The organism is Streptomyces sp. NPDC027672 (assembly GCF_055566335.1).
Map to the genome: position 1 here is coordinate 286,154 of NZ_JBVHSO010000004.1, position 57,671 is coordinate 343,824.

Below are 57,671 nucleotides of genomic sequence, written 5' to 3' on the forward strand. Positions count from 1 at the left end.
TCGTCCAGGCCCGAGTAGCGGTGCAGCAGGGTGAAGAAGGCGGCGGCGAGGACGTCGTAGAGGCTCGCGTCCTCCTCGCGGGCCAGTTCCCGCGCCCTTGCCAGGCCCTCGTGCCCGACCGGGAAGCCGGCGCCGGCGCCCGCGAAGGTCTGTGTGTCGCCGCGCGGCCGGTCGGCCGGGAACTCCAGCACCTCGGCGCCCGCCAGCGTGTCCCGCCAGTACGCGGCCAGTTTGTCCGGTTCGCCGCCGTCCAGTCCGTCGCGCTGCCACACCGCGTAGTCCGGGTACTGCACGGGCAGTGCGGGCAGCCGGGGGGCGTCGCCGGCGCGCAGCGACCGGTAGGCGTCGGCGAGTTCGGCGGTCAGCACGCCCAGCGAGGTCTCGTCGGCCACCAGGGCGTGCGCGTCGAAGAGGAACAGGTGGTCGTCCGGCGCCACCCTGATCAGCTCCGCGCGCCACAGCGGCGCCCGGCTCACGTCGTACGGTGTGCCGAGCCGCTCGGCGACCAGGGCGCGCGCGGCGGCGAGCCGCTGTCCGGGGCCGTCGCCCGCCGCCTCGGTCAGCGGCAGTCCGACCGGGACCTCGGGCGCGACCACCTGGGCCGGGGCGCCCTCGCGCGGCACGATCGCGGTGCGCAGCGCCTCGTGCCGGGCGACGACCGCGGCCAGCGCCGCACGCAGCGCGCCCACGTCCAGGGCGCCCCGCAGCCGCAGGCACCGCGACACGCGCGGGGCCGGGCTGTCCGGTGCCGTCCGGCCGAGGAACCAGACGGTCTCCTGCGCGTGCGACAGCGGTGCCGGGCCGGTGTCCCCGCGGGGCGCCGGGCCCTGCCGGCCCGCGCCGTCGGTCTGCTCCTTGAGCCGGGCGAGGAACTGCGCGCGGCGCTCCGCCGGCAGTGCGGCGAGACGCTGGGTCATGTCGGTCATCGCAGGCTCCTTGCGGGCAGCGGCGCGTCGGTGACCTGGTCGGCGCGGCGGGCGGGCAGGTGCGCCAGCTCCGTGAGGGCGATGGACAGCACGTCGATGCCGCGCAGGTAGTCCGAGAGCACGATGTGCTCGGTGTCGGCGTGGTCGAGCCGGCTGTCGCCGGGGCCGTAGGTCGCCATCGGGATGTCCCAGACCTCGGCGAGGGTGTTCATGTCCGAGGTGGCCGTCTTCACCACCATCCGGGGCTGGGCGTGCAGCCGCCGGATGCCGGTCACCAGCGCGCGGACGGCCGGGTTGGACCGGTCCGCCCGGCAGGCCGCGACCGCGTTCAGCACTTCGAGGTGGCCGACGGGCAGGCGCTCGCGCAGGTCGCGCACCAGGCCGTCGATGTCGAAGCCCGGCGGGGTGCGGACGCTGAGGTCCGCCGTCGCCGAGGTCAGGTCGGCGTTGAGCTGGCAGAGCGTCGCGCCCGGCCGGGCGAAGGCGTCGTGGCCCGCGTCCGGGCCGAGCAGGTCGACCAGCGCGGCCCAGCAGGCGACGGCCAGTTCGGACGCCTTCGGCGCCGGGTTGCTCGGGTGGGTGGCGGGACACTTGACGGTGTAACGCAGGTCCAGCTTGCCCTTGTAGCCGAGGACCACGCTCGACCAGCCGCTCGGTTCGCCGATGAGCAGCGCGTCCGGCCGGTCGTGGGTGGCCCGGATCGCCATCGCCCCGCGGGAGCCCGGCGTCTCCTCCTCCACGACGCCGATCACCACGATCCGGCCGGGGAAGTCCACGGCGCTGGCCGCGGCGCAGATCATCGCCGCGAGCGGCCCCTTGGCGTCCACCGCGCCCCGGCCGTACAGCTTGCCGTCCTCGGAGCGGACCGGGAGCTGGCCGGGGACGGTGTCCAGGTGTCCGAGCAGCATCAGGGTGGGGCCGTCGCCGCGTTCGATCACGCCGATGACGTTGCCCACCCCGTCGATGTGCGCCTGGAAGCCCAGGTCCGTCATCGCCTCGGCCAGGAAGTCGGCCAGCGCGCGTTCCTGGTAGGAGGAGGACGGGATCTCCAGCATGCCGCGCAGCAGCCCGACGGCGTAGGTCTCGGTGACGTCACCGGACGAGGTGAAGGCCCAGTTCATCGTTGTGCTCGTTCCAGTAGGTGTCCGACGATGCGGTCCGCCACGTCGACCCGGTCGCCGAGGGCGGCCTGGAAGCCGGTGAACTCGACCCGGTGGTTGACCTCCAGCACCAGCAGCCGGCCGTCCCGGTCCTCGATCAGGTCGACCCCGGCGATGTCGGCGCCGACCGCGTCGGCGGCGGCGACCGCCAGCTTGGTGATCTCCGGTGTCGCCTCGCACGGCAGGGTCGCGGCGCCGAGCGCCACGTTGGTGCGCAGCGACTCACCGGTCCGGTAGACGGCGCCCAGCAGGTCGCCGCCGACCACGATCGCCCGGATGTCCCGGCCGGGTTTGTCGATCAGTTCCTGTACGTAGCCGAGGTGCGACTGCGGGCCGGACAGCGCGGCGACGTACTCGAACACGCCTTCCGCGGCGGCCCGGTCGCGCAGCGGCACCACCAGCCGGCCCCACGAGCCGGTCAGCGGTTTGACCAGCGCCGGATAGCCGATGGTCTCCAGCGCGTCCAGCGCGGCCTGCGGAGTGAGGCCGAGCGCGGTGCGCGGGACCGGCAGTCCGGCCGCCCGCAGGGCCAGCGTGGTGCGCCACTTGTCGCCGCACACCTCGGTCGCGTCCGCGCTGTTGACCACCTCGACGCCCGCCGCGGCGAGACTGCGGGCCGCGTACGCGGCGCGGACCTGGCCGATCTCCCGGTTGAGCACGAGGCGCCAGGGCAGGTCGCGCCGCCCGTCCAGGAACCACTGTCCGCGCGTGTCCACCTGGTCGAAGGCGACACCACGCCGGTCGAGCGCGTCGAACAGCCGTTTCTCGTCCGCGCCGACCCTGCTGGCGAGTACGGCGATCCCGCCGTCGCCCGGATGCTCTGGTGTCACTGACACGTGACCTCCGTAGTAGGACCAGTGGTTGGCCGGACGGCGCAACCGGTCTGCCGCGTCACAGTGGACGGTACGGGCGGGAGGTGCGGTGCGCGTCCGCGACAAGTGCAGCCGCGGGGACGCTTTGTGTTTACTCCGCCCGTCCGCGGCTGCGTGTTTCGCTTACCCGGGCCGGGCGCCGCCCGTGCCACTCTTGACTGGATTCCGGCCACCCGCCGCACCGGCGCCGCGCGTTTTCCGTCCGGCCGCCCAGGAGCCCACGCAGAGGGAAGGGGAAACCGTGGACCACGAAGCAGAACGGATACCGGTGCTCGCATTGTGGAGCGCACCGCGCAGCCGTTCCACCGCGTTCGCGCGGATGATGGCGGAACGGGGCGACCGCGTCGTCGTGCACGAGCCGTTCTCCCAAGTGGTCGACTTCGGCGAGGTGAAAGTCGGCGAGCGGGTCGCGCACACGGAACAGGACGTGCTCGCCGAACTGCGTGCCCTCGCCGCGCGGAAGCCGGTGTTCTTCAAGGACACCACGGACTTCGCCTATCCGGCGCTGCTCGCCGACCGGGAGTTCCTGGCGTCCGCGACGCACACCTTCATCATCCGCCACCCGGCCGAGGCCATCGCCTCGCACCACGCGCTCAACCCGCAACTGGGCCGCGACGAGATCGGCTTCGCCCGGCTGTACGAGATCTTCGCGGCCGTGCGGGACGCCACGGGCGCCACGCCGGTGGTGATCGACTCCGACGACCTGCTGGACCGGCCGGCCGAGACCGTGCGGGCCTACTGCGCGGCGGTGGGCATCCCCTTCCTGCCCGAGGCGCTGAGCTGGCAGCCGGGCATGCGGTCGGAGTGGCAGGCGACCAGCCGGTGGCACGAGTCGACCAGCCGGACCGCCGGCTTCACCCGGGGCCCGGACCGCGGCGCCGACGCGGTGGCGGCCGACCCGGTGCTCGCCGCCTACCGCGACTACCACCTGCCGTACTACGAGCGGCTGCGCGCCGCCGCGCTGCGGCCGTGACCGCCCGGCCGCCACGGCCGGCCCGACGGCCCGGCACGGTACGGCGGCATGGCGTCACGGCAATTCGAGGTAATCACCGTGTGGACGAACCGCGCGCATCAGCGGCTTAGTCTGCGCCCACCGGACGGCATTCCAGTGAGGGGGATCACGTGACGGACATGCCGGTGGCCTCCGCTATGACCCGGCTGTGCGATCCGCTCGATATTTCCGGGCATCGCAACAACACGGCCATCTCCGCGGCAACGGAGACAAAAGCGGGGGCATTCAATGTATGGGGAAACTCGTTTGCCGCCGAGTACCTGCCCGCGGGCGGAAGTCTCGTCCACGTGGCCGGTATTCCTTTCCGGTTTCCTCCGGTCTGCGACGGGCCGGACAACATCCGCTGCGCCGGGCAGTTCCTCGGCGTGCCGGAGGGCCGCTACGACTGGATCCATGTGCTGGCGGCCGCCGAACGGCGCTGCGAGGACACCGTCGAGCTGCACTACGCCGACGGCTCGGTCGACGCGGAACCGCTGCGGGTCTCCGACTTCTGGGCGGCGCCCGCCTGGTTCGGCGAGGTGAAGGCGTTCGAGAGCCTCGTCATGCACTATCCGCACCATGTGCAGCGGGACGTCTGCGCGGTCATGTGGGCGCAGCGCGTACCGGTCACCCGGCGTGCCGCCCTGGCCGGCGTCCGCCTGCCGCGCAACGTCGCGGTGCACCTCTTCGCGGTCACCCTCCAGCGAGCGGAGGCCGGCGCATGAGCGAGGAGGTGACGGCACGCACGTCCATGATCACCGGCCCGGCGCCCGAGCTGTGGTACCGCGACCTGATCAGCTGTCTGCAGGCCACCTTCGGGACGGTGCTGGCCCGGGCGGGCGCCGATCCGCTGGCCGTGCTCGGCGCGGGCTGGCGGTTCCTGCACCTGCCGGGCGACGTGCGCTCCGAGGAGTTCTACTACCCGTGCCCGCCCGACGCGTCCGGCGGCACCGACCTCGGGGCCGCGCTGGCCCCGCACCACGCGCTGCGCGCCCGCTGGTGGCAGCCCGCCGACGAGGACGACGTGTGGGCGGAGATGCGCGCGGCGCTGGCCGGCGACCGGCTGGTCATCGCGGCGGTGGACAACTTCCACCTGCCGTTCCGGCCCGCGTACGGCGATGTGCACGCCGCGCACCTGGTGGTGGTCTACGGCCTGGACGAGGTGCGCGGGGTGGTGTACGTCTCGGACGCGATGCCGCCCGCCTTCCGCGGTGCCGTCCCGGTCGAGGCGTTCCTGCGTAGCTGGGGCTCGGCCAACCCGACCGACGTCCAGGACGCGTTCTTCAGCGACTCCCGGATCGCCCGGCGCTGTCTCGACGTACGGCTCGACGCCCCGGCGCCGCCGCTGACCCCCGAGCTGCTCGGCGGTTTCCTGCGCACGGACGTCGAGGACTTCACCACGGCCGCGTCGGCCCGTACCGGTCTCGCCGGTTACGACGCGTTCGCCGCCGAACTGCTCGACCGGTGCCGGGCCGGGGACGCCGGCGCGCTGCGCGAGCTGTACCCGTTCGGCTGGGGCATGCAGGCGCAGGCGTCGCTCCACGGTGAGCTGCTGCGCCGCTGCGGCCACGCGTGGGGCGATCCGGCGCTGGCCGGGGCCGGGCGGGCGGTCGAGTCCGTCGCGCACGCGTGGACCGGGCTGCGGATCACCGGCGCGCACGGGCTGGGCGACGCGCGCGCGGCCGCGGCCGACATCGCGCACCACGCCACCGCGCTGCGCGGTGCGTACGCGCGCGCGGTCGACGCCGTCGGCGCGGCGGCGGCGCGGCTGTGACCGCGCCCGGTCAGAGGCACCGTGACCATGTCGAGAGGACAGTGATGAGCAAGCTGGCAGCGTTCGGCGGTGCCGCGGTGGTGCCGAGGGACCGGCGCCACGTGGACTGGCCGCTGGTCGAGGACGAGGACCGCAAGGCCGTCCTCGACGCGCTCGACGGCGCCAGACTGGTGTCGAACACGGACGGCGCGAACCCGGTGTCCACCCTGGAGGAGCGCTGGGCGCGGCGGTTCGGCTACGGCCACTGCGTCGCGGTGTCCACCGGCACCGCCGCGCTGTCCCTGGCGCTGGCCGGGCTCGGGGTCGGGCCGGGCGACGAGGTGATCGTGCCCGCGCTCAGCTTCATCGCCACCGGGCTCGCGCCGGTGCACCAGATGGCCGTGCCGGTGTTCGCCGACGTCGACCCGGTCACCTTCAACCTCGACCCGGACGACGTGGAGCACCGGATCACCGGCCGGACCAAGGCGATCATCCCGGTCCATCTGCACGGCGCTCCCGCCGACATGGACCGGATCACGGACATCGCGCGCCGGCACGGTCTCGCCGTGATCGAGGACGCGGCGCAGGCGCCCGGCGCGACCCACCGCGGGCGGCCGGTCGGCGGGATCGGCGACGCGGGCGCGTTCAGCCTCCAGGCCACCAAGAACATTCCCACCTGCGGCGAGGGCGGTCTGCTGGTGACCGGCAGCGCCGAGCTGGCCGAGTCGGTGCGCCGGGGCCGGCAGTTCGGCGAGGTCATCGAGAGCGGCCGCGAACGCGACTACGTCTCTTACGGCCTGGGCTGGAACCACAAGATGAACGCGCTCCAGGCCGCGTTCACCGACGCCCAGCTCGCCCGGTTCGACGAGTACGAGCGGGCGCGGCAGCGCAACGTCACCGCGTTCCTCCGGCGGCTCGCGCGGCTGCCCGGGCTGCGTGTGCCGACCGCGCTGCCGGGCACCACGCACGCCTGGCACATCCTGCGGTTCCGGTTCGACCCGGCCGCGTTCGGGCTGGACGGGGTGCGGCCCGAGGCGCTGCGCTCGGCGCTGCGGCGGCTGCTGCGCGCCGAGGGCGTGCCGATGTCGCAGTACCAGCTCATGCCGCTGCCCGACCAGAAGGTCTTCGTCGACCGGGTCGGCTTCGGCGGCGGCTATCCCTGGGCGGTGACCGGCGCGTCCGCCCCGGTGGCCAGTGCGGGCTACCCGGTGGCCCGCGCGGTCATCGCCGACTCGCTGACCTTGCAGAAGCGTCATCTGCACCCGGGTTCGGGGCAGTTGCTGGAGCTGTACGCGGAGGCGTTCGAGAAGGTGTGGGCCAACGCCGGCGCGGTGGCGACGCTCGCGGCGGCCGCGTCATGACGGCCACCCGGGCTCCGGCGCGCGAGGCGCTGGAAGCGGTCGCCGCCCGTATCCGCTCGCACGTGGTCGACATGTGCGCGGGTCCGGAGGGCGGTCACCTCGGCGGCGCGTTCTCCTCGGTGGAGGTGCTCACCGCGCTGTACTTCTCGGTGCTGAACGTGGACCCGCTGCGGCCGGAGGACCCGGAACGCGACCGGTTCCTGCTCAGCAAGGGCCACGCCGCCGTCGGCCTGTACGCGACGCTGGCCGAGCGGGGCTTCCTGCCGGTCGGGGAACTCGCCGGTTACGCGCGGCCCGGCAGCAGGCTGATGGGCCATCCGGTCCGCGCGGTGCCCGGGGTGGAGCTGCCCACCGGGTCGCTCGGCCACGGACTGGCGCTGGCCTGCGGGTTCGCGCTGGCCGGCCGGTACGCGGGCCGGGACGCGCGCAGCTTCGTCCTGCTCGGCGACGGCGAACTCCAGGAGGGTTCGGTCTGGGAGGCGGCGATCGCGGCCGCGTCGCTGCGGCTGGACCGGCTGGTCGCCGTGGTGGACCGCAACGGGCTGCAGCTAACCGGGTCCACCGAGCGGATCGCGCCGATGGAGCCGCTGGCCGAACGCTGGCGCAGTTTCGGCTGGGCGGTGCGCGAGGCGGACGGCCATGACGCGGCCGGGCTGGCGGAGCACCTGGCCGCCGCCCCGTGGGAGCCGGGCAAGCCGAGCGTGCTGATCGCCCGCACGGTCAAGGGCCACGGGCTGCCGTTCCTCGCGGGCCGGGCGGCCGGCCACTACGTGACGCTGTCGGAGCGCAACCACGCCAGGGCCAAGGCCGCCCTACGGACGAGGGGCACGACCGGATGAGCCGCGCGACCCGAGAAGCGTACCGGGACCGTCTGCTGGCCCTGCTGGGCCGGCACCCCGAGCTGATCTGCCTGGACAGCGACACCGGCCTGTTCAGCGCGGACCACGCCACGGCGGCCGGCGAGCAGTACCTCAACCTGGGCATCGCCGAGCACAACCTGATGGGCATGGCCGCCGGACTGGCCGCGTGCGGGCGGATGCCGTTCGTCAACACGATGGCCGCCTTCGCCGCGTCCCGCGCACTGGAGGCGATCAAGATCGACATCGCCTACAACCGGCTGCCGGTCCGCATCATGGCCACCCACGGCGGGCTCGCCGCGGGCCACCTCGGTCCGACGCACCAGGCGCTGGAGGACCTCGCCGTGCTCCGGGTGCTGCCGGGCATGACCGTGGTGGTGCCGGCCGACGCCGCCGCCACGGAGGCGTTCGTCGAGCAGAGCGTGCACCTGCCCGGACCGCTCTACGTCCGGCTCGGCCGCAAGGCGACACCGCCGCTGCCCGCCGCCCCGCCCCCGGTCATCGGGAAGGCGCAGACGCTGCGGCAGGGCGACGACGTGGTGCTGGCGTGCTGCGGTCCCTACCCGGTGCTCGCCTGTCTCGCCGCGGCGGACGCCCTGGCCGGACACGGCGTCGAGGCCACCGTGCTGAACCTGCACACGCTGCGGCCGCTGGACACCGAGGCCCTGGTGGCCGCGGCCCGGCCGGCCCGGCTCGTGGTGACGCTCGAAGAGCACTGGCGCGCCGGCGGCCTCGGCGGCGCGGTGGCCGAGACGCTCGCGGAGGCCGCGCCCACCAGGGTGCTGCGGCTGGGCGTGCCGGACCGGTTCGTCGACACGGTCGGCAACCAGGAACACCTCGTCGAACACTACGACCTCACCGCGGAGCGGGTGGTGAGGACGGTCCGTACCGCCCTCGGCACAGCCGCCCCCTCCCACCCGACCGATCGAAAGGACATCACCGTATGACCACCCCGCAGACCTGCCCGAAGTGTGAGGACGACGTGCGGCTCGGAGAGTCGGTGCGGCTCAACGAGATCGTGGAGTGCCCCGGCTGCCGCAGCGAGCTGGAGGTCGTGGCGCTGGACCCGCCGGTGCTCGCCCTGGCGCCCGAGGTCGAAGAGGACTGGGGAGAGTAGGCGTGCGCGGACACACGACGTGTACCGGGGCCGGGCCGTGATCCGCGTCGCGGTGGTCGGCGCGGCCGGCTACATCGGCGGGGAGCTGCTGCGGCTGCTGATCGGCCATCCCGAGGTCGAGGTGGTCGGCGCGGTGTCGTCCCGGTTCCCGGGCAAGCGGGTCGACGGGGTGCACCCGAACCTGCGGTCCGCCACCGACCTGGTGTTCTGCTCGGCCGAGGACGTGGACGAGTGCGACACCGTGTTCCTCGCCACGGCCCACCGGGCGGCCATGGGCCAGATCGGCCACTGGACGAAACGCGCCCGGCAGGTCATCGACCTGACCGGGGACTTCCGGCTGGACGACCCCGAGGTCTACCGGCGCTACTACGCCACCGAGCACGAGGCGCCGGAGCTGCTCGGCGAGTTCGTGCCCGGCATCCCCGAGCTGCACCGCGAGCGCCTGCGCACCGCCGACCTGGTCAGCGTGCCCGGCTGCATGGCGGTGGCGGGGGTGCTCGCGCTGTACCCGTTGACGGTCCGTGACCTGGTGGAACCAGTCGCGCAGTTCGACGCGCGCACCGGCTCCAGCGGGTCCGGCGCCACCGCGGGCCCGGCCAACCTGCACGCCGAACGCAGCGGCGCCATGCGGGTGTTCGCGCCGACCGGGCACCGGCACGAGGCGGAGATCTCCCGGCACCTGGGCATCACGGCCGCGATGACGGCGACCGGGGTGGAGGCGGTGCGCGGGGTGCAGACCCTCTGCCACGCCACGCTGCGCCCCGGCGTCGACAAGCCGGCGGTGCGCCGGGCGTTCCGCGAGCAGTACCGGGACGAGCCGTTCGTGCGGCTGGTCGCCTACGAGCGCGGCACGTTCCGCTACCCGGAGCCGAAGATCCTGCTGGGCTCGAACTTCTGCGACGTCGGGTACGCCGTGGACGAGGGGACCGGACGGCTGGTGACCATGGCCGCGCTGGACAACCTCGTGAAGGGCGGCGCGGGCAACGCGGTCCAGTGCCTGAACATCCGCAGGGGGTGGCCGGAGAACCTGGGCCTGTCCTTCCCCGGCCTGCATCCCGTCTGAGCCCCGGTGACTGGAGACACTGTGACCACCAGACCGCTGACCGTCGTCAAGTGCGGCGGCAACCCCGCCGTCGACGCGGCGGGCATCTGCGCCGACATCGCCGGGCTCGTCCAGGACGGCCAGCGCGTCCTGCTGGTGCACGGAGGGTCGGGCGAGATCGCCCGGCTGTCCGGCAGGCTCGGCGTACCGCAGCGCACTCTGGTCTCCCCGGACAAGGTGACCACCAGGTACACCGACCCGGCGACGCTGGAGGTGGTCGTCCTCGCGCTGGCCGGCGGGGTCAAACCGAAGCTGGTCGCGGAGCTGTCCCGGCTCGGGGTGCCCGCGGTCGGCCTCACCGGCCTGGACGGCGGCATGCTGCGCGCCCGCCGCAAGTCCGCCGTCCGGGCCGTGGTGGACGGCCGTACGACCCTGGTCCGGGACAACCACAGCGGCCGGCTCGGCGAGGTGCGCACCGAACTGCCCGACACCCTGCTGCGTTCCGGTTTCGTGCCGGTGGTCTCGCCGCCCGCGGCCGACGAGCACGGCCTCCCGGTGAACGTCGACGCCGACCGGGTCGCGGCGGCGCTCGCTGCGGCCCTCGGCGCCGACCGGCTGGTGCTGCTGACCGGTGCGCCGGGCGTGCTCGCCGACCCCGGCGACGACACCAGCGTGCTCGACGCCTACGAGGTGCCGGCGACCGGCGCGCCCGGCCGGTTCGCCGGCGGCGGCATGGCGCTGAAACTCGTCGCGGCGCGCGAGGCGCTGGCCGGCCGGGTGGCGTCGGTCCGCGTCGCGGACGGGCGGGTGCCCGACCCGGTGAGCCGGGCGCTGGCCGGCGCCGGCACCACGGTGACCATGGCGCCCGCGGAACCGGACACCACCCGCATGGACGAAAGGGGGCACCGAACATGACCGGACCCCACGGCACACCCGCCGTGTGGCAGGGCGGCACGGTCTGGCTGACCGGACTGCCGAGCGCGGGCAAGACCACCCTCGCGCGGGGCCTCGCCGAGCGGCTGCGGGCCGACGGGCACCGCGTCCAGGTGCTCGACGGCGACGAGGTCCGCGCGGCGCTGTCCGCGGAACTGGGTTTCTCGAAGGAGGACAGGGACACCAACGTGCGGCGGATCGGCTACGTGGCCGCGCTGCTCGCCGGTCACGGCGTCACCGTGCTGGTGCCGGTCATCGCGCCGTACGCCGGCTCGCGCGCGGCGGTGCGCGAGCGGCACGCGGCACAGGGTGTCCCCTATCTGGAGGTGCATGTGGCGACCCCGGTGGAACTCTGCGCCGAACGGGACGTGAAGGGCCTGTACGCCAGGCAGGCGGCGGGCGGACTGAAGGGCCTCACCGGGGTGGACGACCCCTACGAGGCGCCGGTCGACCCGGACCTGCGGATCGACACCGGGGGCCGGACGGTCCAGGAGTCGGTCGGCCGGCTGCGTGCCCTGCTCACGGCACGCGGGCTGTCGTGAGCGCCGCCGCCCGGGCGGTGGTCGGCGACCCGCCCGCACGCGCCGGCCGGGAGCCCGCTGCCCGGACCGCGCCGCTGACCCACCTGGAGATGCTGGAGAGCGAGGCGGCGCACATCTTCCGCGAGGTGGCCGGCGAGTTCGACCGGGCGACGCTGCTGTTCTCCGGCGGCAAGGACTCCATCGTCATGCTGCACGTGGCGCTGAAGGCGTTCGCGCCGGCGCCGCTGCCGTTCTCGCTGCTGCACGTGGACACCGGCCACAACTTCCCCGAGGTGCTCGCCTACCGGGACCGGATCGTCGCCCGGCACGGCCTGCGGCTCGACGTGGCGTCCGTGCAGGCGTACATCGACGACGGGCTGCTGCACGAACGGCCGGACGGCACCCGCAATCCGCTCCAGACCGTGCCGCTGCTGGACGCGATCCGCGACGGCCGGTTCGGCGCGGTGTTCGGCGGCGGCCGGCGCGACGAGGAGAAGGCCCGCGCCAAGGAGCGCGTGTTCAGTCTGCGCGACGAGTTCGGCGCCTGGGACCCGCGCAGGCAGCGGCCCGAGCTGTGGCAGCTCTACAACGGCCGCCACAAGCCGGGCGAGCACGTCCGTGTGTTCCCGCTGTCCAACTGGACCGAGCTGGACGTCTGGCAGTACATCGAGCAGGAGGGCATCGAGCTGCCCGCGATCTACTTCGCGCACCGGCGGTCGGTGTTCCGGCGCGACGGGATGTGGCTGGCGCCCGGCGACTGGGGCGGCCCCCGCGCCGGCGAGCCCGTGGCCGAGCGGCGGGTGCGGTACCGCACGGTCGGCGACATGTCCTGCACCGGCGCGGTCGACTCCTCGGCTTCGACGGTGGCGGAGGTGATCGCCGAGATCACGGCGAGCCGGGTGACCGAGCGCGGCGCGAGCAGGGCCGACGACCGGCTGTCCGAGGCCGCCATGGAGGACCGCAAGCGAGAAGGGTACTTCTAGACGTGTCAACGGACGTTGCGGAAGCGGAGGGCCGGACCGGCCCGTCGCCCCGGCCGTCGGGCGGCCTGCTGCGGCTGGCCACCTGCGGTTCGGTCGACGACGGCAAGTCCACCCTGGTCGGACGGCTGCTGTACGACACCAAGTCCGTGCTCGCCGACCAACTGGCGGCCGTCGAGGAGGCGTCCCGCCGCCGCGGCCAGGACGGACCCGACCTGGCCCTGCTCACCGACGGCCTGCGCTCCGAGCGGGAGCAGGGCATCACCATCGACGTGGCGTACCGCTACTTCGCGACGCCCCGGCGGCGGTTCATCCTCGCGGACACGCCGGGCCATGTGCAGTACACGCGGAACATGGTGACCGGCGCCTCCACCGCGGACCTGGCGGTGATCCTTGTCGACGCGCGCAAGGGCGTGGTGGCGCAGACCCTGCGGCACTGCGCGATCACGGCGCTGCTGCGGGTCCCGCAGGTCGTGCTGGCGGTCAACAAGATGGACGCCGTCGGCTACCGGGAGTCCGTCTTCACCGATATCGCGGCCGAGTTCACCGAGCGGGCCCGCGAACTGGGCCTCGCCGGGGTCACCGCCATCCCGATGTCGGCGCTGGCCGGCGACAACGTGGTCGCGCCGTCGGCGGCGATGGACTGGTACGACGGCGAGACGTTCCTGTCCCACCTGGAGAGCGCGCCGCTCGGCGCGGACCCGACCGGCAAGCCGCTGCGGCTGCCGGTGCAGTACGTGATCCGCGCGCCCTCCGAGGACCGGCGGACGGTGGAACGCTGGCTGGCCGGACAGCTCGCCTCCGGGGTGCTGGAGGTCGGCGACCGGATCGTCGTCCAGCCGGCCGGGAGGGCCAGTACGGTCGTCGGTCTCACCGTGCTCGGCCGGCCGGCCCGCCTCGCCTGGGCCCCGCAGTCGGTCGCGGTCCGCGTCGCCGACGACCTCGACATCGCCCGGGGCGACGTCCTCGCCGCCCAGCCCGCCGCCGCCCCGCTGCGGCAGCTCGACGCCACCGTGTGCCACCTCGACGAGCGTCCGCTGCGGCCGCGTCAGCGGGTGCTGCTGCGGCACACCACGCGGACGGTGCCGGCGGTCGTGGAGCACATCGACTACCGCATGGACGTCACCGTCGCCCGCCGGCTGCCGTGCGCGGACGGGCTGTCCGCCAACGACATCGGCGGCGTGCGCCTGCGCACCGCCGAGCCGCTCGCCGTGGACGACTACGCCGACAACAGACGCACCGGTTCGTTCCTGCTGATCGATCCGCAGGACGGGGCTACGCTCAGTGCCGGAATGATCGACGCGAGGGCGGACCACCAGCCAGCCAGTCAGTGATCCACTGCCGAGAGGGTGTTACGACGCGATGACCACCACTGTGAGCGGCACCGCCAGTTCCCCGTCCGACCACGCGGCCGCCGCCGAGCGCTGGGCCGCGCCCAACTACCACCCGCTGCCCGTGGTGCTCACCGAGGGCGAGGGCGCCTGGGTGACCGACGCGCACGGCCGGCGCTACCTCGACTTCGTCGCCGGGTACTCCGCGCTGAACTTCGGCCACCGCCACCCGGACCTCGTCGCCGCCGCCAAGGCGCAGCTCGACCGGCTGACGCTGACCGGCCGGTCGTTCCACAACGACCAGTTCGGGCTGTTCTGCCAAGAACTGGCCGAGCTGACGGGCACCGAGATGGTGCTGCCCGCCAACACCGGCGCCGAGGCGGTCGAGTCGGCCGTGAAGGTGGCCAGGAAGTGGGCCTACCAGGTCAAGGGCGTGCCGGACGGCGCCGCCGAGATCGTGGTCGCGGGCGCCAACTTCCACGGCCGCACCACGACCATGGTGTCGGTCTCCACCGACCCGACCGCCCGCCACGAGTTCGGCCCCTTCACCCCGGGCTTCCGGGTGGTGCCGTTCGGCGACGCCGAGGCGCTGCGCTCGGCGATCACCGACCACACGGCGGCGGTCCTGCTGGAGCCGATCCAGGGCGAGGCGGGTGTGGTCGTCCCGCCGAAGGGCTACCTCGCCGAGGTCCGCCGGCTGTGCGACGAGACCCGCACGCTGTTCGTCGCCGACGAGGTGCAGTGCGGGCTGGCCCGCGCCGGCGCGACGCTGGCGCTGGACCACGAGGGGGTCCGCGCGGATCTGTACGCCCTGGGCAAGTCGCTGGGCGGCGGACTGTTCCCGGTGTCCGCGGTGATCGGCCGGGCCGACGTCCTCGGGGTGCTCAGGCCCGGCGAGCACGGCTCGACCTTCGGCGGCAGCCCGCTGGCGAGCGCCGTCGGCCGCGCGGTGGTACGGCTGCTGGCCACCGGGGAGTTCCAGGAGCGGTCCCGGGAACTGGGCGCGTACCTGCACTCCCGGCTCGGGGAGCTGGACGGTGTCGCCGAGGTCCGGGGCCGCGGTCTGTGGGCCGGGGTGCAGATCGCCGAGGGCCGCGCGGCCGGGCACGGGGTCTCCGAGGCGCTGGCCGAACGGGGGCTGCTGTGCAAGGAGAACCAGGGCCATCTCCGGGTGGCGCCGCCGCTGGTGATCACCCGCGAGGAGATCGACCGCGGGGTCGACGCCATCGCCGGCGTGCTGGGCTGACGGGTCCGCCCGCCGGGTGCGAGTCCTCGCGCGGACGGCCTCCGGAACGCTCAAAACTCCAGCGTTCAGGGGGAGTTGACCGTGATACTGTTTCGGCCGGTGATCCCGTACCACGAGGACCAGCACTCCGTCTGGCCCAGCCGACAGGGGACGAGCCGTCCGGCTGGGCCATCGTCGGGGATCCCGCGCCGAAGTCCGACTGCCCCGATCGCACGCGGGCGGCCATGAGGCCACCGAGCCCGCGCCCGGCGCACCGCATGGAGGTGCCGGACTGATCCTCTCCCCCAGCCGTGCCGCCGTCCCCGGCGCCCGGCCGGATCGCCGGTCTGAACATGACAGGAGGAGCCACCTTGTCGAACGATGTCGCGCCCAACGGCGAACGGTCCCCGGCGGATGCCGCCGAACGGCCGCGCGTGCTGGTCATCGGCGGCAAGCTGAAGCTGGTGCGCAAGGCCCGCGAACTGGGTCTGGACGTGGTGCACGCCCAGTACCCGAACGCCTACGACAGCGGTCACTGGCCCTATGTCGACCAGGCGCTGCTGGTCGACTACGGCGACATCGACCGGCTGCTGCCGCTGGCCGCTTCGCTGCACGAGGCGTACCCGTTCCAGGCGGCCGTGTCGCTGTTCGAGCTGGGGCTGCTGCCGGCGGCGCGGATCAACGAGGCGCTCGGCCTGAGCGGCGAGTCCGTCGACACCGTGGAACTGCTGCTGGACAAGTGGCGGATGCGCCGGCACCTGGCCGCCAAGGGCATCAGCCCGGTGGCCTCCGCGATCGGCCGTTCCCCGCAGGACCTGCGGGAGTTCGCCGCGGCGCACGGCTTCCCGGTCATCGTCAAGCCGGTCCGCGAGTCGGGCAGCGTGGGCGTGTTCTGCGTCCGCGAACCGGCCGACGTGGACGCCGTGGCCGAGCGGTACCGCTCCCTGGACGACGCCGACTGGGCCACCGGGGACCTGTTCAGCGACGACTCCTTCGAGGAGTTCCTCATGGAGGAGTACCTGGACGGCCCGGAGGTCAGCGTGGAGACGCTGAGCTTCGACGGCCGGCACGTGGTCGTCGCGGTGACCGACAAGGAGGCCTTCGGCGGCGGCTCCGGTTTCGTGGAGCTGGGCCTCACCCAGCCCAGCCGCGCCCCGCAGGAGACGCTGCGCGAGGTCACCCGGCTGGTGACGGACTTCCTGGACGCGGTGGGGCTGCGCAACGGACCGGGGCACACCGAGATCCGGCTGACCTCGCGCGGCCCGCGGATCATCGAGTCGCACAACCGCATCGGCGGTTACGCGCTCAACGAGATGGTGGAGTCCGCCTACGGCGTCGACATGGAGCGGTACGCGCTGGGCATCAGGTTCGGCCTGGTGGAGCCGCTGGCCGAGTCGCCGACGCCGCGCGGCGGGGCGGCCCTGCGGGCGCTCACCCCGGAGCCCGGCCGGGTCGTGGAGATCACCGGCGTCGAGGCCGTACGCGCGGACCCGGCCTTCGTCGACCTGCATCTGAAGGTCCGGCCCGGCGACGAGGTGCGGCCGCTGACCTGGAACGAGGACATCGGCGGGTACGTCGTCGCCCGGGGCGCCGACGCCGCCGAGGCGATCGCCCACAGCAAGCGGCTGGCCGAGGCCATCCACGTGCGCACCGAGCCCATCACGTGAACACCGCGCCGGACCGGTCGAGCGTCGCCGAGCCGCGATTCCGCGACGCGCTGCGCGGCCTGCCCGGCCGGGTGTGGATCATCAGTCTCGGCATCCTGGTCAACCAGGTCGGCAACTTCCTGCCCGTCTTCATCGTGCTGTACCTGACCGAGCGGGGCTATTCCGCCGGTGCCGCCGGGCTGGTGCTGGGCGCCTCCGGGGTGGGCAAGGTGCTCGGCAACGCGGTCGGCGGCTCGCTCGCCGACCGCATCGGCCGGCGGTGGACGATCGTGCTGTCCGCGGTGACCACCACCGCCCTGACCGCGGTCGTGCCGTCCCTCGGCCCGCTGCCGCTCATCGTCGTGGTGGTCGGTCTGATCGGCGTGACCTCGCAGATCTACCGGCCGGCCGCGTCCGCCGTGCTGGTCGACTCGGTCTCGACCAACCAGCAACGCCTCGCCGCCTTCGGGGTGTTCCGGTTCGCGATGAACCTCGGCTCCGCCCTCGGCGGGGTCATCGGCGGCGTGCTGGCCAGCACCTCGTACACGGAGCTGTTCCTCGGCAACGCCGCCGCGTGCCTGCTGTTCGGCGTGGTCGTGGGGCTGCTGCTGCGGGACGCTCCCGGGCCGCGGGCCGGGCAGGACGACGCGGACGCCCGGGCCGACAAGGCGGTGGGGTACCGGCGGGCGCTCGCCGACCGCGCCCTGGTGCGCTTCCTGCTGATGACCGTGTTCGCCGAGTTCGTCTACGTCCAGTCCACCGTCGCCCTGCCGCTGCACGTCGACGCCGTGGGCCTGGGCGAACGCGACTTCGGCCTGCTCATCGGGCTCAACGGCCTGCTGGTGCTGATCCTCGAACTGCCGCTGACCGGCCTGGTCGCCCGGTTCCGGCCGGAGTACGTGCTGGCCGTCGGCAACCTGCTCATCGGCGCCGGTCTCGCGCTGACCGGGCTCATGACCACCATGGGGCTGCTCGCGGCGACGGTGCTGCTGTGGACGTTCGGCGAGATGATCTCCACCTCCGTCGCCCAGGCGTACCTGGGCAGCCTGGCCCCGCCGCGGCTGGTCGGGCGCTACCAGGGCCTGTACGGCGTCGCGTACACGACCGGTACGGGCGCAGGACCGCTCGTCGGCGGCGCCGTGTACGCGATCGGGCCGTGGGCGCTGTGGACCCTGGTCGGTGCGGCCGGGCTGGTGGCCGCCCAGCTCTGCCTGCCGCGCCGCCGTCCGGCGGCCGCGGTGGCCGAACCGGAATCCTGACCTGGGGGTCGTATCCCTGATGGTCCTGAACGGACAGGAGTGAACTCGTGAGTGACTTCGAAGGACTGGTCGCGCTCGTCACCGGCGGTGCCTCGGGCATCGGGCTGGCCACGGCGGAACTGCTGCGCAGCAGGGGTGCCCGGGTCGCCGCGCTGGACCTGAAGCCGGACGGGCTGCCGGACGGCATCCTGGGCGTGCAGGCCGACGTCACCGACGACGCCCAGGTCAAGTCCGCGGTGGACTCGGTGGCCGAGCGGTTCGGCCGACTGGACGTGGTGGTGAACAACGCCGGGATCGGCGCGGTCGGGGACGTCGCCGCGAACAGCGACGAGGAGTGGCTGCGCGTCCTGGACGTCAACGTGGTCGGGATGGTCCGGGTCGCCCGGCACGCGCTGCCGCACCTGCGGCGCTCGCCGGCCGCGGCGATCGTGAACACCTGCTCGATCGTCGCCTGGGCCGGGATGCAGCAGCGGACGCTGTACTCGGCCAGCAAGGGCGCGGTGTACGCGCTGACGCTGGCCATGGCGGCGGACCACGTCCGCGAGGGCATCCGGGTCAACTGCGTCGCCCCGGGCTCGGCGGACACCCCGTGGATCGACAGGTCGCTCCGCCAGGCACCGGACCTCCAGGCCGCGCGGGACGCGCTGAACGCGTTCCAGCCGATGGGCCGTCTGGTCACGGCCGAGGAGGTGGCGGGCGCGATCGCCTATCTGGCGAGCCCGCTGTCGGGCGCCTCGGTGGGCACCGTCCTGGCCGTGGACGGCGGCATGCACGGCATCCGGCTGCGCCCGCCCGCCGGACAGTAGACCCGCGGGAACCTCGCGGCGGACCGCCGCCGACGACCTCGTACGACCCGGAGCAGCATGATGAGCCAGCAGTCCGCCGAACAGACCGGCCCCGAGGCCGCCGCCCGGCCGCCGCGGAGCAGTCTGTGGCGGCACCGCTCCTTCCTGCTGCTCTGGTCCGGGGAGACGGTCTCCCAGACCGGGGCGCAAATCTCGCTGGTGGCGGTGCCGCTGACCGCGATCAGCGCCCTGCACGCCGGACCGACCGAGGTCTCCTTCCTGACCGCGTTGCAGTACGCGCCGGTGCTGCTGATCACGCTGTTCGCCGGGGCGTGGCTGGACCGGCACCGGCGCAGGCCCGTGCTCGTCGCGACCAACCTGGTGCGTTTCCTGCTGATCGCGCTGATCCCGGTCAGCTATCTGACCGATTCCCTCTCGCTCGGCCTGCTGTACCTGGTGACGTTCGTGATCGGGCTGCTGACCGCGGTCTCGGACGTGGCGTACCTGGTCTATCTGAACTCCCTGGTCTCGCGGGAGCAGTTGATCGAGGCGAACGCGAAACTGGAGGGCGCCTACTCGATCGCGCAGATCGGCGGGCCCGGCCTCGGCGGTGTGCTGGTGCAGTGGGTGACCGCGCCGGTGGCGCTCCTCGCCAACGCCGGGACCTATCTGCTCGCCGCCCTGACGTTCCTCGGCATCCGCGCCCCGGAGACGGTGGCGGAGGCGGAGCGCGAACGGCCGCGGCTGCGCACCGAGATCGCGGACGGGCTGCGGGCGATCTTCGGCCACCGGGTGCTGCGGCTGCTGGCCGTCCAGTCGGCGGCCTACAACCTGTTCGAGCAGATCGTGCTCACGCTGTACCTGCTGTTCGGTGTCCGCGAACTGCGGCTCTCGGCGGGCGAGCTGGGGGTCATCCTCACCACGGCCAGCGTCGGCGGTCTGGGCGGCGCGCTGCTCGCCGGGCGGGCGGCGAAGGCCCTCGGCATCGGCCGGTGCATCGTCGGCTCGATGGTGGTCGCCGCGGCCGGTCTGGTGGTGGTCCCGTTCGCCCCGGCCCGGCCCGCGGTCGCGATCCCCCTGCTGATCGGCGGCTTCGTGGTGTACGGGTTCGGCCTGGGCATCTTCAACGTGCACTCGCTGACCGTGCGCATCGCGCTGGCCCCGGCCGGCCTGCTGGGCCGGATCACCGCGACCTTCCGCCTGATGATCTACGCCACGATCCCGGTCGGCGCGCTGCTGGCCGGCGCGCTCGGCAACCTGGCCGGCATCCGCACGGCGATCACGCTGGGCGCGGTACCGCTGCTGGGGCTGTCGGTGCTGTTCTGGTTCAGCGCGGTACGCCACGCCGAGATCCCGGCGGACGGGTCGGACGGCGAGAGCGGTGGCGAGAGCGGCTGAGCGGGGTGCCGCCGGTCAGGGCCGGGCCGGCAGACGCCACTGCGTGAGGTCGGCGACGCCGCCGGCGAGCGTGCTGTCCGCGAGCAGGGCGGCGAGGTACTCCTCGTTGCGGGCGTGGACGTCCTCCCGCGCGGCGGTGAGCGGGCTGTCCGCGGCGAGGTCGAGCAGCCACAGCGGCCGCAGGACGGCGCCGCGCCACACCTTGGCCTTGGTCGCCTTGAGCCCGGCGTGTATCCACCGCACGCCCCGCCCGGCCGCCCACCGCAACTGCTCGTAGTACAGCACGTTGAAGTACTCGTAGGCGCCGCGCAGCCGCGTGTAGTCGAAGCCGGCCCAGCGCAGGAAGACGGTGTCCCCCCACACGTAGTACAGGCAGAAGCCGACGGGGGTGTCGTCCAGGGTGCACAGGGCGACCATGGCGGCGTCGCCGAGGGACCGCTCGTGGTTGCGGAACGAGGTGAGGTCCTCGTCCGGCGTGGCCTGGAAGCCGTACTTGGCCTCCGTGCGCACCGCGAGCGGCGCGATGTCCGTGCTGCACTCCCGCAGCGGCAGGTGCCGGATCCGGTAGCCCGCCGCGCCGAACGCGGCGATCTCCTTGCGGACGGCGGTGCGCCGCTTCGCGGTCAGGGTGGCGATCCAGGCGTCGAACCCGCCCTCGGGGACCGGCAGCCAAGCGTCGGCCTCCAGCAGCACGGCGGGCGCCGGCACGCCCGCCGCCCGGAGCAGCCGGACGTCCTCGGTGCTCAGGTACATCGCCACGCAGCCCCGCTCCCCGGCCCGCGCGCGGACGCCGGCGAGCAGGCGGGCGACCGCGCCGGGGTCCGGCTCGGGCGTGGCCCGCAGCAGGTGCGTCTGGTAGCCCTCGCGCGGGCCGGCCAGCAGTCCGTCGGCGGCGAGCAGCGGCAGGGAGCGGTCGGCGAGCTGGGCGTTCCAGTCGTACGGCGAGCCCTTCAGGTCCGTCCCGTGGAACAGCGGGAGCGCGAGCGCGTCCGGGCCGTCGCCGGCGACCACCGCTTCGACCTCTCCGGCGTGTTCGGTGGCGCAGAAGTCGAGCCAGTCGGCGCTGGAGTAGAAGTTGCGTCCCGTCAGTTGGTCCCAGCCGGCCCGCGAGATGGTGTCGGGACTCCATCGGTCAGACATGCTCCGCCTCCCCCGTCAGCGCCACATCACGGCGTGGACCTTATCGGCCAACTGGGGGGAACGCCACAGGCGCAGGTGACGGCTCGGTCAGCCGACGCAGAACTCGTTGCCCTCGGGGTCGCGCATCAGCACCCAGAAGCCGATGGGCTCGTCCACCTCGCGGACGACCTTGGCGCCGGCGTCGACCAGCCGGGCGACGTGCCGGGCGATCCGCTCCTGGCCGGCCGGTGAGCGGTGGCCGTCGGGGTGGCTGATCTGGACGTCGAGGTGGACGCGGTTCTTGACCTCCTTGTCCTCGGGCACCTTCTGGAAGAGCACCCGGGGGCCGTCGCCGTCCGGGTCGACCACGGCGGCGAGCGTGTCCCAGCGGTCCTCGGGCAGGTCGATGGAGCGCGCGAACTCCTCCCAGGACGCGTGCGGCGGCGGTGGCGGCTGCACCACGTAGTCCAGTGCGACGGCCCAGAACTCCGCCTGTTCGCGGGGGTTGCGGGCGTCGAAGGTGACCTGTGCGCGGATCGCCATGACGATGTCCAGGGTGTGGTGGGGAACGGCCCGGCCCCGGCGGGGCCGGGCCGGCCTGACCCGTTCATCGTGCACCGCCGGGCGGCACCGCCCAAACGCCGCTACTCCTTTCGGGCGATGACGGCGCCATTCGCCCCGGGTCCGTCGAACGGCACGGTCCGCACCGCGCGGAAGCCCGCGTCGCGCAGCCAGCCGCCGTACTCGGCGGCCGTGTAGTTGCGCCCCCAGGTCCCGGCCAGCATGTTCATGCTCATCAGGGCGGCGTCCAGCGGGCCGGTCCGGTCGTCGTCGACCAGCAGTTCGCTGATCACGATCAGTCCGCCCGGCGGCAGCGCCCGGTGGCAGGCGGCGAGCAGCCGCCGGTTCCGCGGCTCGTCCCAGTCGTGCAGGATCATGGAGAGCAGCACCGTGTCGTGTCCGGCGGGCAGTCCGGGGTCGGCGAAGAAGTCCCCGGGGTGCGTGGAGATCCGTTCGGACAGGCCCGCCGCCGCCACCCGTTTCCCGGTGTACGCGCACACGTGCGGCAGGTCGTAGACGGTGGTGCGCAGGTCCGGGAAGCGGCGGCACAGCTCGATGGCGAAGGCGCCGCCGCCCCCGCCGACGTCGAGCAGCCGGCGGCTCCCGGTCAGGTCGACGGCCGCGCCCAGGGCGCGCGCGGTGAGGCTGGACAGCGGGAACAGGCCGTCCCAGAAGGCGGTGGACCGGTTCTCCTCGTCGAAGATGCGGTCCTGCTGCTCGGGCGCCCAACGGCTGGGGGTGTCGGAGCGCAGGGCCTCGGTGATCCGCAGCCAGCCGGGAGTGGTGTGGTCGCGGACCATGAGGATGTAGTCGCCCAGGTAGTGCGGGCGGGCGCGGACCAGGTAGGTGTCGGCGTCCGGGCCATTGCGGTAGCGGGGGCCCGCGGCGGGGCCGTCCGGGGGCGCTGTGCCGTCGGTCCGCAGCAGGCCGAGTGCGGCGCAGGCGGTCAGCAGCACCTCGGCCGGGCGCGCGCCCAGGCCGAGCCCGGCGGCCACTTCCGGGGCGGTCGCGCCGTCGGTGGCGGCGAGCCGGGTGAACAGGCCGATCTCCACCGCGGCGGCCAGGGTCTGCGCCGCCCACATGCCGCTGGTGATCCGCAGCAGCCCGGCCGGGCCGGGTGGCGCGGCGTCCGGGGACCTCGTCGGCTCAGTCATCGTTCTCCTCTTCCGCGGCCGGGCCGCCGAACCGCACCCGCACCTGGTCGAAGACCACGTGCCGGCCGTTCTCGAAGTGCCGTTCGGACTCGCCGGCCAGGTGGTAGACGGGGTGCCGGGCGAGTTCGGCCAGGACGGCCCGGAACTCCAGCCGGGCCAGGCCGGCGCCCAGACAGTGGTGGATGCCGTGACCGAAGCTCAGGTGCTGGTGGGAGGTGCCCCGGTCGAGGGAGAAGCGGTCGGGGTCGGGGAACTTGGCGGGGTCCCGGTTGGCCGCGTCCAGCAGCAGCACGACCCGGGAGCCGCGCGGGATCGTCGTACCCGCGATCTCCACGTCACGGGTGGTGACCCGGGTGAACCGGTCGGTCGGGCACCAGCGGCGCATCGTCTCGTCGCCGACCACGGGGATCAGTTCGGGTTCGGCGCGCAGCCGGCGCTGGACGTGCGGGTTGCGGGCCAGGTTCCACAGCATCCGGCTGATCGTGTTGAGGGTGGTCTGGTGGCCGGCGATGCACAGCGACACGATGATCGAGTGCAGCCGCTCCTCCTCCAGCGGCTCGCCGTCGACGGTGGTGCGGGCGAGCCGGGCCAGGTAGTGGTCGCCGGGGTCGGCGCGGGCCGCGCGGACCTCCTCGGCCAGCAGGTCGCGGAACTGCGGCCAGAAGCCGTCCGCGTCGCCGTCCCGGGACAGGCGCTGCCACAGGTTGCTGGTCAGATCGCGGACCTTGTCCCGGGCGTTGCCGGACAGCCCGATGGCCAGGGCGAGGACCCCGATGGCCAGCGGGTGGGCCAGTTCGGAGACGAAGTCGCCGTGGCCGCGGGCGGCCATCGGGCCGATCAGTTCGGCCGCCAGGGCGGTGACGGCGTCCTCCAGCCGGCGCACCTCCTCGTTGTGCAGCGGCGGCGCCATCAGCCGGCGCAGCTCGCCGTGTTCGGGCGGGTCGAACTCGATCGGTGAGAACAGGGGCATCCCGGCGGCCCTCGGGTGGAACACACCCGAGCCGGAGCTGAAGACGGTGTGGTCCTTCAGGGCCGCCCGGACGTCGTCGTGGCGCGACAGGATCCACAGCCCGCCGTGCGCCGGGGTCCAGCCGACGGCTGAGCGCTCCCGGATCAGGCGGTTGACGTCCTCGGCCAGGTCGGGGGTGTACTCGGGGTCGTGCCAGTCGAACTCCCGCACCAGGCGGTCGACGGCGTCCTGTCGTGCCGTGGTCATCGGTGGCTACTCCTCCTCGTCGGCCCGGGTCACGGTGGCCGCCTCGGCCGTCTCGGTCGTTTCGGCCGTCTCGGCGGACTGGGCCGTCTCGGCCGCCTGCCGGGCCAGTTCCTGGGCCAGGAAGCCGGCGAGCGAGGCGACCGTCGGGTTGCTCCACAGGATCGTCGGCGGCAGGTCGATGCCGAACCGGCGGTTGAGCCGGACCCGCAGGCCGACGGTGAGGACGGAGTCGACGCCGAGGTCCACGAGCGGGCGGTTGGCGTCGATGTCCGCGGCGGGCAGGTTGAGTTCGGCGGCGACCTGCTCGTTCACCTCCGCGAGGGCCTGCTCGGCGAGTTCGTCGCCGGTCAGCGAGAACCAGTCGACGGCGCCGCCCGGGACCGCCGCGTCGTCCTCGGCGGCACTGGTCAGTTCGCTGAAGACCGGCAGCCGCCGCTCGGGCAGCACGCGCAGGACGGCGTAGTACGGGCTGTCGAAGCGGTCCGCGAACGACCAGGCGCGGAAGGCCTCGGCGATCGAGATGCTGCCCAGGCCCCGGGACTCCGCCTCGATGGTGGTGGTGCCGGCGGTGGTCTCGGCCATGCCGGCGCCCCGCCAGGAGGTCCAGGCCAGGCTCACGGTCTCGGTGGCTCCCTGCGCCCCGCGATAGGCGGCCAGTCCGTCCAGGAAGGAGTTGGCCGCCGCGTAGCTGGCCTGGCCGGTGAGCCGGGCGAGCTGGCCGCAGGAGGAGAAGAACACCATGAAGTCGAGCGTGCCGGGCGGGAACATCCGGTGCAGGTTCATCGCGCCGAGCATCTTCGGGGCCATGGCCTGGTGCAGTCCGGCCCGGTCCACGTGGTCGACCAGAGCGTCGGCGACCACGCCGGCGGCGTGCACGACACCGCGGATCGGCGGCAGGTCCAGGGCGGAGGGGTCCAGGGCGGCGGCGACCCGGTCCGCGTCGGCGATGTCCAGGGCGAGCACCCGGACGGTGGCCCCGAGCGCCTCCAGGGCGAGGACGGCGTCGATCCGGCGGCGCACCGCCGGGTCCTCGACCCGGTCCCAGCCGGAGCGCGGCGGCAGACCGCCGCGGCCGGCCAGGACCAGCCGGCGGGCGCCCCGTTCGACCAGGGAGCGGGCGACCTCCAGGCCGAGCGCGCCGACACCGCCGGTGATCAGGTAGGTGCCGTCGGGCCGGCACCGCACCCCGCCGGACCCGGCGGGCCGGTCGATCCGGGTGAGCCGGGCCACGAAGACGCCGTCCTTGGTGAGCGAGACGACGTCCTCCGCGCCGGGCAGCGCGGACAGCACCCGCAGGACGCGGGCGGGGGTGTCGCCGTCGAAGTCCGACAGTTCGGCGTCGACGTCGAGCACGCCGCCCCACAGGTCGGTGCGTTCGCCCGCGGTGATCCGGGAGATGCCCCACAGCGGGGCGTGGGCGAGCGAGCTCTGCCGGCCGGGGTGGCGGACGCCCTGGGTGAGGCACCACAGCCGCAGCGGCGACTCGGTATCGGGGTCGGGCCGTTCGGCGAGCCGGCGGCCGAGTGCCTGGACCGCCTCGATCAGGCTCCAGGAGCAGCGCTCGGCGGCCTCCTCCGGTGTCTCGTCGGGCAGTTGGCGGGGCGGGGCGACGAGCAGCACGCCGGGCTCGTCGAGGGAGAGTTCGGCGATCTCGGTGGCCGAGGCGAGGCGGCGGCAGCGGACCCCGGAGTCGCCCAGGTCGCGGGCGAGGGCCTCGGTGACGGCCGGGTCGCCGAGCAGCAGCAGCCGGGCGGGCCGGACGCCCTCCTTGGCCTCCACGGGCCGCCAGGCGATCTCGTGCACCAGCTCGCGGGGCGCCATGATGCCGCCGGGGCGGTCCTGGACCACGGTGTAGCGCAGTCCGGTCACCTCGCAGACGACCTGGCCGCTGTCGTCCGCGATCCGTACGTCGATGGTGGTGTCGGGGTCGGTGGCCGAGCGGACGGTGTGCACGGTGATGCGCGGCGGCGGGTCGCCCCGGTAGGCGATCGCCTCGATGTGCGAGGAGGTGCGCAGCGAGGTGGCGTCCTCCTTGGTGACCAGTACGCCGCTGACGGTGAGGGCGCCGTCGATGACGGCGGTCCAGCTACTGGGGTGCAGCTTGGGCTCGTGGTCGATGACGACGGTGGCGAGCTGTTCGCGGTCGTTGCGCCGCAGTTCGGTGACCACCCACGGGAAGGTGTAGCCGTCGACGCCCATGTTGCGGAACATGGTGTCGACCCGGGTCCACGTCCACTCCTCGGGGCAGCGGTCCCTGATGGCCTGGACGTCCTCCAGCGGGCGGGCGCCGACGACGGCGCCCCGGTCGACGGTGGCGGTGGTGTGGGTCAGCCACTCCAGTTCCTGGTGGGCGTCGTCGCCCGCGTCGCGCCGCAGGCAACTGGCGAGCCGGGCCTGGTTCTGGTCCAGCACGATCTGGACGACGCGGGGCGGCTGGGCGGCGAGCGGGGTGCGGAAGACGATGTCCCTGAGGCCCGGGCGCCGGTCGCCGTCGGTGGCGGCGGTGACGAAGGTGTGCAGCACCACGGAGGCGGGCACGGTCTCGACGCCGACGACCTTGTGACTCTGCGCGTAGGGGCGGCAGTCCATGTCGAGGTGGGTCTGCCAGACCTGCTGGGCGGGCGAGCCGGCGACGGTCATCCGGCCGCCGAGCAGGGTGTGGGTGTCCGGGTCGTGGCCGCGGCCGTGGCTCTCGGCGGGGCTCTCCGGGAAGATCCAGTACGGCCGGTGCTGCCAGCGGGTGGTGGGCAGCGGGAGCAGTTCGCCGTGCCGGCCGGGCCAGCGGACGGCGACGCCGTGGCAGTGCAGTTCGGCCAGGGCCCGCAGCAGGGTCGGCACGCCCGGGGTGTCCCGCCGCATGGACACGGCGACGTGCAGGTCGTCGACGCCCAGGTGTTCGGCGGTCTCCCGGACGGACTGCGCGACCACGGGGTGCGAGGAGACCTCCAGGAAGACCCGGTGGCCGTCCTCGACGGCGGCGGTCACGGCCTGCGCGAAGCGGACGGGCGCGCGCAGGTTGGTGCGCCAGTAGTCGCCCGCGCGCGGTGCGGTGCCGCGCGGGTCGGTGAGGGCGCTGCTGTAGAGGGTGGTGTGCGGGGTGCGGGCGGTGAGCTGCCGGGCCGCCTCGGTGACCTCGTCCAGGACCTCGTCCACGTGCGGGCTGTGGAAGGCCACGTCGGTGTCGACGCGGCGGACCTCGATGCCGACCGAGGTCCACTCGGTGACGAGGTCCCCGATGGCGTCGGCGTCCCCGGAGACCACGGTGGAGCGGGGGCTGGCGCAGATGGCGGCGACGAGGCCGTCCCAGCCCTCCAGGTGCTGTTCGACGTCGTCCAGCGCCTCGCCCACCAGCGCCATGCCGCCGCGGCCGGCGATCCGTCCCAGCGCACGGGCGCGCCGGCAGGCGAAGCGGGCGGCGTCGGCCGGATCGAGGGCGCCGGCGGCGACGCAGGCGGCGATCTCGCCGACCGAGTGGCCGATCACGGCCTTCGGGACGAGGCCGCGCGCGGTCCAGGTCTCGGCGAGGGCGACCTGGACGGCGAAGGTCATGGCCTGGACGACGGTGACGGTCCAGGGGCCGCCGTCCTCGATCACCTGGCGCGGGGTCCAGCCCAGTTCCTCCTGGAAGACCCCGGCGAGGGCGTCGACGGCGCGGGCGAAGACGGGTTCGTCGCGCAGCAGGTCGCGGCCCATGCCGGTCCACTGGGCGCCGTGGCCCGAGAACACCCAGACGGGGCCCTCGGCGGTGGGCAGGGCGCGTCCGGTGACCACCTCGGGGGCGCGGCCGCCGGCGGCCAGGACGTCCAGTCGGGCGGCGAGTTCGGCGCCCGTCCCGGCCACGACGGCGGCCCGCACGTCGAGGTGGGAGCGGCGGTGGGCGAGGGTGTGGGCGACCGCGTCCGGGGCGGCCCCGGGATGGGCGCGCAGCCAGCCGGCGACGGCCCCGGCGAGATCCCGCACCCCCGCGTCGGACATCGCGGACAACGGGAACACCCGCGGCCCGGCCCCACCGTCCGCCTCCGGCCCGGCCTCACCGGCGACCGGCTCCGGGACGGCGGCGATGGCTGCCGGCTCTTCGACGGTGACGGTGGCTGCCGGCTCCGGGACGGCCCCGGCGGTGGCTGCCGGCCGCGCGGTCGTGCCGACGGATGACGGCTCCGCGGCCGTGCCGGCGGGCGACGGCTGCGCGGCGGTCCCCGTGCTCGGTGGTTCCTGGAGGATGACGTGGCTGATGGTGCCGCCGACGCCGTAGCTGGAGACACCGGCGCGCCGCGGGCCGTCGTGGGCGGGCCACTGCGTGGTCTCGGCGAGCAGGCGCAGTCCGTTGTCGCCGAAGCCCAGCTCCGGGTCGGGCTCCCGGTGCACGCTGGGCGGCAGCGCGCGGTGTTCCATGGCCAGCACGGTCTTGATCACTCCGGCGATCCCGGACGCGGCCTCGACGTGACCGATGTTGGGCTTGAGGGTGCCCACCAGGCAGGGGTCGCCGGCGGTGCGTTCGGCGCCGAAGACGGCGGCCAGCGCGTGGATCTCGGCGCGGTCGCCGGCCTGGGTGCCGGTGCCGTGCGCCTCGACGTAGTCGACGGAGCGCGGGGAGATCCGGGCGCGGGCGTAGATCTCGCGGAGCATGTGCTCCTGGGCCGCGCCGCTGGGCGCCATCATGCCGTCGGACCGGCCGTCCTGGTAGACGCCGCTGCCGATGACGAGACCGCGCACGGGGTCGCCGTCGCGGCGGGCGTCGGACAGCCGCTTGAGGACGACGACGCCGGCGCCCTCGCCGCGTCCGTAGCCGTCGGCGGCGCGGTCGAACGCCTTGCTGCGGCCGTCCGGGGAGGTCGCGCCCGCCGCGTCCAGGGCGACGTTCAGCGCGGGGCTGGCGATGATGTTGACGCCGCCGACGAGCGCGACCGGCGCCTCACCGAGGCGCAGGCCCTGGCAGGCGACGTGCAGGGCGGTCAGCGACCCGGCGCAGGCGGTGTCGACCGCCATGCTCGGTCCCTTGACGTCGAGGAAGTAGGAGATCCGGTTGGCCATGCCGTAGAACGTCGTGCCGTTGACGGCCCAGGCGCCGGTGCGCGACAGGTCCTCCAGCAGCCGTCTGCCGTAGTCGTTGGAGTTGGCGGACATGTACACCCCGGCGCCGGTGCCGCTCAGCGAGAGCGGCGGCACCCCGGCGTCCTCCAGGGCCTCCCAGGCCAGCTCCAGCAGGATACGCTGCTGGGGGTCGAGGTACTCCGCCTCGCGGGGCGTGATCCGGAAGAACTCCGCGTCGAAGCCCTCGATGTCGTCGAGGTACATGCCCTTGCGGGTGGTCCGGCGCAGGACGGCGGTGGCGTCCGGGCTCTGCGCCGCGTACGGGTCCCAGCGCTTGGCGGGCATCTCCCCGACGGAGCCGCGCCCGGCGAGCAGCGACTCCCACAGGAGCGCCGGGCCGGTCAGATCGGGGGCGAACCGGCAGCTCATCCCGATGATCGCGATGGGCTCCTCCGGCTGCCGAGCCTCGTACTCGTTCACGTGCCCTCCGCTCCGGTTGGTGTTCTCGTCCGTTCCGTTCACGCCGAGACGCCGTTCGCGTCCAGCCGCCGGCGCAGGCTGAGCGGACGCATGTCCGTCCAGACCTCGGCGATGTGGTCGAGGCAGAGCTGCCGGGGGCCGTCGAAGCCGGTCCGGGTCCACCCCGCCGGGACCTCGCGGTCCGTGGGCCAGATCGAGTACTGCTCCTCGGCGTTGACCACGACGTGGTACTGCTGTTCGTCGGTCATGTGCGCACCTTCCGGTGTGTGGGGCGGTCGGGGGGCTGGCGGGCGTCAGGAACGGGCGCGCGGCACGATCGGCGGCAGCCGGTCGGTCCGGCCGCCCCGCTCGCCGGCGCGGGCGACGCGCTCGGCGAGGTCGGCGAGGGTGTCGGCCGCCATCAGTTCGTCCAGGGGCAGGCGGACCGCGAAACGTTCCTCTATCCGGGTCTGGAGCCGGGCGGCGAGCAGCGAGTCGCCGCCCAGCTCGAAGAAGTTGTCGTCGGCGCCGACCCGTTCGACGCCGAGCAGGCCGGCGATAAGCACCGCCAGCCCGAGGGCGGGTTCGCCGTGCGGTGCCCGGTAGGGGCGGGAGGGGCGCCAGGTGCGCCAGTCGGCGGGCGGCAGGGCCCGGCGGTCGATCTTGTCGGAGGTGTTGACCGGCAGTGCGTCCATCAGGACGTACGCCACCGGGACCATGAAGTCCGGCAGGTGCCGGGCGGCGTGCGCGCGCAGGTCGCGCAGCCCCACCGGTCCGTCGGTGACGAGGCAGGCGACGAGCTGGTGCTGGCCGTCCTCCGGCACGCCCACCACGCACACCCGGGTGACGCGGGGATGGCGGGCGAGCGCCCATTCGACCTCGCCGACCTCCACCCGGTGGCCGCGGATCTTCACCACGTCGTCGATGCGGCCGCGGTGTTCCAGGACGCCGTCGGGGCGCAGCCGGCCGGCGTCCCCGGTGCGGTAGAGCCGGCCGCCGGGCGGTCCGTAGGGGTTGGGGCGGAACTTCCGCGCGGTGAGCGCGGGGTTGCCGAGGTAGCCCAGCGACAGCGCGGGCGAGTCCACCCACACCTCGCCGATGGCGCCGGGGGCGACCGGGGTGATGCCGTCCTCCTCCAGCAGGTGCACGGTGACGCCGGGCAGCGGCCTGCCGACGGGCGGCGGCGCGGTCCGCTCGGCGGCGGTGGCGGTCGCCGGGGTGCGGCGGTCCTCCCAGGGGTGCAGGGAGTTGGCGATCTGGAACGCCTCCAGCGAGCCGTAGGACACGGCCACCTCGAACGGCAGGCCCGCGGGCGCCCAGCCGTTGAGCTTGTCGCCGCCGAGGGTCATCAGCCGCAGCGCGGTGCCGGCGGGCCAGTCGAGGCACTGGAGGGTCTCGCCGACCGGGGTGATGACGAAGGCCTGGGTGATCCGGTTCTCCAGCAGCCAGGCGCGCAGGGCCGGCGGGGAGGCGACCGTCTCGGGTTCGGCGATGTGCAGGGAGGCGCCGGCCCACAGCAGCATGCACACCTCGTGGACGGCGATGCCCGCGCCGGCGGGCGCCAGCCAGGAGCCGCGGTCGGCGGAGGTGGTGCGGTTGACGGCGACCCCGGTGGCGACCCCGTGGGTGAGCCAGCGGTGCTGGGCGAGCACGATCTTGGCGCGGCCGGACGAGCCGGAGGTGTGCATGGCGAAGGCCAGGTCGTCCTGGTGGAGCGCGATGCCGGGGTCGCCGGGGTCGCCCGGGTCGGCGGCCAGGTCGTCGACCGGCAGCAGCGGCACCGTCCGGGGCGGGTCGCCGCCGTCGCGGGCGCCGGTCAGGACGACGGCGGGCGCCGCCGTGGCAAGGGCCCGGGCGGTCCGCTCGGCGGGGGCCTTCGGGTCCAGCGACATGCAGACCGCACCGGTCTTGAGGACGGCGAGCATCGCGACCACCCACTCGACGGACCGGCCGAGGTGCACCCCCACCACGGAGCCGCGCCGCACCCCGTGCGCGGTCAGGCGGGCGGCCAGCACATTGGCCCGGCGGTTGAGTTCGCCGTAGTCGAGCCGCTCGGCGCCGCGGGTGATCGCGAGGGCGCGCGGACGGGTCCGGGCGTGCTCCTCGACCATCGCGGGGACGGTGCGCTGCATGGGACGTGCTCCCTCGGTCGGCGGGGGTGTCGGAAACGCGGCGGTCCGGCCGCGCGGTGCCGGTCGGTACGGCCGGAGTGCTGCCGGTGTCGGTACGGCCGGAGCGTTGGTCGGTACGGCCGGGGCGGTGCAGGTCGGTGGGGCCCGGGAGTCGGCGGTACGGCACCGGCACCGGTCCGGCCGTACCGTGCGGCCGGTCAGTGCTGGTCGTCGTCCAGCGCGGCGAGCATGGCGTCGATCTCGGCTTCGGAGAGCGTGCCGAGCCAGTCCGCGTCCGGGACGTCGATCCCGGCCCGGGGCGCGCGGCCCGCCTCGTCGAGCGCGTCGGCCATCTCCTGGAGACCGGGCCGCAGGAACAGCGTCTCCATCGGGATCTGGGCGCCCAGTTCGGTGTGGATGCGGGAGACGAGCTGGACCACCATCAGGGAGTGTCCGCCGAGTTCGAAGAAGTTGTCCTCGGCGCCGATGCCGCGGCCGCCGGTGTCCAGCAGCTCGGCCCAGATCGCCGCGAGGGCCTCGGCGGTCGGCCCCCGGGGCGGGGTGACCGGCTCGTGGGCGCGTTCCTCCTCCCGGCGCAGCGCCAGGAGCGCGCGTTCGTCCAGCTTTCCGTTGCGGGTCAGGGGCAGCTCCGGGACCACCAGGACGGTGGCCGGGACCATCCACTCCGGCAGCGTGCGCAGCAGGGCGCGGCGCACCCGGGTGGGGGTGAGGCCGGCGCCCTCCGCGGGGACGGCGCAGGCGAGCAGGGTCTTTCCGCGCCGCCGGTCGTCGGTGACGAAGACCGCGCCGGCCGCCACGCCGTCCAGGCGGAGCAGCGCGGCCCGGACCTCGCCGAGTTCGATGCGGTGGCCGCGGATCTTGTGCTGCTGGTCGGTCCGGCCGAGGTGGACCAGTTCGCCGTCGCGGCGGCGCACCGCGAGGTCTCCGGAGCGGTACATCCGGGCGCCGGGGACGGGGCTGTAGGGGTCGGGCAGCATCCGGGCGGCGGTCAGCGCGGGCGCGCCCTGGTAGCGCAGGGCCACTCCCCCGCCGCCGACGAAGATCTCGCCGGGCAGCCCGTCGGGCACCGGCTGGAGTTCGTCGTCGAGCAGGTACAGGGACAGGTGGGGCAGCGGGCCGCCGATCGGGGAGGCGGCCCGGGCGGTGTCGGCGGCGGTGACCGGGCGGACGGTGACGTGCACGGTGGTCTCGGTGATCCCGTACATGTTGACCAGCCGGGGCCGGCGGTCGCCGAAGGCGGCGAACCAGTCGGCGAGGGCGGCGGGGTCGAGGGCCTCGCCGCCGAAGACAACGGTGCGCAGGGCGGCGGGCAGCCGGCCGGCGGCGACCGCCACCGTGGCCAACTGGTGGAAGGCGGACGGGGTCTGGCTGAGCACGGTCACGCCCGCCTGGTCGAGCAGGTCGAGGAAGGCGTCGGGGGCGCGGCTGGTCCACTGCGGGACGACGACGAGCCGGCCGCCGTACAGCAGGGCGCCCCACAGCTCCCAGACGGAGAAGTCGAAGGCGTAGGAGTGGAACAGCGTCCACACGTCGTCCGGGCCGGGGGCGAACTCCGGTTCCGCGGCGGCGAACAGGCGCAGCACGTTGCCGTGGGTGACGACGACGCCCTTGGGCGTGCCGGTGGAGCCCGAGGTGTGGATGACGTACGCGGGATCGCCGGGGCCGGTGTCCGTGGCCGGCCAGGTCACGGGGGCGACGGCGAGCGGTGCGGCCGCCCAGTCCAGGGCGAGGGCGGCGGGTGCGGACTCGGGCAGCCGGCCGGCCAGGTGGGGGCTGTGTACGACGAGGGGCACGGCGCAGTCGGCGAGCTGGCGCGCGGTGCGCTCGGCCGGGTTGTCCGGGTCGACCGGCAGGTAGGCGGCGCCGCTGGCGAGGACGCCGAGGACGGCGGTGACCAGGTCGTGGGTGCGGTCCGTCAGCAGGGCGACGACGCTGCCGGGGCCGACGCCCCGCGAGCGCAGGACCCGCGCGAGCCGGCCCGCGCGCTGTTCGAGTTCCCGGTAGGTGAGGCCGCCGTGTTCGTCGCTGACGGCGACGGCGTCCGGCCGCCGCGCCGCCTGGGCGGCGAACCGCGCGTGCAGGGTGCCGGTGACGTGCTGGGCGGCCGGGTCGGGGCCGCGGGTCACGGCGGCCCGTTCGGCGGCGTCGAGCAGGGGTACGGCGGCGAGCGGACGGTCGGGATCGGCGGCCGCCGCGGTCAGCAGCCGGGTGGTCCAGCGGGCGAGGGCGGCGACGGTCTCCGGGTCGAACAGCTCGTCGTCGTAGGGCAGATAGCCGACCACCCGGTCGTCCTCGCACCACAGCTCGGCCATCAGGTCGAAGTGGGTGGCGCCGCCGTCCAGGTCCGCGAACTCCACGTCGAGTCCGGGCAGCCGGGGCGGGGTCGGGGCGCTGTCGCGGAGGCTGAAGGAGGTCTGGAAGACGGGGGTGACGCCGGGCGCCCGGTCCGGCTGGAGTTCGCGCACCAGCATGTCGAAGGGCAGGTCCTGGTGGGCCAGGGCGCCGGTGAAGGCGTCCCGGGTGCGGCGGATCAGCTCGCGCAGCGAGGGGCGGCCGTCCAGGCGTACCCGGACCGGCAGCCAGTTGAGGAAGTAGCCGACCATGCGCTGCTGCGCGGCGCCGAGCCGGCCGGCCACGGGCACCCCGACGACCAGGTCGTCCTGGCGGGTGAAGCGGGCCAGCGCGGCGCTGTAGCAGGCCAGGAAGGCGACGTTGAGCGTGGTGTCGTTCTCCCGCGCGAGCCGGCGCAGCCCGGCCACCGGACCGGGCGGGAACTCCACCCGGTGGAAGCTGCCCCGGCTGCCGCGGACGGCCGGCCGGGGCCGGTCGACGGGCAGGTGCAGTACGCCCGGAGGGTCCGCCAACTGCTCACGCCAGTAGTCCAGTTGGCGTTTGAGGCGGTCGCCGTCCAGGGTGCGGCGCTGCCAGTACGCGAAGTCCGGGTAGTGCAGCTCCAGCGGTTCCGAGCGGTCGGGCGCGCCGCGCTCCACGGCGTACGCCTCGCCCAGGTCGGCCAGCAGGATGCCCAGCGACCAGTAGTCGGAGACGATGTGGTGCTGGACGATCAGCAGCAGGTGGTCCTCGTCGCCGAGGCGGTACAGGCGGCAGCGCAGCAGCGGGCCGGTGGCCAGGTCGAAGGGCTCGGCGAGGGCGGCCGAGGCGCGCTCGCGGGCCGCGCGTTCCGGGTCGGCGGCCGTCCGGCAGTCCTCGACGGCCAGCGGTGTGTCCATGGTCTCCAGGACCACCTGGCGGGGGCCGTCCGGGCCGGGCCTGAGGACCGTGCGCAGTCCCTCGTGGCGTGCGGTGACCCGGGTCAGCGCGCCGCGCAGCGCCCCGGTGTCCAGCGGGCCGCGCAGGCGCAGCGCGGTCGGCACATGGAAGATCTCCCGGTGGGTGAGCAGCTCGTTCATGAACCACAGCCGCTCCTGCTCGAAGGAGGCGGGTATGTCGGTGAGTCCGGCCGGCCGTCTGCTCAGGCCGGGCAGCTCGTCCTGGTCCTCCTCGTCGTCCCGCGCCAGGAGGCGCAGGACGAGTGCGCGCCGCTCGGGTGCGAGAGCGGCCAGCCGCCGCTCCAGCGCCTCGTCGAGGCGCGCGTCGTCCGGTCTCCCGGTCATCCCCCCACTCCTTTCCGGTTCTGTGCCCGCCGTGCCGGACCGCCCCCGGGCGCGGGCGCCGTCCTCGGACGCGGGCGCTCTCCCCGGGCGCGCGCGCCGTCCTCCGGCGCGCGTGCCGGCCCCGCGCACCGCGCCGTCCCACCCCACCGGGACCCGCGGGTCCGGTGTCACCGCCCCGGCCTCACCGCGCGGTGAAGCCCCCGTCGACCGTCAGCGCCGCGCCGGTGGTGCCGGCCGACTCCGGGCCCGCCAGCCAGAGGCAGGCCGCGGACACCTCCTCCGCCGAGACCAGCCGGCCGATCGGGTGGAACGAGGCGGAGCTGCGTTCGTAGTCCTCCAGCGAGGCGCCCATGGCCGCGGCGACCGCGGCCGTGCTGGACGGCTCGGCCCGGTCCCCGGCGGCCACCGTGCTCGGGCAGACCGCGTTGACGCGGATGCCGAGGCGGCCGTACTCCAGGGCGAGGGCCTTGGTCAGGCCGATCACCGCGTGCTTGGACGCGACGTAGGCGGAGTACATCTCGTAGCCGACCAGCCCGCCCACCGAGGCGGTGTTGACGATGGCACCGGAGCGCTGGGCGGCCATGGCCGGCAGCACGGCCCGGCAGCACCGCCAGGTGCCGTTGAGGTTGACGTCCACGACCAGTGTCCAGTCCTCCTCGGTCAGTTCGTGTGAACGGACCCCGCCCGGGGTGAGCAGGCCGGCGTTGTTGAGCAGGATGTCGATCCGGCCGAACTCGTCGAGTCCGGCGGCGACCGCCGCGTCCACGGCGGCCTGGTCACGGACGTCGGCGACGGCGGTGACCACCCGCGCGCCGAGGCGCCGGCACTCGGCGGCGGTCTCCTCCAGTTCGCGGCGCCCGGCGCTCGCGTGGGGCCCGTCCTCCTGGCAGCGGTCCAGCAGCAGCAGGTCCGCGCCCTCCCGGGCGAACAGCAGTGCGTGCGAGCGGCCCAGCCCGCGTGCGGCGCCGGTGATCGCGGCGATCCGTCCCTCGATCCGCATGCCCGTCCCCCCGTCCGTTCAGCCCGCCGCGCGCACGGCGGCGCACGGAAGGGGAAACGGAAGGGGAACACGGGGGAATACGGTCCGCCAGGACGGCGGCGCGACTTCGTTGCGGTGGACGGACCGGTGCGCGTCTTCGGGCGGATAAAGCGGGCGGCGGTGTTTCGGCGCCTCGATCAGCATGCGTTCCTCGACCCTGTGTTTTCCGGTGGTGACAATGACCAGAGGATCGGACGGCCGTACGGCTTGGCTCTCGATCGGCGGATACGCGGAAAGGACTTCCCGGGCCACGGAACACCGGGGCACACTTCGCACGTTCAACCCATCTGGGCTCCCCCCGCCCGCACGTCCTCAACGTCCGCTCAGAAATGGCCCTTCGAAGGCCACAGCACGCAGTGACAGCCGCCAGTAGAACAGGTGCCCCAGGGGCCGTCAAGGTCATCGGCGGGCCCCGCGACAGCCTTGCGCGACGGACATCGGCCGTCTAGCCTCGCCGTCTACACAGACGGCACGGTACGCCTCCACCCGAATCCGGGAGTTCCGTCGGTGCGCCAATTCCCGCCGGTATCCGCGGTCGTGCCCCCACCATGATCGCGGTCGATCCGATTCCGCTTAGAGAATGCCGTTCGTGCCGGCCGAAGGAATCCGCGAGGCGGATGAATACACGTCTCGGGGGGAACAGTCGGCTCATGGAAACCGCGCCCGCCGGCCTCCGGCGGAATCCCGTTCTCCGGTCCGTGGGCGGAATGCCGTTCTCCGGTCCCCGGCGGAATGCCGTTCGTATCCAGACGTCCTGAGAGGTGAGACCCCGATGCCGGACCGCACCAGCCTGCGGGTCGCCGAACTGTACGCACGCGTGCTGAACAAGGAACACGTCACCGACAGCGACGACTTCTTCCTGCTGGGTGGCACCTCGCTGACCGCGCTGGAACTGCTCGACGCCATCGACGAGACCCTCGGCGTGCGTCTGCCGCCGCGCACGCTCTACTGGGCGACCGTCGTGTCCGAGCTGGCCGAGGAGATCGACGCCCGGCTCGCCGTGCCCACGGAAGGAGCCTGAGATGCGGCTGTCGCGCCCGCCGTTCGCACCGGTGGCGTTCAAGGACGCGGACCTGCTCGACTCCGCCTACTACGCCGCGGGGGACCCGCACGCGGTGTGGGCCGGGCTGCGGGAGACGGACCCGGCCTACCGCTGCGACCCGGGGGACGGCCGCGAGCCCTTCTGGGTGCTCACCCGGTACGAGGACGTCGCCCGGGTGCTGAAGGACCACCGCACCTTCTCCTCGCGGCGCGGCACCATGCTGTGCATCATCGACCTCAGCATGCCGGACTTCGCGTCCGACGAGATGATGCCGGACACCGATCCGCCGCGCCACCGGCTGCTGCGCGAGCCGGTCAGCAGGGCGCTCACCCCGCGCGCGGTGGCCTCCCAGGAGGTCGCGCTGCGCCGGATCGTACGCGAACTGCTCCGACCGGCCCTGGACGGCGGGGTGTTCGACCTGGCGCAGGCCGCGCTGATGTTCCCGATGGCCTTCACCGGCACCCTGATGGGGCTGCCCCGGGACCACTGGCGGCGCATGGCCGAACTGACCACGACGACCATCGCCTACGACGACCCTGACTACTCCCTGGGCGATCCGCGCAAGACCCTCCGGCTGGCCCACCACGAACTCTTCGACCTGTTCCGCACCGAGGTCCGCGACCGCCTGGCCGCCGGCGGACAGGCCGGCGATCTCATCGGCATCCTGCGGTCGATGACCGTGGACGGCGAGCGGCTGACCGAGCAGCAGCTCATCCTCAACTGCTACGCGCTGCTGCTGGGCGCGAACGTCACCACACCGCACGCCACCGCCACCCTCGTGCTGGCGATGGCCGAGCACCCGGAGCAGTTCGAGGCCGCCCGCAGGGACCCGGAGCTGCGCCGGCCCCTGGTGCAGGAGACGCTGCGCTGGTCGTCCCCGGCGAGCCACTTCATGCGCTACGCGCTGCGGGACGTGGAGCTGCACGGGCGCACCATCCGCGAGGGCGAGCCGGTCAGCGTGTGGCTGGGCTCCGCCAACCGCGACGAGCGGGTGTTCGAGCGGCCGTACGAGTTCGACGGGACCAGGACCGGCAACCGGCACCTCGCCTTCGGGGTGGGGCCGCACTACTGCGTCGGCGCCGGGCTGGCCACCCTCGGCCTGGAGGTGTTCCTGGACGAGCTGCTGGAGCTGGTGGAGCGGGTGGAGCCGGCCGGTGAACCGGTGCACCTGGCCTCGAACTTCGTCGCCGGCTACAAGCACCTGCCGGTCCGGCTGACGCCCCGCGCGCCGGTGCGGGGGCCGGCGTGAGCGCCCGCGCCGGGGCCTGGTTCGACAACCGGTTCCGGCGTCCGGCGGCGTCGGCCACGCTGTACTGCTTCCCGTTCGCGGGCGGCACGGCCACCTATTACGCGCCCTGGGCCGAGGTGTTCGCCGCCGGCACGGAGCTGGTCCCCGTCCAGCCGCCGGGCCGCGGGCCCCGGATGGGCGAGCCCGGCCCGGCGAGCATCACGGAGATGGCGGACGCGCTGGCGCCGCTGATCGCCGCGGCGCCGACCCGGCCGCTGCTCTTCGGGCACAGCATGGGCGCCATCACCGCCTTCGAGGTGGCCCGGCGGCTCGCCGCGCTGGGACGCCCGGCGCGGGCGCTCTTCGTCAGCGGGCGGCCCGCACCGCCGATCACCCGGCCGCTGACGCCGGTGTCGGACCTGCCGCGCGCGGAGTTCGTGCGCATGCTCCGGGAGTACGGGTCGGCTCCCGAGGCGGTGCTCGCGCACGAGGAACTGCTCGATGTGCTGCTGCCGATGATGCGCGCCGACTTCGCGCTGATCGAACGGTACGCGTACGTTCCGGGACCGCCGCTCGACTGCCCGGTGCACGCCTGGTGCGGCGACGGCGACCCCGAGGTCCGGGCCGAGGACATGGCGCCGTGGGCCGAGCAGACCACCGGCCCGTTCGAGCTGACGGTCCTGCCGGGCGGTCACTTCTTCCTGTCCGACCACCACGAGCTGGTCGCGAAGTCGGTGCTGCGCGCGGCCGGCTGAGCAGCCGGCGGAGCCGGGGCCCGGGTCTCCTTCCCGGGTCCCGGCTCCGCCGCGTCAGCGGTCCGCGGCGGCGGGCGTGAGCGCCGCCGCCAGCTCCCGGACGGTGGCGTGCCGGTACAGCATCGGCACCGGGACCTCCCGGCCGAGGCGCCGGCCGAGCGCGTCGGCGATCTGGAGCAGCACGATGGAGTCGCCGCCCAGCGCGAACACCGAGTCGTCCCGGCCCACCCGTTCCTGCTTCAGGTGCTCGCCGAAGACCTCGGCGATCGTGGTCTCGGCCGGGCCGGCCGGCGGTGCGTAGCGGCTCGGCCGGCGCTCCTCGGCCCGCTCGGCCAGCAGCCGTACGACGTCGGGTTCCCCGGCCGGGGTGCGGGGCAGCCGCGGCACCACGACGAGCTGGGCGAGGGCGCCGTGCGCGGCGAGCGCGCCGGCCACCGCGCCGCGCACCGCGTCGCGGTCGGCGTCCTCCGCCACCACGAGGGCCACCACGACGCTGCCGCCGGCGAACTGGTCCGGGGCCAGCTCGGACGCGAGATGCGGGTTGCGCGGGTCGACGCCGAGCAGCAGGTACGGCCGGGGGTCCGCCAGCGCGCCGAGCAGCAGGCGCAGTCCCTCGGTGGGGTCCAGGGAGCGCAGCCCGCGCCGCTCGGCGGCGGCCACCAGCGGGCTGCCGTCGTTCATGCCGGTGCCCGACCACATGCTCCAGGCCAGGCAGCGCACGTACCGGCCCTCGGCACTCCAGCGGTGGCCGTAGGCGTCGAGCGCCGCGTTGGCCGCCGCGTAGGCGCCGTACGCGGCGCCGCCGAGGTGGCCGTTGACCGAGGAGAACAGCACCACGCCGGTCCGCGGGCGGGTGCGCAGGACGGTCTCCAGCGCCGCGCCGCCCGCGAGTTTGGCGTGCAGCATGTGCCGTAGCCACCCGGGGGTCTCCCGGCGCAGTTCGTGCGCGGTGAGGTCGGTCCACTGGGGTGCCGGGGAGGCGCCGGCGGCGTGCACCGCGAGGTCGAGCGGCGCGCCCCAGTCCCGCTCGGCCTCGGCGAGGGCGGCGGCGAGCGCGGCCGGGTCGGCGACGTCGGCGGCCCGGTAGCGCACGTCGCCGAGCGCGCGCAGGTCCGCGAGCACCCCGGTGTGCTCGGCGGAGAGTTTCTCCTCCGGGGTGCGGCCGGTGACGAGCAGCCGGGCGCCCAGCGCGGCGAGCAGGTACTCGGCGAGGACGGCGCCCAGCCCGCCGAGACCGCCGATCAGCAGGCAGGTGCCGCCGGGCGGCAGCGCGTCCGCCGGGACGGCGAGCCCGGCGTCCGTCTCCACCTGCCGCAGCCGTGGTGCGCGGGTCCCGCCCGGGCGGGCCGCGGCCAGGTCCTCCGGGTACGGGAGCAGGGCCAGCCGTGCCAGTTCGGCGGGCCCGGCGCCGGCCGGCGCGTCCACCAGCCGGACGGCGGCGCACAGGCCCTCGGCGGCGGCCGTGCGGACCAGTCCGGCGAGCGCGGCCCGGCCGGGTGCGACCGGGTCCGTCCCGTCGACGCCGAGCGCGCCCCGCGTCAGCACGGTGACGCCGGCGCCCGGCAGGGTGCGCGCCAGCGCCGACAGCGTGGCGAGCAGCCGGACGGCGGGCTCGTCGGCGGGCCCGTCGTGCTCCGGTCCGCTGTCCCAGGCGCAGACGACCAGGGGGTCCGGCCCGAGCGCGGGCGCGAGCCCTTCCAGGACCCGGACCAGGGCGCCCGGGTCGAACGGATCGGCGACGGCGTCCACCGACGGGGCGCCGGGCTCTCCGGACGGCCCCGGAACCGGTTCTACGACGGACTCCACGGCCGGTCCCGCAACGGCGCCCGCGTGCCCCGGCCCGGCGGCGGAATCCGTGGTGCGTCCTGGAAGGGCGCCGGCATCCCCCGGCCCGGCAGCGGACTCCGCGGCCGGCCTCGAAACCGGGTCCGCGGCGGACTCCACCGACCGGTCCGGTACGGCGCCGGTGTCCCGTGGCCCCGCAGGGGAAGCCGCGGGCAGTCCCGTGACGATCCGGAGGGACCTGCCGAGCCGGGCCGTGAGGGCGGCGGGCAGCGGGCTGTCCGGCGGGGCGAGCAGCAGCACCGGCCGGTCGGCGGGGACGGGCGCGGGGTCCGGGACCGGGAGCCACACCCGCTCCAGGACCGGGGCGCCGGCGGTGTCCGGTTCCCCGGCCCGGTCGTCGTAGCGGCGGTCGGCGAACCGGCCGGCCCGGTGCTCCTCCAGCAGCAGCCCGCGCTGCACCTTGCCGCTGGCGGTGCGCGGGAACTCCTCGGCGGTGAGCGGGATCACCGCCTCCGGGTTCAGCGCCAGCTCCCGGGCCAGCGCGCCGCGCACGGCGGCGACGGTGCCGTCCAGGTCGCCGGCGGCCTCGTCGTCGGGGACGAAGAAGACCACGATGGTGTCGGTGCCGCGCTCCTCGTCGCGGACCCCGCACACGGCGGCGCAGGCGGGCCGGACGCCGGGGGTCTGTTCGACGACGGCCTCGGCGTCGGCGACGGGGTAGTTCGCCCCGTTGACGATCACCATGTCCTTCTGCCGGCCGGTCAGCGTGAGCCGGCCGTCGCGCAGGAAGGCCAGGTCCCCGGTGTCGAACCAGCCGTCGCCGGTGAACGCGGCGGCGTTGGCCCCGGGGTTGCGGTGGTACTCCAGCAGCAGGGTGTCGCCGGTGACCTGGAGCCGGCCGATACGGCCCTCCGGCAGCACCTCGCCGTGCTCGTCGACGATCCGCAGGGTGACGCCGGCGACCGGCGGGCCGACCTCGGTGAGCAGCACGGCGCCGGGGGCGTCCGGGGGCAGCGTGGCGAGCGGGCCGTCCAGCGAGCGCGGGTCCAGCACGGCCGTGCCGACGGACGGGTCACGGGCGTCGAGGGCGGAGTAGGTCACCCCGGAGGACGTCTCGGACATGCCCCAGCAGGCGACCATCGCGGTGGGCGGCAGGCCGTGCGGGACCAGCAGGTCGAGGAAGCGCCGGGCGGTGCGGGCCACCACGGCCTCGCCGGCGTTGCACAGGTGCCGGGCGGCGCTCAGGTCCCAGCCGCCCGTCCGGATCGCCGTGGCCTCCTTGCAGACCAGCGCGTAGGCGAAGTTGGGCGCCCAGGTGTTGGTCACCCGGTACTCCGACAGCCAGTCCAGCAGGGCCAGCGGGCGCCGGACGAACGCCTCGGTGCGGGCGTTGACGTGCTCGCAGCGCAGGAAGACGTCCCGGACGTTGGACATCACGATGCCGCCCACGTGGTCCAGCGGCATGAAGTTGAGGGTCACCTCGTGCTCGGTGAAGCCGTTGGCGGCGGCCACCGCGTGGGTGCGCGCGGCGATCGACCGGTGGGCGTGGCGTACGCACTTGGGGGTGCCGGTGCTGCCCGAGGTGAGCAGGTGCACGGCCGGGTCGTCGGGGCCGGCGGGGTGGGGCGCGGCGGCCTCGGCGGCGGTGAGGGCGGCGAGCGAGGCGACCCGGGCCGGGGCGCCCGCGCTCCAGCGGGCGGTCAGCGCGGCGGTGGGCGCCCGCAGCGCCTCGTCGGTGAGGATCAGCGGGCGGTCGAGCAGGTCCCAGGCGGCCCGCAGCCGGCGGGTGCCCGCGTTGTCGGTGGTGTGGTCGAGGACCGGGCCCACCGGGGTGGGGACCATGCCGCCGAGGACGCAGGCCCAGAAGCCGGTCAGGAAGGTCCGGCTGTCGGCGCACTGGAGCAGCACCGGGTCACCGGGCCCCAGTCCGGCGGCGCGCAGCCCGGTCAGGGCGCGGCGGGCCTCGTCCAGCAGTTGCGGGTAGGTCTGCCGGTCGGTGCCGCCGTCGGGCAGCAGATAGGTGGTGCCGCGTCCGGGGGCGAGGTCCGCGGCGCGCAGCAGGGCCTCGGTGAGGGTGCGGGGGGCGTCCGGCGGGACGGCGGCCGGGGGGCCCGCGCTGACGGCGGGCCGGTCGCCCGGGACCGGGGTGCCGGCGGGCGGCGCGGTGCGCGGTCCGGCCGCCGGGGCGGTCGGGGCGGTGCGGACCCGCCGGTCGAAGACGACGGCGGCCTCCCGTACGCCCGGCACGGCCTCGGCCAGCCGGCTCAGTACGCCGGGGTCGTCGGCGCCGGTTCGGGCGGCGCCGGTGTGGTGCGCCATGGTCTCCCCCTCAGCGGGTGTCACTGGCCAGCAGGGCGCGGGCGAGGACACGGGCGGTCCGTTCGGTGGGCTGGTTGACGAAGTAGTGGCCGCCGTCCACCTCGTGGTGGGTGTGCCCGGCGGTGGTGTGCTCGGCCCAGGAGCCGAGCGCGGCGGCCGGGACCGTGGTGTCCTCGGTGCCGCGCACGGTGGTGACCGGGACGGGCAGCGGCGGGCGGGGCTCGTACCGGTAGGTCTCCCAGAGGGTGAAGTCGGAGCGGATCAGCGGCAGGAGCATGTCGAGCAGGGCCGGGTTGCGGCGCACCGCCGGGGGCAGCCCGCCGCGCCGTTCGACCTCCGCCGCGAGGTCCGCGTCGGGCAGGGCGTGCAGCGGGCGGGCGGGCGGCGGCAGGTGCGGGGCGGGCTGGGCGGCGGCCAGCAGCCGGCGCGGCCACAGCCGGTGCCGTTCGCCCAGTTCGCGGGCGACCTCCCAGCCGAGCAGGGCGCCGGCGCAGTGGCCGTAGAAGGCGAAGTCGCCGGTGCAGAAGGGGCGCAGCGCGACGGCGCAGGCCCGCACGAGGGCCCGCAGCCGGGTCGGCGGGTCCTCCCGGGAGCGGTCCTCCCGGCCGGGGAGCTGGACGACGATCATCTCGATGGCGGGCGGCAGCAGTGCGGGCCAGGTGCGGAAGGCGGAGGCGCCGGCCCCGGCGTGCGGCAGGCAGATCAGCCGCAGCGCGGGGGCGGGCCGGGCGGCCCGCCGGATCCAGGGGGACTCGGCGGTGAACACGGCGTCGGTCATCAGGCGTCCCCGGGGCGCTCGTCCGCGAGGGCCGCGATCTCGTCGTCGCCGAGTCCTTCGACGAGTTCGAGGGCGGCGGCCAGCCGGTCGCGGCGCTGGTCCCGGCGGGCCAGTGCCTCGTCGACGATCCGGGCGAGACCCTCGACGGTGGGGGCGGCGAAGAACTCGGCGATGGAGACGTCGACGCCGAACACCGCCTTGACGCGGGGGGCGATCCGGATGGCCTGGAGGCTGGTGCCGCCGAGCGCGAAGAAGTTGACGTGGCGGCCGATCCGGGTGCCCAGCAGGGGGCCGAAGACCTCGGTGGCGACGGTGCGTTCGGTGGGGGTGCCGTCGTCCATGCCGGTGTCGTCGGGGCCGTCCGGCCGGGCGAACTCGACGGCGGGCAGGGCGCGCCGGTCGACCTTGCCGCTCGCGGTGAGCGGGATCTCCGGGACCGGCACGAACACGCTGGGCACCATGGTCGGCGGCAGCAGCCGGCCGAGGGCGGAGCGCAGTCCGTCCGGCTCCGGCCCGCCGTCCTCCTGCGCCACCACGTAGGCGACGAGCAGGGTGCCGCGGTGCGGGTCCGCCGCCACGTCGGCGACCGCCTGGGCGACGCCCGGCAGGGAGCGCAGGGCGGCCTCGACCTCGCCGAGTTCGACGCGTACGCCGCGGACCTTCACCTGCCGGTCGGCCCGGCCGTGGAAGACCAGGTCCCCGTCGTCGTTCCAGCCGGCGAGGTCGCCGCTGAGGTACATGCGCGAGCCGGGGGGCCCGTACGGGTCGGGGCGGAAGCGGTCGGCCGTCAGGTCGGGGCGGCCCAGGTAGCCGCGGGCCACGCCGAGCCCGGCGACGGCCAGTTCGCCGACCGCTCCGGGCGGGAGCAGGCCGAGGCCGCCGTCGACGACGTAGGCGCGGTGGTTGGTCATCGCCCGGCCCATCGGCGGGGAGGCGGACCAGTGCCCGGCGCAGTCCTTGGCCACCACGGTGACGGTCGTCTCGGTGGGGCCGTAGCCGTTGGTGAACCGGCGGCCGCGGGCCCAGCGGGTGGTGAGTTCCCCGGAGAACGCCTCGCCGCCGGCGAAGGCCACGCGCAGCGCCGGGTAGCGGTCGGGGTCGAGCAGTTCCATGATCGCCGGCGGGAGGTCGGTCACGGTGATCCGCTCGTCGGCGAGGATCGCGTCGAGCGCGTCCAGGGAGGAGCGTTCCTCCTCGTCGACGACGTGCAGCCGGGCCCCGGTCAGCAGCGCGCCGAAGATCTCGAAGACGGACACGTCGAAGCCGAGCGAGGCGAAGTGCAGGACCCGGTCGGACGGGTCCAGGCCGAACATCTCCTGGACGTTGCGCACGAACCCGGTGGCGTTGCGGTGCTCGACCAGGACGCCCTTGGGGCGGCCGGTGGAGCCGGAGGTGTAGATGACGTACGCCAGCGACTGCGGGAAGACCACCGCGTCGGGCGGGGAGTCCGGGTACGCCGGGTACTCGTCCGCCTCGCCGGTGACCGTGACCAGCCCGGCCGGGCCGCCCTCCGCCGCCTCGGCGGCCTCCGGTGAGACGAGGACGTGCCGGGCGCCGCAGTCCTCGACGATGGTGCGGACCCGGTCGGCGGGCTGGCCGAGGTCGACGGGGACGTAGGCGGCGCCGGCCTTCAGCACGGCGAGGATGGCGGTGACGGCGACCGGGCCGCGGCGCACCAGCACCGGCACCCGGTCCCCCGGCGCCACGCCCGCCGCGATCAGGTGCCGTGCCAGCCGGTTGGCGCGGGACTCCAGTGCGCCGTAGGTGAGGTGGCCGCCGCGGCCGGCCAGCGCGACGCGTTCGGGGTGGGCCCGGGCGACGTCCTCGAAGACCCGGTGCAGCACCTCGGGCGGGCGGCTGCCGACGGGCGCGTTCCACCGGGTCAGGATGGCGGTGCGCTCCTGCGCCGCGGTGATCTCCAGGGCGTGCAGCGGGGTCGCGGGCTCGGCGCAGCCCTGGGCGAGCAGCAGCAGGAAACGTCCGGCCAGCCGGCGCGCGGTGGACGCGCGGTACAGCGCGGTCGCGTAGCGGACCCGGACCGCCGGCTCCGGACCGTCCAACGACGTCACTTCCAGCGCGAGTTCGAAGCTGCCCGCGCCGGTGTCGACGCGTTCGGCGCGGATCGCGAGCCCGTCGGCGACGGCGCTGTGCACGGGCTCGGCCCAGGCGTCGAAGCCGAGCTGGACCAGCGGCAGCCGGGAGGGGTCGGGTTCCAGGCCGAGACCGTCCAGGATGGCGCGGAAGGGGGTGGCGCCGTGCCGCAGGGCCTGAGCGCGCCGCTCCCGCACCCGCCGTACGACCTCGGCGAACGCGGGATCGCCGGCCACCTCCACTCGCAGGGGCAGCAGGTTGCCGCAGTCCCCGACCAGCCGGGCGGAGGGGAACGGTCCGAGCACGCGGTGCGGTATGCCGATGGTGAGGTCGGTGCCCGGCACATGCCGGGACACGAGCGCGAAGAAGGCGCCGAGAAAGACGTCCTCCACTTCGTTCCCGGATTTCTCGGCGAAATCACGCACGCGCTTCAGGAGTTCATCCGGAATGCGGGATTCGACGGTATCCGCGGTGAGGTCGAGAACCCGTTGCCGAGGGTGGTCGGCGGGAATCTCGGTGTTCTCCCAGGCGGCCAGGGCGCGCTGCCAGAATTCCGTTCCGGCGCGCGCCTCGGGGCCTTCGGCCCAGTTCCGCTGCCAGGCGGCGTACTCGCCGAAGGGGTGGGCCTCGGCGGGGAATTCGGGATTCCGCTCGGCAAGCCGGGCCGGATAGGCCACGACGAGGTCCGCCACCAGTACGCCGACGGAGCGCGGATCGAGGATCAGATGGTGGGAGACGAGCAGCAGGACGTGCTCGGCGGCCGACAGCCGCAGCAGCCGCAGCCGCAGCGGCGGGGCCGCGTCGATGTCGAACCCGTCCGCCAGTTCGGCCGTCACGATCTCCCGGGCCCTGGCCGCCGCATCCTGCGGGGCACAGGGTTCGGGCTCCAGCCGGACCGCCCGCGCGGCCTGCACCACCTGCGCACCGGTGCCGTGTTCCCGGGGGAAGACCGTGCGCAGGGCGGGGTGCCGGGCGGTCAGGTCGTCCAGCGCGGCCCGCAGCGCGGGCAGGTCGAGCGGGCCGCTCAGCCGCAGCGCGAAGCCGAGTCCGTAGGCGGTGCTGCTGGGCGACACCTTGTCGAACAGCCAGAGCTGCTCCTGCCGGAAGGTGAGCGGCGCGGTGCGCACCCCCGGTTCCGCTCCGTCCAGCCGGGCCAGCAATTCGGCCCGGCGCTCCGCGGAAAGGCCGCGCAGTCTTCGGAGCAACTCGCCTTGTCCAGCCAATTCATCCCCCACTTCACCAGGCGCACAGCCGGCGCCACAGCAAAAACGGCACAAGGACTACGTCGGATACACCGCGAGAAAAAGCTCGGCCGGCGAACTCGGCCGACACATCGCCGACGCTCCGGATCCCCCCGGCGCTCACCCGTCGACGGGCCGATGCGGCACTATTCAAGGACGGACAACGTGTGCCACAGTAGTGCGGCCATCGAGTCTCGACAAGGACGCGTTCATGGATTTGAGCGTCACCCGGAGAACCCTCGACTTCAGACAAGAGCTGCGCGCTCTGCTCGCCTCTCCCGACACCCGGACCCTGCTGGCGGAGGTCCGGGCGCGCGCCGACGGAATGGACGGCGACGTCCGGCCCCTGTACCGGCATCTGGGCCGCGCGGGCGTCCTGGCCCCGTCCTGGCCGCCCGAGTACGGCGGGCGCGGCGGGGACTTCACCGAGACGGTCGTCCTGCTGGAGGAACTCGTCGCGCACGGCGTGCCGCAGAGCCTGTACTACATCTCCGTGCAGATCGTCGGCTCGCTGATCCTCCAGGCGGGGACGCCCGGGCAGCGCGCGGCTCTGCTGCCGCGGCTCGCCGCCGGGGACCTGTCCGTCTGCATCCTGTTCACCGAGCCGGAGCACGGCTCGGACCTCGCCGGCATCACCACGCGGGGCCGGCCGCTGCCGGACGGCGGCTGGGCCGTCACGGGCCGCAAGACCTACAACCTGAAGACCGCGTACGCCGATCTCGCGCTGTGCGCGGTGCGCACCGCCCCGGAGCGGAGCCGGTACGAGGGCATCTCCCTCTTCCTGGTCCCGCTGGACGCGCCGGGGGTGCGCGTGCGGCCCCTGCCCAGCCTGGCCGACGAGCAGTTCCACGACGTCCGGCTGGACGAGGCGCGGGTGGCGGCGGACGCGGTGCTCGGCGCCCCGGGCGACGGCTGGTCCCTGATCACCCGGATGTTCGCGGCCGAGCGCAGCGGCCTGGACTACTACGCGCGGGCCCGGCACTGGCTCGGCCTGACCGCCGGCCGGCTGCCGTCCCCACCCGCACCGGACGCCCGAATGCCGGCCGCACTCGCACCGGACGCCCAGCAGCCGGCCGGTCCCGCACCGGACGCCCGGCTGCCGACCGCACCCGCACCGGGCGCCCACCTGCCGGACGCACCCGTACCGGACGCCGACGCCTGGGCCGGACTCGCCCGCCACCAGGCGCGGCTGGCCGCCACCCGGCTGCTGACCTGCCGGGCACTGCAACAGCTCCAGGAGGACCGGCCGGACATCGCCACGGCCTCCCTGTCCAAGTGGCACGCGAGCGAGACCGCGCAGGCCGTGTCCTGGTGGTCGCTGGAGGTGCTGGGCCTGTCCGCCGTCCGCCCGGACGGCGCCGACGCGCCGGACCGGGTGCTGGAGGCGGCCCTGCGGGAGGCGCCCGGCATGACCGTCTCGGGCGGCGCGTCCGAGGTGCTGCTCGACATCGTCACCGGCGCACGGCTGCTCGACGACGTGGGAACGGGAGGCTGACCGGTGGATCTGACCCTGGACCCGGTGCAGATACGGCTCGCGGAGGCGGTACGGGCCGCGCTCAGCCGCACCGGCGAGACCCACGCCGAGCTGGCCGCGATCGGGGTGCCCGAACTCGGCCTGCCCGACCGTCTCGGCGGCTACGGCCTGGGGCTGGGCGCCGAGGTGATGGTCGATCTGGAGCTGGGCCGCCAGTTGTGCCCGCTGCCCGCCCGGCGCGAGACGCGCCTCGCGCTCGACCTGCTGCCGGCGGACCGCACCGCCGCCGCGCTCGCCGCCCGGTGCGCCAAGGGCGAGACCCAGCTCGTCACCGTCGGCGTGCACGGCCCGCCCACCGTGCGGCTGGACGAGCGGGGCCGGCTGTTCGGGGACAGCGGGCCGCTGCCCGTCGAGGAGGCCGCGCTCGCGGTGGTCCGGGCGACCGGCCCGGACGGGTCGGCCCGGTGGTGCACGGCCGTGCCCACGGGGCCGGGCGTGGAGCCGGTGGACCATCCGCTGCTCGGGCTGCCCGGCCGGCTGCTGCGCTTCACCGGCGCTCCCGCCGAGCCGCTCGCCGTGGACGGCACGGTGCCGCACCCGGCGCTGGCCGCGGCCCGGGTGCGCCAGGCCGCGGTGCTGACCGGGATCGCCGAGGCCGCGCTCGCGGCGGCGCGCACGCACGTCAACACGAGGCGCCAGTTCGGCACCCCGCTGGTGGAGCGCCAGTCGGTGGCGCACCGGCTGGCCCGGCTGACCGGGGAGGGTGACGGCTGGCACCTGCTCGTGCACGAGGCCGCATGGCGGCACGACCGGGGCGAGGACTGCCGGGCCGTCGCCGCCCAGGCGCTCGCCGCCGCCGCCGAACACGCCCTCGCCTGCGCCCGGCTGGCCGTCCAACTGCACGGGGTGCGGGGCATGCTGGCCCATTCGACGGCCGCCACCGCCTACCGGCACGCCTCCGTGGAGGCGGTCCGGCTGGGCACGCCCCGCCTGCTGTGGCAGGAGGCGGGCGCGCATCTGGCGGCCGGGGACCGCGCGGCCCCCGGCCTCGGCGAGTGACCACCGGGGCGGCGCGCGCCGGGTCCGGCGGGACGGCGGGCGCGACCGCCGCCGGGACCGGCCGCGCGGGCGCCGCCGGCGGGCCGGCCGGTTCAGCCGCCGGTCAGGTCCGTCCGCAGCCGCTCCAGCAGCGCGTCCGGGGCGCTCAGGAAGGTGTAGTGGGTGCCGGGCAGCACCACCGTGGAGGTGTCCGCCCACCGCTCCCAGCCGCCCATCAGCCCGTACGGCACCTCCGTGTCCTGGTCCCAGCCGATCACGGTGAGCGGGCAGGAGGCGCCGGCCGTCACCGGGCGGTGGTACTTCCGGTTGGCCTCCAGGTCGGCGCGCATCACCTCCAGGAAGAGGTCGAGCATGTCGGGCGGCGGGTCCGCGGAGCCGAGCGCCGCGAACAGTCCGCGCAGCTCGCCCCGCAGCCCCTCCTCGGACAGGCCGAGGAACCGGCCGTACGGCCCGTCCTGCGGGGCCACCTGGGAGGAGACGAAACACCGCTCGGGCGGGCGCAGTCCCGCCTCCTGGACGCGCAGCACGGTCTCGAAGGCCGGCAGGGCCCCGCCGCAGTGGCCGAACACCGCGTACGGCCGGTCCAGATAGGCGGCGATGCCGTTCACCACGTCGTCCGCGAGCTGCTCGTAGGTGCCGTAGTGCGGCTCGCGCATCCGGTTCTCCCGGCCGGGGAGCTGCAGCGGCAGCACCTCCACCGGGCCGGTCCACTGCGGCCAGCCGGCGTACATGGAGGCGCCGCAGCCGGAGTACGGGAAGCACAGCAGCCGGAACTCGGCGTCGGGCGAGGGACTGCGCAGGAACCACCGGGGAATCGCCATCACGCCCACCACCGTTCGGCCGGAAGTCACAGGGAGCTGGAACGCCGCCGATCGTAACGAGCGGCTTTTGTTCTGTCATCAGCTCAACCAGCCTCATTTCTCACGTAACTGACGGTATGTCAGTGATTCGCGGAACACCAGGGGGTCCCATGCAGGAGGCGGGCTACAGCATTCCGCTGGCGCCGATCCAGGAGCACTTCGTGAGCGCCGGCGCCGGCGGCACCGCCCAGGGCGAGTGCGTCGCCGTCCGTCTGGCGGGCGCGCTGGACGTGGCGGACCTGCGGCGGGCCGCCCTCGCGCTGCTGCGCCGCCACGAGATCCTGCGCGCGCGCACCGTCACGGCGGCGGACGGCACGACCACGCTGTGGGTGTCCCCCGCACCCGAGGACCCGCCGCTGGAGGTGCTGGACCTGTCCGGCCGGCCCGCCGCCGGGCGCGAGGACGCGCTGACCGCGGCCCTGGCCGCGTTCGCGGCCCGGGAGATGGATCCGGTCGCCGGTTCGCTGTTCCGGCTGCTGCTCGTCCGCCTCGGCGCCGGGGCACAGGTCCTCGCCCTCGCCGTGCACCACCTCGTCGCCGACGCCACCGCCGTACGGATCATGTGGGACGAGCTGAGCCGGGACTGCGCGGCCGGCCCGGGCACACCGGCCGTACCGGATCCGGACCTCCAGTACGGCGACTACGCGGCCTGGGAGCGGGAGCACCTGCTGCCCGCCGCCGAGCGGACCGACGGCCCCTACTGGCGCTCCGCGCTGGACGGCGCGCCCGCCGCCCTGGACCTGCGGACCGACCGGCCCCGCCCCCGGGTGAAGGGCACGGCCGGCCGGCGCACCCGCTTCCGGTTCGCGCCGGAACTGGCCCCCGCCCTGCACGCCTACGCGGCCGGACGGCGCACCACGGTCTACTCGGTCGCGCTGGCCGCCTTCGCCGCCCTGATCACCCGCTCCACCGGCGCCGAGGACCTGGTGCTGGGCGTGCTCGCCGCGAACCGGACCTCCGCGCAGACCGCCGGTCTGGTGGGCCAGTTCGCCAACACCCTCCCCTTGCGCCTGGACGTGTCCGGCGATCCGACGCTGGACCGCCTGACCGAGCGCTGCGCCCGCGCGGTGGCCGGCGCGGTGGAACACGGCCGGCTGCCCTTCGGCCGCATCCTCGACCTGGCCCGCCCCGCGCGCGACCCCGGCCGGACCCCGCTGATCCAGCATCTGTTCATCCCGCTCGTGGACGCGGTCGGCACCGGCGAGTTCGCGGGGCTCGCGGCGGTGCCGGTCGAGGTGGAGCGGACCCGGGGCCGGTTCGACACCATCGTGGAGCTGGAGGCGACCGAGGAGACGTGCGGGCTGTGGGTGGAGTACGACACCGCCCTGTACACCGAGGCCGGCGTCGCCGCCCTGGCCGCCGACTACGAACGGCTGCTCGCCGACTGGCTGGCGGACCCCGGCCGGCCCGCCTCACGGCCGGCGCTGACCTCCCCGCCGCCGGGCGAGGCCCCGGCCGCCGACCTCGCCGGCCTGCTCGGGCTGGGTCCCGCCGACACCGTGCTCGCCGGCCCCGCTTTCGCCGAGGCCGGGGCGCTGACGGCGGCGGTCCGGCGGGCGGGGGCCGCGGCCGGCGCGCCCGGCGCCCGGGCCGCCGTCGCGGCCGTGCACATCGGCCCCGCCGGCCGGCCGGAGACCTTGCCCGAGGCCGGGACCGTGCTGGTCGACGGCCCGCTGGACCCGGGCGACGTCTCCCGGCTGCGGTCGGCCGGCGCCACGCGCGTCCTGCGCCTCGTCCGCCCGGCGGGCTGCTCCGCCCTGCTCGCCGTCGACCTGACCGGCCCGTCCGGCACCTTCCCGGCCGTACGGCCCGTCGGCGGCACCCCGCTCCCGCCGCCGGCCCCGCTGGCCGCCTGCGCCCCCGCGCCCCTCGTGCTCGACGTCGACGGCCGGACGGAGCCGACCGGGCTGACCGTGCGGCGCGGTCCGGCGGGCGAACTGTGGCTCCTCGACCCGCCGGAGCGGGCCGGCGCCCCCGGCGGCCCGGCCCCGGACGGCCACCCGGCGCAGGTGCTGGTCCCGGTCGTCGCCGAGCTGTGGGCGGAGACGCTGGGCCTGCCCAAGGTCGGCCCGGACGACGACTTCTTCGCCCTCGGCGGCCAGTCGATGCTCGCCGCCCGGCTGGCCGCGAACCTCCGGGAAAGCCTGGGCGTCGAGATCGGTCTGCGGGTGCTGTTCGAGAACTCCACGCCCGCGCTGCTGGCCGAGGAGCTGCACCACCGCGAGCCGCGGCTCGCGGACATGCTGCGGCTGCTCGGCGAACAGGACCCGGCCGCCGGTCCCGACGGCGCGCGCGACGCTGCCGCGCGGCCCCGCGCCGACGTCGAGCGGACCGTCCCGCTGCTGGCCGCCCAGCGCCAGCTATGGCTGGCGGAACAGCTCGACCCGGGCCGGCTGACCCACACCATCCCGCTGCTGCTGCGCATCGACGGGCCGCTGGACGCCGCCGCGCTGTGCGCCGCCGTCGGGGACGTGGTGGCCCGCCAGGACGGGCTGCGCGGGGTGTTCACCGAGGCCGACGGCGAGCCCGTGCAGCGCATCCTGCCGTTCCGGGGAGCGGAGGTCACGGTCACCGACCTGTCGGCGCTGCCCGCCGAGGAGCGCGCGGCGCGCAACCGGGCCCTGGAGGAGGAGACCGCGTACGGCGGCTTCGACCTGTCCACGGGTCCCCTGCTGCGCTCGCGGCTGGTCCGGCTCGACGAGCGGCGGCACGTGCTGCACCTGCTCTTCCACCACCTGGTCACCGACGAGGTGTCGATGACGGTGTTCATGCGCGAGCTGTCCGTCCACTACCGGCGGCGCACCGGCCAGGACACCGCAGGCCTGCCGGAACTCGAGCTGGACTTCGCGGAACTCGCCGCCTCGGAGCGGGAGATGCTGGCCGGCCCGGAGGGCGACCGGCTGCGCCGGTACTGGCAGGGCGCGCTGGCCGGGGCGCCGGCGCTGGAGCTGCCGACCGATCATCCGCGGCCACAACGGCCCTCGCACACCGGTGAGTTCCTCGCCCACCCGGCGCCCCGCGCGCTCGCCGACGCGGTGCTCGCGCTGGCCGCCGAGCGGCGCACCACCCCGTACGCGGTCTTCCTCACGGCCGTCGTGGCCCTGCTGCACCACCTCGGCGACGGCCCGGGGGACCTGGTGGTCGGCGTGCCGACCGAGAACCGGGGCCGGCGGGGCGCGGAACACCTGATGGGCTGCTTCCTCAACGTGGTCCCGGTCCGCGCGGACTGCTCCGGAGACCCCCGCTTCACCGAGCTGCTGGAGCGGGTCGGGGCAAGCCTGCTGCGGGCCTACGACCACCAGCGGCTGCCGTTCCCGGAGATCCTGGAGGCGGCCGGCGCCGAGCGCCCCGCCGACCGGCACCCGCTCTACCAGGTGACCTGCGAACTCCAGCTGGACGGCTGGATGCCGGTGGACCTGCCCGGCTGCCGCGTGGACTACGAGCTGCTCTCGCACGGCACCGCCCGCTACGACCTCTCCTTCCACGGCCTCGTCCGCGCGGACGGGTTCCAGGTGATGCTGGAGCTGGACACGGGCCTGTGGAAGCCCGAGACCGGCCGTCGCCACCTGCGCCGCCTGACCGCACTGCTGACCGCGGCCACCGCCGACCCGACCCTCCGGCTGTCCGCGCTGGCAGGCCGCCCGGCGCCCTCGGCGTAACGGCCGGACACGGAGGAACCGGCGGACGGACGCGTGGCGTCCGCCCGCCGGTTCCTCCGGCCGTCAGCGGGGGCCGGCCGTCGGTTCCCGTTCGGCCAGCAGCCGCAGGCCGCGCCGGTCCAGCTTTCCGCTGGGCAGTTGCGGCAGCGCGTCGACCGTGTGGAACACCTCGGGCACCAGATGCCCGGGCAGCCTCCCGCGCAGCTCCGCGCGGACCTCGTCCGCGTCGAACCCGGGCCGGGGCACGACGAAGGCCACCAGGACCCGGTCGATGCCCTCGTCCCCGGCGACGGTGGCCCCGCACGCGGCGACCTCGGGATGGTCGCTGACCGCCGCCTCCACCTCGGCCAGCTCCACCCGGAAACCGCGGATCTTGACCTGGTCGTCGGCCCGCCCGAGGAAGTCCAGCGAGCCGTCGGGCCGCAGCCGCGCGAGGTCGCCGGTGCGGTACACGCGCCCGCCGTCGCCGTCCGGGGAGGGCAGGAAGCGCTCGGCGGTCAGGCCGGGCCGGCGCCAGTAGCCGTAGGAGACCTGGTCGCCCGCGACGTACAGTTCGCCGATCTCGCCGACCGCGGCCGGGCGGCCCTCCTCGTCCAGGACATGCACCCGGTTGCCCGGGATCGGCTTGCCGATCGGGGGCAGGGACAGCCAGCGCCCGGGGTCGGCCTCCAGCGGATGGCAGGTGACCGCGTGGGTCTCGACCGGGCCGTAGTGGTTGCTGATCCGGCACTCCGGCAGCCGGCGCAGCAGCTCCCGCAGGGCCCGCGTGCACTGGAGCTGTTCGCCGCCGGGGATGATCTCGCGCAGCGCCGACCGCTCGACGGGCACGTCGTCGGCGACCATCACCAGCGCCTGGAGTCCGACGTAGGGCAGGAAGATGCGTTCCACCCCGGTTTCGATCATCAGTTCCCAGGTGCGGACCGGGTTGCGGCGGGTGTCCTCGTCGACGCAGACCAGCGTGCCCCCGGTGGCGAGCGTGGAGAAGATCTCCTGGAGGGCCACGTCGAAGGAGATCGCGCCGTACTGCAGGGTCCGCGACCCCGGTCCGACCCCGGAGGCGCCGGCCTGCCAGCGGACCAGGTTGGCCAGTCCGGCGTGGGGCATGAGCACGGCCTTGGGGCCTCCGGTGGAGCCGGAGGTGTAGAGCAGGTAGCAGCCGTCCCCGGGGTGCGGCTCGGGCAGTTCCGCGTCGGCGGGCACCTCTTCGCCGGCCAGCGCGTCGGCGAGGACGACCGACTCCCGGCCCTCGCCGGCGAACGGCCCGACGGTGTGCTCGTGCCCGACGACGATCCGGGCGCCGCTGTCCTGGAGCATCATCATCAGCCGGGCCCGGGGATAGGTGACGTCCAGCGGGAGCACCGTGGCGCCGGACCGCAGGACACCGACCAGCCCGACCAGGAGCCCGGCGCTGCGGTCGGCGGCCAGGGCGACGACGTCGCCGTTGCGCACGCCGCGGGCCCGCAGCCGCCGGGCGACCCGGCCCGCCTGCCGCCACAGCGTCGCGTGGTCGAGGCTCCGGTCCCCGTCCACGACCGCCGGGACCCGGCCGTGCGCGGCGGCCGCCTCGCCCAGTGCGCCGACCACCGTCGCCGCGTCGGTCCGTCGGGTCATCGCCGCTCACCCCTTACGGCCGTGGCGTCGGCGAGGAGGGACTCGACCCGGGCGGCCACCGCCGCGAGACCGGGGTTGCGCATGAGGGAGTAGTGGTCGCCGGCGACCCGGTCGACGGTCAGCCCCGGGGCGAACTCCGTCCAGGTGTCCACCCGTTCGGGAGAGCGCTCGGCCTTGATCAGGTGCACCGGGCCGGGCAGCGGCCCCGGCGGCCGGTAGGCGGCCAGGTTGAGGATGTGCGAGCGGTACACCGCGTACTGCCGTGACATCTCCTCCAGGTCCAGGACCTCGGGGGCGTCCGCGCCGAGCCGTTCCAGCAGGTCCGCGAAGACCCGCCGGGGCGTCAGCCGGTCGGGGGCCGACACCGGCAGGTCCAGGTCGAAGTCGGCGCGCACGCCCTCCAGATAGCCTTCCAGGATGCGGGTCTCGGCCCGGGGGTCGTTGACGTCTCCTTCGAACAGGAAGGAGTCGAGCATGATCAGGGGCGGCACGGGCCGGCCGCGCTCGGCGAGGAGCCGGGCCATCTCGAACGCCACGACCCCGCCGAAGGACCAGCCGAGCAGCGCGAACGGGCTCCGCTCGGGCAGTTCGGCCGCAAGCCGCTCCAGATAGCGTTCGGCGAGGGCGGTCAGCGACTCGCCGGGATGCCGGCCCTCGAACGCGTACACCGTGCGGTGGGTCAGCGCGGTGGCGAGCGGCCCGTAGCAGAACACCCCGCCGCCGGCCGGGTGGACGGCGACCACCGGAAGCGGCGCCGGCCCTGACTGCATCCGCACCAGGCTGCCCTCCGCCCCGGCGCCGCCCGCGACGCTGTTCACCCGGGCCGCCAGGTCGGCGACGGTCCGGTAGCGGAACAGCACGCTCACCGGCAGGTCGACCCGGGTGGCCCGGCGCAGCCGGGTCATCAGCTGGATGGCGAGCAGCGAGTGACCGCCGAGCAGGAAGAAGTTGTCGTGGACGCCGACGCGTCCGGTGCCGAGCACGGAGCGCCAGATGTCGGCCAGCAGGCGTTCGGTGGCGTCGCGCGGTGCCACGTACGGGGGCCGGTTCTCCTCCGCCGGGGCGGTCGCGCCGAGCGCCTCCCGGTCCGCGGTGCCCGTCGCGGTGAGGGGCAGCGCCGCGTGGAAGACGTAGGCGTGCGGCACGAGCACGCCGGGCAGCACCCGCTGGGCGTGGGCGCGCACGGAGTCGCGCAGGGTGGCGAGGTCGGCCCATTCGCCGGTGCCGGTCCCGGCCTCGCCGGCGGCGGGCGTGAGGTGGGCCGTCAGCCGGGGGGAGCCGTCGGGC

The 57,671-nt window shown here is 74.9% G+C and carries 41 protein-coding genes (2 of these 41 running past the window's edge); 23 read left to right on the forward strand and 18 right to left on the reverse strand.

Features of this window, described 5'->3' with window-relative positions:
* The 3 genes in view from ACZ4SV_RS12455 to ACZ4SV_RS12465 are tightly spaced (each overlapping or abutting the next) and all read right to left on the reverse strand, a layout consistent with a single transcriptional unit that may run on beyond the window.
* Nucleotides 1-926, reverse strand: the beginning of a protein-coding gene (locus tag ACZ4SV_RS12455) for a non-ribosomal peptide synthetase (protein ID WP_468003747.1). It extends 2,416 nt beyond the left edge of the window; 926 of the gene's 3,342 nt are visible here — the first part of the coding sequence; its start codon is at nucleotides 924-926; its stop codon lies beyond the left edge, outside the window.
* A complete protein-coding gene (locus tag ACZ4SV_RS12460) occupies nucleotides 923-2,047 on the reverse strand; it encodes a M20/M25/M40 family metallo-hydrolase (protein WP_365875056.1) in 1,125 nt (374 codons plus the stop codon). The genes ACZ4SV_RS12455 and ACZ4SV_RS12460 overlap by 4 nt, the downstream gene beginning before the upstream one ends.
* Nucleotides 2,044-2,922, reverse strand: a complete 879-nt coding sequence (locus ACZ4SV_RS12465) for a RimK family alpha-L-glutamate ligase (protein WP_365875054.1) — start codon at nucleotides 2,920-2,922, stop codon at nucleotides 2,044-2,046. Before ACZ4SV_RS12465 ends, ACZ4SV_RS12460 begins: the two co-directional genes overlap by 4 nt.
* 277 nt (nucleotides 2,923-3,199) lie before the next feature.
* On the opposite strand from ACZ4SV_RS12465, the gene ACZ4SV_RS12470 reads away from it, so the two are divergent.
* The 17 genes from ACZ4SV_RS12470 to ACZ4SV_RS12550 all read left to right on the forward strand — a co-directional run bounded on the left by ACZ4SV_RS12470 (nucleotide 3,200) and on the right by ACZ4SV_RS12550 (nucleotide 20,157).
* On the forward strand, nucleotides 3,200-3,931 hold the full coding sequence (locus tag ACZ4SV_RS12470) for a sulfotransferase-like domain-containing protein (protein ID WP_397980284.1): 732 nt from the start codon (nucleotides 3,200-3,202) through the stop codon (nucleotides 3,929-3,931).
* A 326-nt stretch (nucleotides 3,932-4,257) separates the two neighbouring features.
* Nucleotides 4,258-4,674 carry a hypothetical protein gene (locus ACZ4SV_RS12475; RefSeq protein WP_397939180.1) on the forward strand — a complete coding sequence of 139 codons (417 nt, stop codon included), beginning with the start codon at nucleotides 4,258-4,260 and terminating at the stop codon, nucleotides 4,672-4,674.
* Nucleotides 4,671-5,723, forward strand: coding sequence for a BtrH N-terminal domain-containing protein (locus ACZ4SV_RS12480; RefSeq protein ID WP_468003751.1), 1,053 nt, complete (start codon nucleotides 4,671-4,673; stop codon nucleotides 5,721-5,723). Before ACZ4SV_RS12475 ends, ACZ4SV_RS12480 begins: the two co-directional genes overlap by 4 nt.
* A gap of 44 nt (nucleotides 5,724-5,767) precedes the next feature.
* Nucleotides 5,768-7,063 carry a DegT/DnrJ/EryC1/StrS family aminotransferase gene (locus ACZ4SV_RS12485; protein WP_468003753.1) on the forward strand — a complete coding sequence of 432 codons (1,296 nt, stop codon included), beginning with the start codon at nucleotides 5,768-5,770 and terminating at the stop codon, nucleotides 7,061-7,063.
* Complete coding sequence (locus tag ACZ4SV_RS12490; protein WP_397939174.1) at nucleotides 7,060-7,902, forward strand: transketolase; 843 nt, start codon at nucleotides 7,060-7,062, stop codon at nucleotides 7,900-7,902. Before ACZ4SV_RS12485 ends, ACZ4SV_RS12490 begins: the two co-directional genes overlap by 4 nt.
* Nucleotides 7,899-8,867 (forward strand): transketolase family protein, encoded by a 969-nt coding sequence (locus ACZ4SV_RS12495; protein ID WP_468003755.1) that lies wholly within the window; start codon nucleotides 7,899-7,901, stop codon nucleotides 8,865-8,867. The genes ACZ4SV_RS12490 and ACZ4SV_RS12495 overlap by 4 nt, the downstream gene beginning before the upstream one ends.
* Nucleotides 8,864-9,037: a lysine biosynthesis protein LysW gene (gene lysW, locus ACZ4SV_RS12500; RefSeq protein ID WP_365875042.1), complete on the forward strand. Its 174-nt coding sequence runs from the start codon at nucleotides 8,864-8,866 to the stop codon at nucleotides 9,035-9,037. Before ACZ4SV_RS12495 ends, lysW begins: the two co-directional genes overlap by 4 nt.
* Before the next feature lie 37 nt (nucleotides 9,038-9,074).
* Nucleotides 9,075-10,100, forward strand: coding sequence for an N-acetyl-gamma-glutamyl-phosphate reductase (argC, locus tag ACZ4SV_RS12505; protein ID WP_365875040.1), 1,026 nt, complete (start codon nucleotides 9,075-9,077; stop codon nucleotides 10,098-10,100).
* A gap of 21 nt (nucleotides 10,101-10,121) precedes the next feature.
* A complete protein-coding gene (locus ACZ4SV_RS12510; protein WP_468003758.1) occupies nucleotides 10,122-10,994 on the forward strand; it encodes a [LysW]-aminoadipate kinase in 873 nt (290 codons plus the stop codon).
* A complete protein-coding gene (gene cysC, locus ACZ4SV_RS12515) occupies nucleotides 10,991-11,554 on the forward strand; it encodes an adenylyl-sulfate kinase (RefSeq protein ID WP_365883004.1) in 564 nt (187 codons plus the stop codon). The genes ACZ4SV_RS12510 and cysC overlap by 4 nt, the downstream gene beginning before the upstream one ends.
* Nucleotides 11,551-12,516: a sulfate adenylyltransferase subunit CysD gene (gene cysD / locus ACZ4SV_RS12520; RefSeq protein ID WP_468003761.1), complete on the forward strand. Its 966-nt coding sequence runs from the start codon at nucleotides 11,551-11,553 to the stop codon at nucleotides 12,514-12,516. Before cysC ends, cysD begins: the two co-directional genes overlap by 4 nt.
* Nucleotides 12,517-12,581: 65 nt before the next feature.
* The gene (locus tag ACZ4SV_RS12525) at nucleotides 12,582-13,847 is read left to right on the forward strand and encodes a sulfate adenylyltransferase subunit 1 (protein ID WP_468004143.1); all 1,266 of its coding nucleotides are present in this window, start codon (nucleotides 12,582-12,584) and stop codon (nucleotides 13,845-13,847) included.
* A 28-nt stretch (nucleotides 13,848-13,875) separates the two neighbouring features.
* Nucleotides 13,876-15,090: an ornithine--oxo-acid transaminase gene (gene rocD, locus ACZ4SV_RS12530; RefSeq protein ID WP_468003763.1), complete on the forward strand. Its 1,215-nt coding sequence runs from the start codon at nucleotides 13,876-13,878 to the stop codon at nucleotides 15,088-15,090.
* A gap of 350 nt (nucleotides 15,091-15,440) precedes the next feature.
* Entirely contained in the window at nucleotides 15,441-16,736 is a 1,296-nt protein-coding gene (locus tag ACZ4SV_RS12535; protein ID WP_468003765.1) for an ATP-grasp domain-containing protein, read from the forward strand.
* The gene (locus tag ACZ4SV_RS12540) at nucleotides 16,733-17,974 is read left to right on the forward strand and encodes an MFS transporter (protein WP_397939161.1); all 1,242 of its coding nucleotides are present in this window, start codon (nucleotides 16,733-16,735) and stop codon (nucleotides 17,972-17,974) included. Before ACZ4SV_RS12535 ends, ACZ4SV_RS12540 begins: the two co-directional genes overlap by 4 nt.
* Before the next feature lie 47 nt (nucleotides 17,975-18,021).
* Entirely contained in the window at nucleotides 18,022-18,780 is a 759-nt protein-coding gene (locus tag ACZ4SV_RS12545; RefSeq protein WP_468003768.1) for an SDR family NAD(P)-dependent oxidoreductase, read from the forward strand.
* Between the two features lie 57 nt (nucleotides 18,781-18,837).
* Nucleotides 18,838-20,157: an MFS transporter gene (locus tag ACZ4SV_RS12550; protein WP_468003770.1), complete on the forward strand. Its 1,320-nt coding sequence runs from the start codon at nucleotides 18,838-18,840 to the stop codon at nucleotides 20,155-20,157.
* 15 nt (nucleotides 20,158-20,172) lie between these two features.
* Here the strand turns inward: ACZ4SV_RS12550 and ACZ4SV_RS12555 are convergent, their stop codons facing one another.
* The 9 genes from ACZ4SV_RS12555 to ACZ4SV_RS12595 all read right to left on the reverse strand — a co-directional run bounded on the left by ACZ4SV_RS12555 (nucleotide 20,173) and on the right by ACZ4SV_RS12595 (nucleotide 36,443).
* Nucleotides 20,173-21,297, reverse strand: a complete 1,125-nt coding sequence (locus ACZ4SV_RS12555; RefSeq protein ID WP_468003772.1) for a GNAT family N-acetyltransferase — start codon at nucleotides 21,295-21,297, stop codon at nucleotides 20,173-20,175.
* An 87-nt stretch (nucleotides 21,298-21,384) separates the two neighbouring features.
* A complete protein-coding gene (locus ACZ4SV_RS12560; protein ID WP_365878515.1) occupies nucleotides 21,385-21,819 on the reverse strand; it encodes a VOC family protein in 435 nt (144 codons plus the stop codon).
* A gap of 101 nt (nucleotides 21,820-21,920) precedes the next feature.
* Entirely contained in the window at nucleotides 21,921-22,991 is a 1,071-nt protein-coding gene (locus ACZ4SV_RS12565; RefSeq protein WP_468003775.1) for a methyltransferase, read from the reverse strand.
* A complete protein-coding gene (locus ACZ4SV_RS12570; RefSeq protein WP_468003777.1) occupies nucleotides 22,984-24,207 on the reverse strand; it encodes a cytochrome P450 in 1,224 nt (407 codons plus the stop codon). The genes ACZ4SV_RS12565 and ACZ4SV_RS12570 overlap by 8 nt, the downstream gene beginning before the upstream one ends.
* A 6-nt stretch (nucleotides 24,208-24,213) precedes the next feature.
* Nucleotides 24,214-29,718, reverse strand: coding sequence for a type I polyketide synthase (locus ACZ4SV_RS12575; RefSeq protein WP_468003779.1), 5,505 nt, complete (start codon nucleotides 29,716-29,718; stop codon nucleotides 24,214-24,216).
* 38 nt (nucleotides 29,719-29,756) lie between these two features.
* The gene (locus ACZ4SV_RS12580; protein WP_365878506.1) at nucleotides 29,757-29,966 is read right to left on the reverse strand and encodes an MbtH family protein; all 210 of its coding nucleotides are present in this window, start codon (nucleotides 29,964-29,966) and stop codon (nucleotides 29,757-29,759) included.
* Between the two features lie 45 nt (nucleotides 29,967-30,011).
* Nucleotides 30,012-31,829, reverse strand: coding sequence for a non-ribosomal peptide synthetase (locus tag ACZ4SV_RS12585; RefSeq protein ID WP_468003782.1), 1,818 nt, complete (start codon nucleotides 31,827-31,829; stop codon nucleotides 30,012-30,014).
* A gap of 197 nt (nucleotides 31,830-32,026) precedes the next feature.
* A complete protein-coding gene (locus ACZ4SV_RS12590; RefSeq protein WP_468003784.1) occupies nucleotides 32,027-35,443 on the reverse strand; it encodes an amino acid adenylation domain-containing protein in 3,417 nt (1,138 codons plus the stop codon).
* Between the two features lie 181 nt (nucleotides 35,444-35,624).
* A complete protein-coding gene (locus ACZ4SV_RS12595; RefSeq protein WP_468003786.1) occupies nucleotides 35,625-36,443 on the reverse strand; it encodes an SDR family oxidoreductase in 819 nt (272 codons plus the stop codon).
* 811 nt (nucleotides 36,444-37,254) lie between these two features.
* On the opposite strand from ACZ4SV_RS12595, the gene ACZ4SV_RS12600 reads away from it, so the two are divergent.
* Genes ACZ4SV_RS12600 through ACZ4SV_RS12610 form a run of 3 tightly spaced genes read left to right on the forward strand, consistent with a single transcriptional unit; the run spans nucleotide 37,255 to nucleotide 39,507 of the window.
* On the forward strand, nucleotides 37,255-37,503 hold the full coding sequence (locus tag ACZ4SV_RS12600) for a phosphopantetheine-binding protein (RefSeq protein WP_365879383.1): 249 nt from the start codon (nucleotides 37,255-37,257) through the stop codon (nucleotides 37,501-37,503).
* A 1-nt stretch (nucleotide 37,504) separates the two neighbouring features.
* Nucleotides 37,505-38,773: a cytochrome P450 gene (locus ACZ4SV_RS12605; RefSeq protein ID WP_468003789.1), complete on the forward strand. Its 1,269-nt coding sequence runs from the start codon at nucleotides 37,505-37,507 to the stop codon at nucleotides 38,771-38,773.
* Nucleotides 38,770-39,507, forward strand: coding sequence for a thioesterase II family protein (locus ACZ4SV_RS12610; RefSeq protein ID WP_468003791.1), 738 nt, complete (start codon nucleotides 38,770-38,772; stop codon nucleotides 39,505-39,507). Before ACZ4SV_RS12605 ends, ACZ4SV_RS12610 begins: the two co-directional genes overlap by 4 nt.
* Before the next feature lie 54 nt (nucleotides 39,508-39,561).
* On the opposite strand, the gene ACZ4SV_RS12615 is transcribed toward ACZ4SV_RS12610, so the two are convergent.
* From ACZ4SV_RS12615 to ACZ4SV_RS12625, 3 genes are read right to left on the reverse strand one after another with little or no spacing between them, the layout of a single operon-like run.
* Nucleotides 39,562-43,611, reverse strand: a complete 4,050-nt coding sequence (locus ACZ4SV_RS12615; RefSeq protein WP_468003793.1) for an SDR family NAD(P)-dependent oxidoreductase — start codon at nucleotides 43,609-43,611, stop codon at nucleotides 39,562-39,564.
* A 10-nt stretch (nucleotides 43,612-43,621) separates the two neighbouring features.
* The gene (locus ACZ4SV_RS12620) at nucleotides 43,622-44,389 is read right to left on the reverse strand and encodes a thioesterase II family protein (protein ID WP_397939141.1); all 768 of its coding nucleotides are present in this window, start codon (nucleotides 44,387-44,389) and stop codon (nucleotides 43,622-43,624) included.
* Nucleotides 44,389-47,685 (reverse strand): non-ribosomal peptide synthetase, encoded by a 3,297-nt coding sequence (locus ACZ4SV_RS12625; protein ID WP_468003796.1) that lies wholly within the window; start codon nucleotides 47,683-47,685, stop codon nucleotides 44,389-44,391. Before ACZ4SV_RS12625 ends, ACZ4SV_RS12620 begins: the two co-directional genes overlap by 1 nt.
* A 247-nt stretch (nucleotides 47,686-47,932) precedes the next feature.
* Here ACZ4SV_RS12625 and ACZ4SV_RS12630 point away from each other — a divergent pair, with 247 nt between their 5' ends.
* Both ACZ4SV_RS12630 and ACZ4SV_RS12635 read left to right on the forward strand, forming a co-directional pair.
* Entirely contained in the window at nucleotides 47,933-49,216 is a 1,284-nt protein-coding gene (locus ACZ4SV_RS12630) for an acyl-CoA dehydrogenase family protein (protein ID WP_468003798.1), read from the forward strand.
* Nucleotides 49,217-49,219: 3 nt separating this feature from the next.
* Complete coding sequence (locus ACZ4SV_RS12635; RefSeq protein ID WP_468003800.1) at nucleotides 49,220-50,254, forward strand: acyl-CoA dehydrogenase family protein; 1,035 nt, start codon at nucleotides 49,220-49,222, stop codon at nucleotides 50,252-50,254.
* Between the two features lie 92 nt (nucleotides 50,255-50,346).
* On the opposite strand, the gene ACZ4SV_RS12640 is transcribed toward ACZ4SV_RS12635, so the two are convergent.
* Nucleotides 50,347-51,075, reverse strand: coding sequence for a thioesterase II family protein (locus ACZ4SV_RS12640; RefSeq protein ID WP_468003802.1), 729 nt, complete (start codon nucleotides 51,073-51,075; stop codon nucleotides 50,347-50,349).
* 149 nt (nucleotides 51,076-51,224) lie between these two features.
* Here ACZ4SV_RS12640 and ACZ4SV_RS12645 point away from each other — a divergent pair, with 149 nt between their 5' ends.
* Nucleotides 51,225-54,773, forward strand: coding sequence for a condensation domain-containing protein (locus ACZ4SV_RS12645; RefSeq protein WP_468003804.1), 3,549 nt, complete (start codon nucleotides 51,225-51,227; stop codon nucleotides 54,771-54,773).
* Between the two features lie 63 nt (nucleotides 54,774-54,836).
* On the opposite strand, the gene ACZ4SV_RS12650 is transcribed toward ACZ4SV_RS12645, so the two are convergent.
* Nucleotides 54,837-56,384 carry an amino acid adenylation domain-containing protein gene (locus ACZ4SV_RS12650; RefSeq protein WP_468003806.1) on the reverse strand — a complete coding sequence of 516 codons (1,548 nt, stop codon included), beginning with the start codon at nucleotides 56,382-56,384 and terminating at the stop codon, nucleotides 54,837-54,839.
* Nucleotides 56,381-57,671 carry the end of a condensation domain-containing protein gene (locus ACZ4SV_RS12655; RefSeq protein ID WP_468003808.1) on the reverse strand. It continues 2,285 nt past the right edge of the window, so 1,291 of the gene's 3,576 nt are visible here — the last part of the coding sequence; its start codon lies off the right edge, out of view; its stop codon occupies nucleotides 56,381-56,383. The genes ACZ4SV_RS12650 and ACZ4SV_RS12655 overlap by 4 nt, the downstream gene beginning before the upstream one ends.

Coding starts and splice junctions, on each gene's coding strand:
- lysW (WP_365875042.1), top strand. CDS start 8,864: ATGACCACCCCGCAGACCTGCCCGAAGTGTGAGGACGACGTGCGGCTC.
- ACZ4SV_RS12605 (WP_468003789.1), top strand. CDS start 37,505: ATGCGGCTGTCGCGCCCGCCGTTCGCACCGGTGGCGTTCAAGGACGCG.
- ACZ4SV_RS12560 (WP_365878515.1), bottom strand. CDS start 21,819: ATGGCGATCCGCGCACAGGTCACCTTCGACGCCCGCAACCCCCGCGAA.
- ACZ4SV_RS12585 (WP_468003782.1), bottom strand. CDS start 31,829: ATGCAGCGCACCGTCCCCGCGATGGTCGAGGAGCACGCCCGGACCCGT.
- ACZ4SV_RS12480 (WP_468003751.1), top strand. CDS start 4,671: ATGAGCGAGGAGGTGACGGCACGCACGTCCATGATCACCGGCCCGGCG.
- ACZ4SV_RS12650 (WP_468003806.1), bottom strand. CDS start 56,384: ATGACCCGACGGACCGACGCGGCGACGGTGGTCGGCGCACTGGGCGAG.
- ACZ4SV_RS12490 (WP_397939174.1), top strand. CDS start 7,060: ATGACGGCCACCCGGGCTCCGGCGCGCGAGGCGCTGGAAGCGGTCGCC.
- ACZ4SV_RS12600 (WP_365879383.1), top strand. CDS start 37,255: ATGCCGGACCGCACCAGCCTGCGGGTCGCCGAACTGTACGCACGCGTG.
- ACZ4SV_RS12555 (WP_468003772.1), bottom strand. CDS start 21,297: ATGTCTGACCGATGGAGTCCCGACACCATCTCGCGGGCCGGCTGGGAC.
- ACZ4SV_RS12565 (WP_468003775.1), bottom strand. CDS start 22,991: ATGACTGAGCCGACGAGGTCCCCGGACGCCGCGCCACCCGGCCCGGCC.
- ACZ4SV_RS12645 (WP_468003804.1), top strand. CDS start 51,225: ATGCAGGAGGCGGGCTACAGCATTCCGCTGGCGCCGATCCAGGAGCAC.
- ACZ4SV_RS12615 (WP_468003793.1), bottom strand. CDS start 43,611: ATGGCGCACCACACCGGCGCCGCCCGAACCGGCGCCGACGACCCCGGC.
- ACZ4SV_RS12590 (WP_468003784.1), bottom strand. CDS start 35,443: ATGACCGGGAGACCGGACGACGCGCGCCTCGACGAGGCGCTGGAGCGG.
- ACZ4SV_RS12485 (WP_468003753.1), top strand. CDS start 5,768: ATGAGCAAGCTGGCAGCGTTCGGCGGTGCCGCGGTGGTGCCGAGGGAC.
- ACZ4SV_RS12495 (WP_468003755.1), top strand. CDS start 7,899: ATGAGCCGCGCGACCCGAGAAGCGTACCGGGACCGTCTGCTGGCCCTG.
- ACZ4SV_RS12460 (WP_365875056.1), bottom strand. CDS start 2,047: ATGAACTGGGCCTTCACCTCGTCCGGTGACGTCACCGAGACCTACGCC.
- ACZ4SV_RS12630 (WP_468003798.1), top strand. CDS start 47,933: ATGGATTTGAGCGTCACCCGGAGAACCCTCGACTTCAGACAAGAGCTG.
- ACZ4SV_RS12580 (WP_365878506.1), bottom strand. CDS start 29,966: ATGACCGACGAACAGCAGTACCACGTCGTGGTCAACGCCGAGGAGCAG.
- ACZ4SV_RS12570 (WP_468003777.1), bottom strand. CDS start 24,207: ATGACCACGGCACGACAGGACGCCGTCGACCGCCTGGTGCGGGAGTTC.
- rocD (WP_468003763.1), top strand. CDS start 13,876: ATGACCACCACTGTGAGCGGCACCGCCAGTTCCCCGTCCGACCACGCG.
- ACZ4SV_RS12640 (WP_468003802.1), bottom strand. CDS start 51,075: ATGGCGATTCCCCGGTGGTTCCTGCGCAGTCCCTCGCCCGACGCCGAG.
- ACZ4SV_RS12550 (WP_468003770.1), top strand. CDS start 18,838: ATGATGAGCCAGCAGTCCGCCGAACAGACCGGCCCCGAGGCCGCCGCC.
- ACZ4SV_RS12595 (WP_468003786.1), bottom strand. CDS start 36,443: ATGCGGATCGAGGGACGGATCGCCGCGATCACCGGCGCCGCACGCGGG.
- ACZ4SV_RS12620 (WP_397939141.1), bottom strand. CDS start 44,389: ATGACCGACGCCGTGTTCACCGCCGAGTCCCCCTGGATCCGGCGGGCC.
- cysC (WP_365883004.1), top strand. CDS start 10,991: ATGACCGGACCCCACGGCACACCCGCCGTGTGGCAGGGCGGCACGGTC.